Raw genomic sequence first — 41,796 nt, 5'->3', positions numbered from 1 at the left:
GTGGGAGCAGCAGACCCTTGTGGAAGCAGCAGACCCTTGTGGGAGCGGCGCCCCCGCCGCGAAAGGCAGGCAAAGCCTGCCCAAAAAGCCAAAAGCATCGCCCCGAGGGCGGGCCTCCCACAAAAGCCAAAGCAAAAGCCAAAGCCAAAGCAAAAGCCTGCCCCGGCCCCGGTGGTACAACCCAAACCCTCTGATAGCAACCCAAACCCTGTGGAAGCAGCACAACCCATGTGGAAGCAGCAGGCCCTTGTGGGAGTAGCAGACCCTCGTGGGAGCAGCAGACCCTTGTGGAAGCAGCAGACCCTTGTGGGAGCGGCGCCCCCGCCGCGAAAGGCAGGCAAAGCCTGCCCAAAAAGCCAAAAGCATCGCCCCGAGGGCGGGCCTCCCACAAAAGCCAAAGCAAAAGCCAAAGCAAAAGCCAAAGCAAAAGCAAAAGCCTGCCCCGACCCCGGTGGTACAGCCCAAACCCTGTGGCAGAAGCACAACCCTGTGGAAGCAGCACAACCCATGAGGTTGCAGCACAACCCATGTGGAAGCAGCAGGCCCTTGTGGGAGTAGCAGACCCTCGTGGGAGCGGCGCCCCCGCCGCGATGGCAGGCACAGCCTGCCCAAAAAGCCCAAAGCATCGCCCCGGGCGCGGGCCTCCCACAAAAGCAAAGCAAAAGCCCAAGCCTGCCCCGGCCCCGGTGGTACAGCCCAAACCCTGTGATAGCAACCCAAACCCTGTGGAAGCAGCACAACCCATGTGGAAGCAGCAGACCCTTGTGGGAGCGGCGCCCCCGCCGCGAAAGGCAGGCAAAGCCTGCCCAAAAACCCAAAGCATCGCCCCGAGGGGTGGGCCTCCCACACGATGACTAGGTGTCATCCACCAATACGGCTTTTATTTCTGGTAGCCATTCGGATTGGAAGACTGCCAACGCCAGGTATCTTGCATCATGGCGGACAGATCCCGCTCGGCGCGCCAGCCCAGCTCACTGGCTGCCTTGGATGGATCTGCCCAGCATTCGGCGATGTCCCCTGCCCGTCGCGGGAAGATTCTGTAGGGCACAGCGTGACCGCAGGCCTGCTCAAACGCAGCAACTACCTGCAACACGCTATAACCCACGCCTGTACCGAGATTCCAGATGCTGACGCCAGTCCTCTCGGCCAGTGCCTGCAGGGCCTTGAGATGCCCGTCGGCCAGATCAAGCACGTGGATATAGTCACGCACGCCAGTGCCGTCCACGGTCGGATAGTCATCACCGAAAACCGGCAATTGTGCGAGCTTGCCAACTGCAACCTGGCTGATATACGGAACTAGATTGTTCGGGATGCCGTTGGGGTCTTCCCCAATCAGGCCGCTCTCATGTGCGCCGACCGGGTTGAAATAGCGCAGCAGGGCGATACGCCAGCGCGGATCGGATTTCGCCAGATCGGCCAAAACCTCTTCGACCATCAGCTTGGAGCGGCCGTAGGGATTGGTCGGCGCGCCAGTGGGGTATTCCTCGCTGATCGGCATCTGCGACGGCTCACCGTAGACGGTGGCTGATGAACTGAACACCAGACGGAACACCCCGGCCGCTGCCATCGCCTGGCACAGGGTCACGCTGCCGGCGACGTTGTTCTCGTAGTAGGCCAGCGGCTCACGCACGCTCTCCCCTACCGCCTTGAGGCCGGCGAAGTGCAGCACCGCGCTGATTCGCTGGGAAGCAAACAGCTCATCGAGCAGGGCACGGTCACGAATATCGCCCTGAACAAACAGCGGCGCCTTGCCGCAAATCTGCTCGACCCGACGTAGAGATGCCGCCGAGCTGTTGCACAGGTTGTCCAATACCACCACCTCGAAGCCGGCTTCGAGCAGGGCCAAGGTGGTGTGTGAACCGATATAGCCGGCGCCGCCGGTTACTATAATCTTGTCAGTCAAAAGTCAGCATCCATTCAAAAAACCAAAAGCTCGCACCGGGGTCGACGCTCCTACATGTGAACCGCGTTCCTACAGGTAAACCGCGTTCCGATAACCACACCGCGATCCCACATTCAAACAGCGGCGTTACATACACACCGCGATCCCCTGTAGGAGCGTCGCCCCCGGCGCGAAGGGCCGGCAGGCCCGCTCTAAAAATCGAAAACAATCGCCAAGACGAACAGCAACAACAAAAGCCCGCGCCGGGGTCGACGCTCCAACATGCGAACCGCGTTCCTGCAGAAACACCGCATCCCTACAAACACACCCCCGTCACGCCCTGCCGTACACATCCTCGAAACGCACAATATCGTCTTCGCCCAGATACGATCCCGACTGGACCTCGATCAGCTCCAACGGGACTACGCCAGGGTTCTCCAGCGCATGCACCTGACCAACCGGGATATAGGTGGACTGGTTCTCGGTCACCAGATAGGTCTTCTCGCCATTGGTGACCTTCGCGGTACCACTCACCACGATCCAGTGCTCGGCGCGGTGATGGTGCATCTGCACCGACAGCTTGGCGCCAGGTTTGACCGTGATGCGCTTGACCTGATAACGCTGGCCGTTATCGATGGAGTCATACACACCCCAGGGACGGTAAACCTCGCGGTGGTTGATGTGTTCCTGACGACCATCAGCCTTGATGGACTCGACGACCTTCTTCACGTCCTGCACGTGATCCTTGTGTGCAACCAGAATCGCGTCCTTGGTTTCCACTACCACCAGGTCTTCGACGCCCACGGTAGCCACAAAACGGTGCTCGGCATGCACGTAGGTATTGCGCGACGCCTGAGCCAGCACATCGCCTTTGAGCACATTGCCCTCGGCATTCTTGCTGCTTACATCCCACAGCGCCGACCAGGAGCCGATATCGCTCCAACCGGCATTCAGCGGCACCATGGCGGCGTCGCTGGTCTTTTCCATCACCGCATAGTCGATGGAGTCGTCCGGGCAGGCGGCAAAGGCTTCGGCATCCACGCGAGTGAAGTGCATATCCTGCTGTCCACCTGCCAGCGCCTTGCGGCAGGCGGCGAGGATTTCCGGCTGGAAGCGCTCCAGCTCTTCGAGATAACGACTGGCGCGGAACAGGAACATGCCGCTATTCCAGAAGTACTCACCACTGGCCAGGTAATTGCGCGCCGTGGCCAGGTCTGGTTTCTCGACAAAACGGCTGACGGCAAAGCCGCCCTCGCCACAGACACCGCCACGCTCGATATAGCCGTAACCGGTTTCAGGATGGGTCGGCACAATACCGAAGGTCACCAACTTACCGGCCTCGGCGAGCGGCAGCGCAGTCAGAATGCTGGCATGGAAGGCCCCGACATCCTGAATCAGGTGATCGGCCGCCAGCACCAGCAGTAACGCATCACCAGCCTCGGCCACCGCCTGCAGCGCCGCCAGGGCAATGGCCGGCGCGGTGTTACGACCAACCGGCTCCAGCAGGATGTTGGCGCCGTCCATACCCATCTGGCGCAACTGCTCGGCAGCCAGGAAGCGATGCTGCTCATTGCAGATCAGCCGTGGCAAACCAACGTCCAAACCCTGCAGACGCTGGATAGTGGCCTGCAGCATGGACAGCTGATCATCAACCAGCGGCAGAAATTGTTTGGGGTTCAGCTGACGGGACAGCGGCCAAAGACGCGAGCCAGTGCCGCCGGCCATGATTACTGGAAAAAGCATGTCTGGGATTCCCTGAAATATCAGCGCATGGCAGCTAGATAGGCCCGCGAGTTGATGTGTACATCCTGGCTGCTTTGCATGTCAGCCTTGCTCCACCACCGATAGTGATCATGCTGCTCTAGCGGTGGCATCAGTGTGGAGTCGGCGGGTAAGCGCAGGTGATAGCCCAACACCACGTAGTGGGTATCAGGCCCCTGGCCTTCGCCAGCGAAAACACTGTCGTTATAGAAATGCTCGTAGACATCAAGTAAACGTCCCATCGCTCGGGGCAAGGCCAGCCCCAGCTCGCACTCGGTAAGACGCAGAAAGGCTACATCCAGCGTTTCGTTTTTCTGGATACGCCCACCCGGCACGAACCAATAGCCTTGAGCCGGACGATTCAGCCGCTGCCCCAGCAAAATCTCCCCGGCAGCATTCTCCACAACCAAATCAATGGACACCAAGGGAGTCGCTGCAATTACTGAGCGGAAAAGGTCATCACTGAGCCACATAAATCAGACGGCTTCCTCACCAGGTTGCTTGGCCCCGACCAGAGGGCGAAGCGCCGGTGGAAACACTGTCATTAATCTCATCCACGAAACGTGACAGGATGCGATCCTTGTCGAGAAACTCTTCGGCATAGCGCGTTGCAACGTCATTGGGCAAAGGCATTGCCAGTGAGCGCTCAATGCCCGCAATCAAGGCCTCGACAGACTCAGGCTCGACCAGCGTTGCAATACCGGGATATTCCCCACACAGCAGGCCCAGACTGGTATCAGGGTCGGCAGTAATCAGCGCATTCCCGCCAACAGCCAGGATATTGGTCAGTTTGGAAGGCAACACGGCATCCGCAGCGCCACGCTTCTGAATCACCAAGTGACAATCCGCAGAAGCCAAGAGGGCTGGTAGATCTTCATAAGGCTGCAGAGGGGCAAATTGCACATTGCTCAGGCCCTTGCTTGCGACCATTTCCAGCAGCCGCTCTTTACCTGCGCCCTCACCAACGATGAGGAACAACAAGTCGCTGCGCTCACGCAGGCAATCGGCCGCCTCGATCACGGACTCCAGCCCCTGCTTGTCACCAATGTTGCCGGAATAAAGCAGTACACGTTTACCTTCAGGAACGCCAAGCCGGCTCAGCAAAGCCTGCGAGCGCGGCACGTCACGAAAGCGTGCGGTTTCCGACCAGTTCGGAAAGAAGCACAGCTGCTCAGCTGCTACACCTTTTTCCTTGGCCCGCTGCAGCATACCGCTGGAGATCGTCGAGACGCGGTCAAAGGCGCGCAGAATCGTACGCTCAGCCGCGTAAGCCAGACGCTTCAGAACACCACCCCGGGCGAGCCCCAGTCCAAACAGGGCATCCACTTCGTAGTCCTGAATATGCAGCACCGAATGAGCGCCACTGAGTTTGGCCAGCAACAGTGCCTGAGGGCTGCAAAACAGTGTCGGCACCACGAGCATGACCACATCAGGCTTCCATCGCAGTTGCGCCATAAGCGCAAACGCAGAACTCAGCGAGAAGCTGGCAAGGTGGATAATTCGTTTAAGCGCAGACGGCCTGGCAGGAACATAGAGCGGACAGCGCGTAACACTTACACCCTCTTCGACCCGACGGTTATAGCGGTATGAGGAATAGCCATCCTTGACCTTCCAGTCCGGGTAGTAAGGCGGCGCAGTCACAACGCGCACCTCATGCCCCTGAGCCGCAAGCCAGCGCGCCATTTCACCGCTGTACTTTCCGATACCCGTCAGCTCAGGGCTGTAGTTGATTCCATAAAGAAGAATTTTCATAAGAGCCGGCCTTCATGCCTGTCCTTGGTAAAGGTTGCGATACAACCCATCGGGCATTACTGCAGAAGCTGGGCCTGCAGCAATGCCGATTGAGCGATCAGGCGCGGGCCTGTTCAACGTTCTCGACGTACCAGGTGTACGCATCGCGCAGCCCGTCTTCCAGGCCGATGCTGGCCTGCCAGCCGAGGGCCTTGAGGCGCGACACATCCATCAGCTTACGCGGCGTGCCGTCCGGCTTGGTCGCATCGAAGGTCAGCCGGCCGCTGAAGCCGGTGACGCGGGCGATGGTTTCCGCCAGCTCGCGGATGGTGCAGTCCACCCCCGTGCCAACGTTGATATGCGAGAGCATCGGTTGGGTATTGTCGCGGTAGAGGGCGTCGTCCAGCTCCATCACGTGCACGCTGGCGGCGGCCATGTCGTCCACATGGAGGAACTCGCGCATCGGCTGGCCGCTGCCCCAGATCACCACTTCTTCATCGCCGCGCTGCACCGCCTCATGGAAGCGGCGCAGCAGCGCCGGTATCACGTGGCTGTTCTCCGGGTGGTAGTTGTCGTGCGGGCCGTAGAGGTTGGTCGGCATCACGCTGCGGTAGTCGCGACCATGCTGGCGATTGTAGCTCTCGCAGAGCTTGATGCCGGCGATCTTGGCGATGGCATAGGGCTCGTTGGTGGGCTCGAGAATGCCGGTCAACAGCGCCTCTTCCTTCATCGGCTGCTCGGCATGCTTGGGATAGATGCACGAGGAGCCGAGGAACAGCAGCTTCTGCACACCGCTCACGTGGGCGGCGTGCGCGATGTTGGCCTCGATCATCAGGTTCTCGTAGATGAAGTCGGCCGGGTAGGTGTTGTTGGCATGGATGCCGCCCACCTTGGCTGCCGCCAGATACACCTGATCGACCTTGTTGGCTTGGAAGTAACCCTGCACCGCCGCCTGGTCGAGCAGGTTCAGCTCGTCGCGGCCGGCGGTGAGGATGTTGGCGTAGCCCAACGCCTTGAGGCGGCGGACGATGGCCGAGCCGACCATGCCGCGATGGCCGGCGACGAAAACGGTCTGGTTCAGATCGCGTGCCACTCTCAGTTCTCCACCGCTACCGGCACATCATGCCCATGCAACTTCAGCAGCGCATGACGCTGGGCAACCTTGAGGTCTTCGCGAACCATCTCGGCGCACATTTCCTGCACGGTGATTTCCGGCACCCAGCCGAGTTTCTGTTTGGCTTTGCTGGGGTCACCCAGCAGGGTTTCCACTTCGGTCGGGCGGAAGTAGCGTGGGTCGACCCGCACGATCACATCGCCTACATTCAAGGCCGGGGCCTTGTCGCCCTCGATATGCGTCACCACGCCGACTTCATCGACGCCCTGCCCTTCGAACTGCAGGGTGATACCCAGTTCAGCCGCCGACCAGCGGACAAAGTCCCTGACCGAGTACTGCACGCCGGTGGCAATCACGAAGTCATCCGCCTGCTCCTGCTGCAGCATCATCCACTGCATGCGCACGTAGTCCTTGGCATGGCCCCAGTCGCGCAGTGCGTCCAGGTTGCCCATGTACAGGCACTGCTCCAGGCCCTGGGCGATGTTGGCCAGGCCGCGGGTGATCTTGCGGGTCACGAAGGTTTCGCCGCGGCGCGGCGACTCGTGATTGAACAGGATGCCGTTGCAGGCATACATGCCGTAGGCCTCGCGGTAGTTCACGGTGATCCAGTAGGCGTACAGCTTGGCCACCGCATAGGGCGAGCGCGGGTAGAAGGGGGTGGTTTCCTTCTGCGGGATTTCCTGCACCAGGCCGTACAGCTCGGAGGTGGAGGCCTGGTAGAAGCGGGTCTTCTTCTCCAGCCCCAGCAGGCGGATGGCTTCGAGGATGCGCAGGGTGCCCATGGCATCCACGTCGGCTGTGTATTCCGGCGACTCGAAGCTGACCGCCACGTGCGATTGCGCGCCGAGGTTGTACACCTCGTCCGGCTGCACCTGTTGGATGATGCGGGTGAGGTTGGACGAGTCGCTCAGGTCGCCGTAATGCAGGATGAAGTTCTGGTTGTCTACGTGCGGATCCTGGTAGATGTGGTCCACGCGCTGGGTGTTGAAGGAGGAGGCGCGGCGCTTGATGCCGTGCACTTCGTAGCCCTTTTCCAGCAGGAATTCTGCGAGGTAGGAGCCGTCCTGGCCGGTGATGCCGGTGATAAGAGCGCGTTTGGTCATGATACTAACCTGCTAATCAGAAAATTTTGATAATGGTGGGACTGTCATTTTTCTTCAGTCGTGTAGGCTTGCTGTACGAGTTCCTGCAATCATGAAAGATGAAGGTTAAAGTTTCTCCGGCTCAAAGATTCGCGGCTTTATCTTGCGCGCTGGTGAACCGATATAAACAAAGTCTGGTTCTGCATTCGAAAAAAGCGAACTGCGTGCCCCGATCAAAGCGTTGCGGCCTATCGTAATCCCAGGCCCCACAAAAACATCGGTCGCTATCCAAGCGCCTTCTGCCACCACAATTGGTTTGGCATAAATGCGGAAGGTCCTACTGGCTGGGTCATGACTGCCGGTGCAGAGATAAGAGCGCTGCGATACCACAGCATGGGCACCAATGGTGATTTCACCTAGCGTATAAAGATCGACATTATCGCCAATCCAGGCGTGATCAGCGACTGACAGTTTCCACGGATAAGTTACCCGTACCGAGGGGCGAATGATTACCCCCTGCCCTATTTTTGCACCGAATGCCCGCAGCAGAAAACGGCGCCAGCCGTACATAAACTGTGGTGATGTAGCAAACAGGCAGGCTTGCACCAGCCACCATAACTGACACCATGCTGCAGACCGACCACGAAAGTCAGGCGGCAATTTAAAACGATCAAGACACTGTGCCACTGTCGCCTCCCATTTTTTTCAGTAAGTCTTCTAATGCGCCACGGCTGCTACCGCGCAGGTAGTCACTGCCGGTTAGCGCTTGATGGCGGTGCTCCGTGCGGACAGTTTCTGTTTGTAGTTCGGAAATAGCCAACAAGGCTTGCTCCACGAAAAGGGAGTCGTCAGCTACTGCCCAGCCACCACAGCGCGTGACCATTGAAGCGATACAGCCGCGAGCATTGGCGACCGTCGGCACGCCCTGTTCAGCAGCTTCATAAATCACCAGTGGTTCAGCTTCGTTGGCATAACGAGTCGGAAACACCAGTACATCCAGCGACTGGAAGAATTGCTGCTTGCTCTCACCGTATACCGCACCCAGATAGGTAAACGGTTCCAGTCCATTAGACATTGCCACAAGCTCGCTACGAATGGACTCGTCGGCACACGGGCCAGCCACAGTCATTTCGAGTTTAACGCCAGCCTCACGACAGCGGCTAAATAGCGCCAAAACATCGCGAACACCTTTTTCTGACGTAATGTTGCTGATGTAACCAACACGCAGATTGGTGATCGCGTCCGCAGAGTCTGGCCTCGCAGAACCGCCCTCAAAAAATGCGGCATTGGAAAGTACATGCACCTGTGTTGGTGAAATTAGTGCCGGATACCGTGCACAAAGCTGATCACCCATTTCACTGCATAACACTACATGCGTGACTGGCAGCGCACTCAGTAAGGAGCAGAACCGTTTAAACAAAGCGCTGCTGGCTGATACATATGCAAAGCTGTGGTGATGCACCACCACCGGAACCCGCAGCCCGCGAATAGCCAGTGCCAGCACGCAGTCAAGCAAAAGGCCCGCCCCCCCAGAAATCCCGATATAAACAGAGTTCGGGGGCTGCCAGGTACGCAGCAATACTTGTGCAAACACTCGCAGAATCAGCAGTGTTCTCTGCAGCTTCCAGATAGGGCCATCAAACCAGCGCGCATGACGGCTGGGTACAGTATTCAGCACCGTTACCGGTACTCCACAGTTCTCTAGATGCTGCACCATTTTCTGGTTGATTGCCGAAGCGCCATGCACGGGAGGCGGCATCATGAGTAAGGCTAATACATCAGCCTGTAGAGTTTTCATACGCTAGCCACTCGAAATTCTGGGATATCAGTCACGCAAAATTCTCACCATTTTTTCACCCATCGATGGCGAGTTAAGGCGTTCATACTCTGAAAAAGCTGCCGTACTCAGCGCTTGGTATTCTGCTATTGGCAAACCCCAGATTTTCTCCAGTGCCGCCGCAATACCCTCGGCTTTTTGCTCCCGTGAGAAGAGCATGCCATTCACACCATCTTGTACATAAGAAGGCTCCGGCCCCATGTGGGCAGGCATGTCGCTGTGTACCAATGGCGGCAGTCTCAGCGCAAAGTAATGCACTACACTCAGTCCGGCATTGCCCGGATAACAGCCCACTCGGCAGTCGCGACTAATTTCAAGAATCCGGGCGTCGTCATAGACAGCACCATGAAATATCACCCAGACTTGATCGAAGCGGGCACGGTAGTCGGCTTCCAGTTCGCCGCTCCCCACGACATGCAGCACGACTTCCGGATGCCGGATACGCAAGCGGGCTACTGCATCAACCAGATGCTCCAGATTGCATTGTTCACGGAGGCGCCCGACAAAGAGTACTCCTTGCTCTGTACTCGTTTTTTGCATGTTGGCTGCATCAACCGAAAAACGGATAGCGTTATCGGCAACCGCCAATTTTTCAGGAGGGCATCCCGCAGCCAGCATGGTTTGACGGGAAAGCTCCGTGTAGCAGACATAACGATGGGAAAGCCTAGCAGCAGTTCTATACAGCCAGGCAATCAGACCGCCGACATGACGCTTTGAATACAGGCCCTGCCCGTGCGAGAACACCTTTACTCCATTACGGCGTGCCCAGAATAGCAGCCACCAATATGTCAGGTCGCGAACATTGGCACAGGCCAGAACAACTTCCGGCTTATCCTGAATAACTGCTTTGCGAACGCCTTGCTGCCAGAGCAGCCTGCCACCCAGTAGATACAGGTGAGGGCAGCGGACTTGCAAGGTTTTATCATTGCGGACGGTGCTAAACCCGCTCTTGTTTGTCGGCACATCACAGAGAATTGTTAGCTTGGCTACTCCCTCTAATTGGGTCACGAGGTCTTGGCGGTAGCTAGTGAGAATGGGCTGAATATAAAAAACCTTACTCATAAGCGCTTCCCTTTTAGAACAAATCTTGTGAAGGCCCATGACATGCTTATAAATAGCACTACGTTTGCGATTATTCCAATTAATGCGCCACGCATGATAATGATCAATACTGAGAATACTGCCGCACAAAATATCACTCCAGCCCAGTCACCGATAGCTTTTGATTGAAGTGAACTTCTATCAATTTCTCGGAGGCCCCACCCGACAAGAAAGGATATAAACAATATTCCAGGCCAACCAAAGTCAACAAAAATTTCCGCTACCAAAGGGGATGAAATATTTGTGAATTGATACCCATTAAACTCCGCTGCCATTTCGCCGGTTGCAATTGGCTTGCCTGGCCAATAATACCTAGGCACAAATATAAATGCTGCCCCAAGAGACTGCCCCCCCCATGAAATACCGTTTTTTTCAACGTAGGAGATTGTGTTTATGGTTGATTGAAAACCATCAAAATCTCCGCTACTTGAATAATATTCAACGATATCGAAGTTAGACATATATCCATCACCTCGCGTAATGGATGAAAGGGCAGGAAATATCGTGGTTACCCCAAGAAGAAATCCAGAAAACACAGCTATTTTTGTCATTTTTCCGCTTGGCATAAATATGTAAAAAGTTGCTAAAACATAAGAAAAAAATATATACCTTGGCAGCGCTAACGGGTAGTTAATAACAAGAAATAATAGCGCTAGTGCCGCGCACGTAGCCCAGAATATTAATCGCCCATAGAGATTTCTTGCGAGGCAAAAAAAGATAATCAGTGTTAAAAATGAAAGTGATCTAGCAAAGCTTACTACGACGACTGCAATAGAGTCGCCACCAAACCCGTCGAAACTAAAATCCCGCCTAGGGACTATAAATGAATCAATTCCGTAAATTATAATCAGGATCACCTGAAGTATCGCTGAAAACAAAACAAATAAACCGAGCAGACGCTTATTGACACCCCACGCTCTTTTTTGTATTTTATTTTTATTTCGCTTTGGTGCGAGAAAAAAGCCTAGCAAGCTAAAAATTGAAAAAAGAAAAACTGCAAGCGCAGCACTATCTTGCAAGTAGTCACTATACCTCATTGAATAAAAAGGAAATATACCAGCTTTAACATGGAATAATGCGGGCGCCATGAAGAAAACAATCCAGTAAACACAGAATCCGATACCGATGAGTCCGTAGCGAGGCTTGATTATAATCACCACGCTTGCGGCAATAAAGATCAGGAGACTTAATAACAATATGATGAAGGAGGCGTTAGATATCATTTTTTTTTGAGTTTCGACTTGGGGTTGTGGATTAATCCAGGAATTGCAGAATTTGATGGCAACATGACTCGACCTGCTCTCGCCACGACAGAGCTCCCTTTGACTCATTGCAGCCTAGCCACACACTAGCGACAGCCTGTATGGACTGCTCGGCAAAGATCGGCCAACCAGAAACACCCACGGTGGGTTAAATAAATTTACCCTATTTTGCCCTACTCCACAGACTTGTTTGGCTACCATATCCAAGTCGCCAGCTTCGAATTATAAATATCGCCGTTAATAGCTCAATAGTTAGCATTACTAATGAGGCCTCTAGCATTGTATTTTCTCCGTAGAACATCCACCAACCGAGAAAAACAAGGATAGAGATGCACATGTAAACCCATGAAATCTGTGCGTGCCGATTGATAGCGAATAAATAAGTTGCAGGGACATACCACAGAACATTTACCATTGCGTGCAGTGCGAGCAATGATAAAAATTTAGCAGATAGTTTAACTTCTCCGGATGACCAGATCTGCAATAACCAAGGCCCCACAATGGCAACCCCCAGCAGCCCTATGACGGCTAGACCCGCCGCGAGCACGGACCCGCGTAAGATCACTTTGACTGCTTGGGTATCATTCCCCTCACCCAATAGTCGTGACACTTCCGGCCGAATAGCATTACTGAACACCATTCCTACCTGCATGATCAGACGCACCATGGTGCGAGCCATGGTAAAGGCCACCACAGTGGAAGGATTCGTCAGATAGTTCATCATCTGCACCCCGCCCCATATCTGAAAACTGGGCCAGCGCCGGAATGTTGCTCGCCACCACAGGGATGCCAGTTGCTAATGCCTCCAACATAGCCAAACCCTGAGACTCCGCACTAGACGGCATCACATACACATCAGCCTGTGCTAGTCAGCCCCAAGGAGATCAAGTAGGACAGTCTCTGATAAATCCCTCCCTCTTGAGCTCCTTTGAAGTCAAAGGCCATCAGCAAGGAGGCTATAATCAGAATCCAGCGAACCCAATTAGGGAGTGATGGTGGGTTTTGCGAGCGAAATCTCGCCCTAACTTCAGTGATCAAATCATGCCTCTATTAGTCGGAGATAATTTTTCGCCGCTTTATCGATATCGAAATCGGATGTATCACGATAAAAGTAAGCCGGCTCCTTGAAGGAAGAAATAATTTTTTGTTCCCAGACTGATATGTTCTCTCTCGGGATGCACTGCACCCCCCCCATATCTGAAAACTGGGCCAGCGCCGGAATATTGCTCGCCACCACAGGGATGCCAGTTGCTAATGCCTCCAACATAGCCAAACCCTGAGACTCCGCACTAGACGGCATCACATACACATCAGCCTGTGCTAGTAGATCGAAAACATCCGAGCGCGGACCGAGGAACTCTACATGCGATTGTATTCTGAGTTTTTCAATCAGTTTCTGTAACTCAAGGTAATATGCTTGATCTTCAATCAGGCCGGCCAGCCACAATCTAGCTTGTGGCTGCTGCTTGATCACTTTGGCCATGGCCTGAATGCTTATATGCTGCCCCTTGAGGGGTAACACACGCCCCACCTGAAGGACGATTCCTCTTTTCTCCGTTCTCCCGCGCCGGCGGGCTGCGGCTACCTGAGCACCGGTGAAATCAAGACCATTGCGGATCACCCGAACCTGTGCTGGAAAGTCCGCACGGTAGTTAGCTGCACCTTCTTCTGAACAGGCAATTGTGTTTCGACTTAACCTATGGAGTAAATGCTCTGCAAGGTGATGTGGACTATTTTTCGGGTAGTTATCGGTCGCATGCAGTACAGGCACGATGCGGCGCTGAAATAGATCAGCTACACGAGCGTACATGGCTGGAATTACCGAGTGTGCAAATACCACGTCTGGATTGAATTCAATCAATAACTTTCGGATGCGCAAAAGGCGTTGCATGTGCGATGGGGTCTGATGTGGGACCTGAATATTGATGTCTGCACGCTGAAGCCTTTCTATTTGCGGAAGGAAGCTTTCCTCAGATGGATTAATGGCTGAGAAGGCTACATCATGCCCCATCTCTTTATGTGCAATGCACAGGTCGCGAACCAGAATCTCCGCCCCGGAAAATCGGGGGGTCAAAACCAGGTGCATAACTCTCATTTCAGTTGCCTCAGCAGCTTGCTAAAACGTGCTGCAAATAATCCCAGCGCTACACCGGAGCACAACCACCACAATGCTGGAACCCACAGGGTAAGCAGCAGGCAGCCGGCCAGAAGAAGCCACAATGCCCATTGTTCTCGCAGAATCTGCCAGACAGTCTCTACATATAAAAGTGTCCCAGCCAGGATCAATAGCATTGCTACCCAGATAGCTACGCTAGAGGCCAGGGCTACGCCGGTTATGCCCTTTCCCCGTAGCAAGTACAGTAGTGCCAATAGCGCTACCAGTTGTAACAGTGCCGCGCCGGTCACGATCCAGGCTTTTCCTTCGGCTTTTACAAACGGGACCAGTACAGCCGTCAGCAGGCCGCCATACATGCCACCAACCAAAACTCCGAATGCCGGGGCTGCAGCTCGCCAGCTTTCACCCAGCAGTACAACAAATAGTGGCTCTGCCAGTGCGTTCAGTGTCAGCACGGCAGCCATGCCGCCAGCAGCCATTAGTGCGAGCAATGCCAGCGTCAGCTCCACCGCGCGTTGGTGATCGCTACGCATCTGTTGCGAAAGCTTGGGAAACAGATACTGCGAAAGCATAATTCCGATATCCGCCACTCCCAGTTGCGCAAAGCGCTGCGCCATCTGGTAGGTGCCCAATCCGCTTACGCCAATAGTTTTTGCCACCATGAACTTGTCGGTCTGGTTGAGCAGGAAGTTCAGGATGCTGTTCATCCAGATCCATTTTCCAAAGGAAGCAAATTCAGATACTTCACGGGACAATGACGGGCGGGGTGGTGGCGCAAATACTCGGTATGAAGCAAGCCAGCGCATGCCCTCTGCCACCGCCATGGCCACGAACACAGCCAATACACTCTGCGTCAGCCAGGCAACCAGAATGCCCAGCACTGCATCGATCAACACAAAGCTGGCATTGAATAGACCAATGCGGCGCATTTGCATGTCTCGCAGTGCAAGCGTAAGCGACAGGTTCACCGAGCCACGCAGGAGCAGGAGCACGCCGACCAGAGCGAAGATCGGGAAGGCTTCCGGTATGGAAAAGAGCTGTGCCGCAGGCCAGGCTAGGAGCGCCAGGCCAATGCCAAGCAGTACGGCGCGCAGCAGCTGCCAGCCCCAGACAGCGCTGAGCTGTGCCTGCGTCAGTGCTTCACGTCGCTGCACCAGCGCCTGCATCAGCCCCAGCTCGCTGAGTGCTTCTGCCACAGCCATTGCCAGCAGGCCTACGCCGATGAGACCAACGCCCTCAGGACCTAGTACGCGTGCGAGTACCAGAAACTTGAGCGCTACCGCAATTCGACCGGCACCGTGCTGTACAAATACCCAGAACGGGCCGGATGGGGAGAACAGGCGTGAGACAAGAGAGTGCATCGGCATCAGGCGATTGCCTGTATCAGCCGGGCTGCAAAGTCGCGGCCGGGGAGCGGGGTCAGTCCTGGCGCCTGGTTGGCAGTTGCCGGCAAGCTGCGCAGAGCGTTGGCGACGGCTTCCTTGTCTGAAACTCGCACGTGCACACCCAGATCGTTGGTGCGGGTGAACCAGCCAATCAGCCCTTCATCACAACCGATTACTGGGCGCTCGAATGCCAGTGCCTGCCACAACACACCGCTGGAGCCAAGATGACCGCGATATCCGAGCCATACAGCGTCGCAGGCGCAGAACAGCAGGCTTTCCTCTTCCTCGGTGATGAAGCGATCAAGTAGTTTGAGACGGCCTTGCTGAATTGCCTGCTGCCAGGCTTCATCAGCCAGCCAATTGCGTATCTCCGGAGCCTGGCGACCGGCCACGACTACCGTCGGTTGCTGCTCCAGCGGCAGTGAGGCTTGTGCCTCAAGAAGTTCTCTCACACCTTTGCGCCAATCGACAGCTCCGTAGAGCAGTACGACCGGACGCTTGGTGTCCAGCTCCAGAGTGCAGCGGGCCTGTTCGCGCGAAACTGCCGGCACATTGATGTCGGCAGGGTCCTGTAGATAAAGGACGCGGCTGTTGGGCTGACGTGCGGTTACGTATTCGGCGAGGCAGGGGTCAATCACGCACAGCTTGTCAACGGCGTTGGAGTTGGCCAGACGAAAGAACAGCAGTTCCTTGATGCGTGTGAGTAGCCCGGGTTTGTTTTCTGAAAGCCCCATCTCATGGCAGTGAAAGGCCGGGCGCATGGCAATAGCTGACCAAGGACACTTTCCGAATGGCCTGGGATTCATTGCCAAGGCATACAGGCAGATATCGGCAAAGGGCAGCAATACATGGTCGATGCTTGTTTGAGTATTTACTTTCCGGAAAATGGCTTGCAGTTTTTTCCAGTAGTAGGTTTCGCGCTGGATCAATTCGAGCAATCCGCAGCCATTTTTGGCACCGCTGAAGTCGTCGAAATGTATGGTCAGGCGATCAGCATGACGGGCTTGGAGATCCACCAGTGTCGCGTTGTCACGGAAGCCATGATCTGTGGTGATAATTGCCTGCCAACCACTTTCACAGGCTGCCGAGGCAATCCAGTCCAGATAGCGAAAGTGGTGCCCGCTCAATTGAGGCTCAATGATGAGAAGCCGCTTCATATAAGTTCTCGGAGTGCCTCAGTCGTTACCGAATAGGTCACGTGTATAGACCTTGCACACGACATCCTGCAGGCTTTGGGCATGCCGATTAGCGATGATCACATCACTAACTCGCTTGAATTCTTCCACATCGGTAATCACCCGCGAGTTGAAGAAGCTCTCGGCTTTCAGCGCCGGCTCATACACCACCACCTCAATACCCTTGGCCTTGATCCGCTTCATCACACCCTGAATGGCCGAGGCGCGGAAGTTATCGGAGCCGGATTTCATCACTAGCCGATAAATCCCCACCACCTTGGGATTACGCTTGAGAATGGACTCGGCAATAAAGTCCTTACGGGTGGTATTGGCATCAACAATTGCGCGAATCAGAGTACTGGGCACATCCGCATAGTTGGCCAGCAGTTGCTTGGTGTCTTTTGGCAGACAGTAACCGCCATAACCGAAACTCGGGTTGTTGTAGTGACTGCCGATACGCGGGTCGAGGCCTACGCCCTCGATAATTTGCCGGGTATCCAGGCCATGGGTTTCGGCGTAGGTATCCAGTTCGTTGAAATACGCTACGCGCATGGCCAGGTAGGTGTTGGCAAACAACTTGATGGCTTCTGCCTCGGTGCTGTCGGTAAACAGGGTCGGGATATCCTGCTTGATCGCACCTTGGCGCAGCAGCCCGGCAAATACCTCGGCCCGCTCGGAGCGCTCCCCGACAATAATGCGCGAAGGGTGCAGGTTGTCGTACAGCGCCTTGCCTTCGCGCAGGAACTCCGGCGAGAAGATGATGTTGTCGGTGCCGTACTTCGCTCGCACGCTCTGGGTATAACCCACCGGCACCGTGGACTTGATCACCATCAGCGCCTTGGGATTTACCTGCAGTACCTCTTCAATCACCGCCTCGACGCTGCGGGTGTTGAAGTAGTTGGTTTGCGGGTCGTAGTCGGTCGGGGTGGCGATGACGATGATTTCGCCATGGGCATAGGCCTCGCGCTTGTCGAGGGTGGCCCAGAGGTCGAGGCGTTTCTCGGCCAGGTAGTGCTCGATTTCGGCGTCTTCGATCGGCGACTTGCGCTGGTTGATCAGCTCGATCTTGGCCTGGACGATATCCAGGGCGATGACCTTGTTGTGTTGTGCCAGCAACACAGCGTTGGAGAGGCCTACATAGCCTGTGCCGACAATGGTGATGTTCATGTCGTGTCCCTTTGAATCCTGTGATAACAGCGTGTGCCCGTCGTCAGTTCGCGCAGTGTTTGTATGGGCGTTAGCCTGCAAGCCGGTAGCACCTGGTCGCTACGTGGCTGAAGACGCTCTCATCGATCAAGCAATGACTCTCTGTTTTTGGTGGCTGCATTTAGAAGCTTCGCCCCCGGGCGGGGCTCCTACAGGTACAGCGTTGTATTTAGCCCACGCCAACCACCGTTGGCGGGCTAAAGCCCACCTTAGGAAACTCTGAAATCGTCGTCATTCCCGCGCAGGTGGAACAGCAGCTTTATCGCTGAACAGCGCTTGCGCTGGCCCGAAGGGGAATAATCCAGAACCTGCGCAGCACCTGGGCTCCCGCCTTCGCGGGAGTGACGATAAATGGACTTTTTCAGAACTTCCCTAATAGCTACTCGTGAAGACGCTCCCATCGATCAAGCAATGACTCTCTGTTTTGGGCTGCATTTAGAAGCTTCGCCCCGGGGGGCTCCTACAGGTATCCACTAAGCGATGGGCCCCACAGGCTTCGCGGCTAAAGCCGCTCCTACAAGGACTGGGTTCGCCAGGGATACCTGTGCGGGCCTATACCCCCCTGTAGCCCGGAGGCAATCCAGGTATGCGATGTATGACGGGTAATCCTTCCCGGACTGCATCCGGGCTACAGCACATTCGGGCATGGCTGGGCCTTCGCCAAGCAGCCCGGAGCCAGCCTCGATTCGCGGCCAAGCCCGCTCCTACAAGAGATGGAGGCGCCTGCGATACCAGCGTCGGCCTAGCCATCCGCATTGTCAGTACCCGGCGGCGAACTGGCGTCTTGGCTTTCTATTACAACGTAGCCCCCCGTCCTGGGGGCGCCTTTGAACTCAACCAACCGCTGCTCACGCAGAGTTTTAAGCCAGCGCTCGACCGTTCTGAGTGGTGTGCCCATGGCTTCGCTTATGGCTTTCGCACTCAAACCGGGGTTGTTTTCAATGAAGACAAGCAGTTCCTTTACACCGCCACTTACACCGCCACTTACACCGCCACTTACACCGCCACCTGCCTCACCTTGCCCGGAAACCTGCTGCACATGCTCCTCAGGAAACCGGAACGTCACCCATAGACCGCCTGGTTCAAGCTGCCACTGCGGCATCGGGTAGTTGTCCTGCCTGCAGGCTTCGATGATGCGCTCGATACCACGCCCCCAGGACTCGATCAGGCCGGCCCGAAAAAACGCATTGGCAATGTCCGGGTTGAACGGGCATGAGGCATGTTTGGCCATGAGCTTGTCCAGCGTCCAGTCAGCCGGTAGTTGGCCGGGGTTCCAGATCATCAGTCTGTCGGGGTAAACGCTGATCTGTATCGCAACTGCACGGGCATAGTCCTTGTGTACCACGGCATTCAGGATGGCTTCGCGCAGGGCTGCCATGGGCAAGGGATAGCGCTCTCTGCGATACAGGCCGTCGTAGCTGATCATGGCTTTCAGATACTTGAGCTTGAGTGCCTCGATGGCCGTTTCCACCTGGGTGAATAGGTTGCCGGTGATTTCGTCCTGATGGCGCAGGTCGGCATCGCTTGTGCCAAAAGCGCCTATCTTGATCTGTGCGGCGGTGATGAACCGCTCGGGATCGGGATGGAACAGCAAGGCCGCCGCACGCTTCAAACTGTTGCCTTGTGTGAGCCGCAAACGCTCCAATAACAGCTCTGTGCTGTCCTGCAGGATCGCTTCGGGTAGGCGCTGGCTATTGATGGCCTGTTGGCGAAACCGTTTCAGGGTGTTGTGATCCAGCTCGGCAGGGTTGAGCCCTGGCAGTGGCACTGCATCCCAATGCAGCCCTTGCTTGTTGAGCAGGAAGCGATCAAGCGCCGCGCCTTTGAGTTCCTGCTTGGTGCTGCCGCTGCGGTAGTGATATTCGCCTTTGTAGCTGACCGGATAAGGGTAGGCAGGCACCTGGATATGCAGGGTTTCCAGGGAGCCGTGCGGCACCAGGTTGACATCGACCACTATTCCCAAGACGTCGCGCACTTTATTGGGGATGTCTTCCAGCAGTTTTGCCGCGTGCTCTATGCCAACGGCATGGCCATGGTCATCGTAACCCACCATCAGTACACCGCCTTCGGCATTGGCGAAGGCGCTGATCCATTTCAGCAGGTCGTCTTTCCAGTGGCGTTTGAATTCGGTGTGCTGGGATTCTTGCATGGCTCTACTCTTGGGCCTCAACCGCCCAGGTGCCGCGTGTGTCGATGACCCGGGTGTTAGCGGTGATCCACCAGCAGTATCAGGATGGTGGCGGACCTCGAAAGCTTCGCGAGCAGAGCTCGCTCCTACAAGGGCCGGGGTCGCCTAGGATGTCACTGCGAGCCTAGCGATCCGCATTGCCTATCTCCACCTGCCGGTGCTTGCTTGCATAACGCACCCGCAGGGCCTTGGCCAGTTCGCGCTTGGCATTCGCCTCGCCATGCACCAGGCGGATCTCGCTCGGCCAGTGGCGCATGCGGGTAACGAAGTTGACCAGGCCCTGCTGGTCGGCGTGGGCGGAGTAGCCGCCGAGGGTGTGGATGCCGGCGCGGATGTCGAAGCGTTCGCCGTCCAGGTCGACATAGCCGCCCTTGGGGCCGAACTGCTGGATGGCCTGGCCCGGCGTGCCCTTGGCTTGGTAGCCGACGAACAGCACGTTATGGCGTTTGTCGCCGAGCATGGCCTTGAGGTAGTTGACGATGCGGCCACCGCTGCACATGCCGCTGGCGGCGATGACGATGGCCGGGCGGGCGGTCTGGGTCAGGTGTTGGAGCACTTTCTGGTGGTCGGCGTGGCTGTCTACGGTGATCAGGTTGGCGAACCCGAGTGGGTTGCGACCACGCTTGAGGCGTTGCCGGGCTTCGGCATCCCAGTAGTCTTGCAGGGCCTGGTAGGTCTGGGTGAAGCGGCTTGCCAGTGGGGAGTCGAGGATCACCGGCAGGCTGGGCCATTGCTGGCAGTCGCTGCAGTCGCCATCGGTGTGGCTGCTGGCGCCGGCGCGGTGGATGATGTCTTCGAGTTCGTAGAGCAGTTCCTGGGTGCGGCCGATGCTGAAGGCGGGTATGAGTACCGTGCCTTTGTCGCGCAGTGCCTGTTCGACCAGGGCTTGCAGGCGTTGGCGGCGGTTGCTGCGGTTGTCATGCAGGCGGTCGCCGTAGGTGCTTTCCAGTACCAGGATGTCGGCAGCGTAGGGCGGTTTGGGCGCGGCGAGCAGGGGCGCGTAGGGGGCGCCGAGGTCGCCTGAGAACACCACGCGCTTTTTTGTGCCGCTTTGTGGGTAGCTGAGTTCGCACTCTATATAGGCCGAGCCGAGGATGTGCCCGGCGCGTTGCAGGCGGATTTTGGCGTTGAGCTGCGGGGTATCCACCAGGGTCAGCCAGGTTTTGTAGGGCAGGGCGCGGGTGCGTTGTCGGATCAGGTTGAGGTAGCTCTGCAGCTGTTTGTCGTTGTTGCCGAAGCTCAGGCGGAAGGCGTCTTCCAGTACCAGCGGCAGCAGCCTGGCGGAGGGCTCGCTGCACAGGATGGGGCCTTTGTAGCCGGCGGCGAGGAGGTGCGGCAGGCGGCCTATGTGGTCGATGTGTACGTGGCTGAGGATCAGCGCCTTGAGCGTGCGGATGTCGAAGGTGATGTCCGGCACGGCGCTGCTGCTGCCATCGGCTGAAGTTTCGGCACCCTGGAACAGGCCGCAGTCAACCAGCAGGCTGTGCTGGTCGTCCATGTGCAGCTGGTGGCAGGAGCCGGTAACGCCGCTGCCGGCGCCGTGGTGTTGTATGCGGGGGTAGCTGTGCATCGGGTTTTCCCTAACCTGATTGCGGAATTTCGCTGATCGTGTGGCTAACACACGCTACCGCCCCAGGATTTGTCGTCAATTTCCTGAGAACGTGAGCCACTTCAGATTTTGCAGGCGCTTACTTTAGTGGCTGAGGCGGAATTTTGGAACTGCATTTGGGCGGATTATCGCCTGCCGCAGGCTCTACCTCAGGGCTGGGCAGGCTTTTGTTTTTGCTTGTGTGGGAGGCCCGCCCTCGGGGCGAGCTGGCGATGACCGATGCTGCTATGCGGCTGGTGGGCGGCGAGCTAGTACTCGCACAGTCACAGAGGCGCGGGAAGTGAACAGGCCGTGTGGCACGGTTTAGGCACAGAATCGGCACAGCCCGAAAACCAACCTCAAAAGGGCCGTTTGGGCAGTACTCATTGCCTGTTGCGAACGTCGACAGAATTAGCTTCGGCGCTAGGATTGGTTGGTGCGGAGTGAAGAATCGGGCCTCTGTAAAAAAAGCCCAATAAATCAAATAGATATGGCGCACCAGGCGGGATTCGAACCCACGACCCCCGCCTTCGGAGGGCGGTACTCTATCCAGCTGAGCTACTGGTGCGTTGCGGGGCGCAATCATACGCATCTCGGCGGTTAGCGTCCATTCTGCATAGGCGTGCATTATTCAGAACGGACTTTACACTTTTGGGCCGTCTGAACCTTAGTTTCAGAAGTTTTTGCCATTATTTTATGGATTTTGCTTGGTCGCCTATTGCCCTTTACCCCTGCCGATCCTAGGATTCGTTTGAGATTTCAAACGGCGTGTTCGGTCATTCTGAACCCTCGCACGTTCAACGGCTCTGAATCCAATACCAGGCCCCGCACGGCTCATGTTCAGCCTGCGGGTTCTGTCCGTGACTCCAATGACTTACGCCGACGCCCGGGTGTCGGAACTGAAGGAGACTGCCATGCAACTGAAAGACCCCCAGCTGCTGCGCCAACAGGCTTATATCGATGGCCAGTGGCTGGACGCCGACAGCGGTCAGACCATTGCCGTGAACAACCCGGCCACTGGCGAGATCATCGGCCATGTTCCGAAGATGGGCCGTGCGGAAACTCGCCGCGCCGTCGAAGCCGCCGAGAAGGCGCTGCCGGCCTGGCGTGCGCTGACTGCCAAGGAGCGTGCGAACAAGCTGCGTCGCTGGTTCGAGCTGCTGATGGAAAACCAGGACGACCTCGGTCGCCTGATGACCCTGGAGCAGGGCAAGCCGCTGGCCGAGGCCAAGGGCGAGATCGCTTACGCCGCTTCCTTTATCGAGTGGTTCGCCGAGGAAGCCAAGCGCGTCTACGGTGATGTGATCCCTGGCCACCAGCCGGACAAGCGCCTGATCGTGATCAAGCAGCCGATTGGTGTGACTGCCGCCATCACGCCGTGGAACTTCCCCGCCGCGATGATCACCCGCAAGGCCGGCCCGGCCCTGGCCGCTGGTTGCACCATGGTCATCAAGCCGGCTTCGCAAACCCCATTCTCCGCCCTGGCCCTGGTCGAGCTGGCCGAGCGTGCCGGCATCCCGAAAGGTGTGCTGAGCGTGGTCACCGGCAGCGCCGGCGAAGTGGGTGGCGAGCTGACCAGCAACCCCATCGTGCGCAAGCTGTCCTTCACTGGCTCGACCGAAATCGGTCGCCAACTGATGGCCGAGTGCGCGCAGGACATCAAGAAGGTGTCGCTGGAGCTGGGCGGCAACGCGCCGTTCATCGTCTTCGATGACGCCGACCTGGACGCTGCCGTCGAAGGCGCGCTGATCTCCAAGTACCGTAACAACGGCCAGACCTGCGTCTGCGCCAACCGCATCTATGTGCAGGACGCCGTCTACGACGCCTTCGCCGAGAAACTGATCGCCGCTGTGGGCAAACTGAAGATCGGTAACGGTCTGGAAGACGGCACCACAACCGGCCCGCTGATCGACAGCAAGGCCGTGGCCAAGGTGCAGGAGCACATCGCCGACGCGGTGAACAAGGGCGCCAGGCTGGCGCTGGGCGGCAAGCCGCATGCCCTCGGTGGCACCTTCTTCGAACCGACCATCCTGGTGGACGTGCCGAAAACCGCTGCCGTGGCCAAGGAAGAAACCTTCGGCCCGCTGGCGCCGCTGTTCCGCTTCAAGGACGAGGCCGAGGTGATCGCCATGGCCAACGATACCGAGTTCGGTCTGGCTTCCTACTTCTATGCCCGCGACCTGGGTCGCGTGTTCCGCGTGGCCGAAGCGCTGGAGTACGGCATGGTGGGTATCAATACCGGCCTGATCTCCAACGAAGTCGCGCCGTTCGGCGGCGTGAAGGCGTCCGGCCTGGGCCGTGAAGGCTCCAAGTACGGGATCGAGGACTACCTCGAGATCAAGTACATGTGCCTCGGTGGAATCTGATTCGGAAATCCGCTGATTTCCAAGACGGGGCAAGGTGCGAAAGAGCGTGCGGCGCCCCGGTTGTAAGCCGTAACCCTATTGAGTCCCTCGCGGGCTCGGTTCAGTCGATCATCGCATGCTGAGCCGACCTCCCGCCGGGGATGACCATGAGGACACCATGAGCAAGACCAACGAATCCCTGCTGCAACGCCGTGCCGCCGCTGTTCCGCGCGGCGTCGGCCAGATCCACCCGATCGTCGCCGAGCGCGCCGAGAACGCCACTGTGTGGGACGTCGAAGGCCGCGAGTACATCGACTTCGCCGGCGGTATCGCCGTCCTGAACACCGGCCACCTGCATCCGAAGGTGATCGCCGCTGTTCAGGAGCAACTGACCAAGCTGACCCACACCTGCTTCCAGGTGCTGGCCTACGAGCCCTACATCGAGCTTTGTGAGGAGATCGCCAAGCGCGTACCGGGTGACTTCGCCAAGAAGACCCTGCTGGTCACCTCCGGCTCCGAAGCGGTCGAGAACGCGGTGAAGATCGCCCGTGCCGCCACCGGCCGTGCTGGCGTGATCGCCTTCACCGGCGCCTACCACGGCCGCACCATGATGACCCTGTCGCTGACCGGCAAGGTCGTACCGTACTCCGCTGGCATGGGCCTGATGCCCGCTGGCGTGTACCGCGCCCAGGCGCCATGCCCGCTGCACGGTGTGAGCGAGGACGAGTCCATCGCCAGCATCGAGCGCGTGTTCAAGAACGACGCACAGCCGCAGGACATCGCCGCGATCATCATCGAGCCGGTGCAGGGCGAGGGCGGTTTCTACGTCAACTCCCCGGCCTTCATGCAGCGCCTGCGTGCCCTGTGCGACCAGCACGGCATTCTCCTGATTGCTGACGAAGTGCAGACCGGCGCGGGCCGTACTGGCACCTTCTTCGCCACCGAACAACTGGGCGTGGTGCCCGATCTGACCACCTTCGCCAAGTCCGTTGGCGGCGGCTTCCCGATCTCCGGCGTGTGCGGCAAGGCCGAGATCATGGACAAGATCGCTCCCGGTGGTCTGGGCGGCACCTACGCCGGCAGCCCGATCGCCTGCGCCGCGGCCCTGGCCGTACTCAAGGTGTTCGACGAAGAGAACCTGCTGGCGCGCTCTAACGCCGTCGGCGAGAAGCTCAAAGCCGGCCTGAACAAGATCGCCGAGAAGCACAAGGTGATTGGCGACGTGCGCGGCCTGGGTTCTATGGTCGCCATCGAGCTGTTCGAAGGCGGCGACCACAGCAAGCCGGCTGCCGAGCTGGTCGGCAAGATCGTCGCCAAGGCGCGCGAGAAGGGCCTGATCCTGCTGTCGTGCGGCACCTACTACAACGTCATCCGTTTCCTGATGCCTGTCACCATCCCTGACGCGCAACTGGAAAAAGGCATCGCCATCGTTGCCGAGTGCTTCGACGAGCTGGCCTGAGTCGTTCCTGCTGTACCTGCGCCCGTGGCTCACCAGGCCGGGCGCACCTGAGACCCGCCGCGTGCGGGTCTTTTTTTGCCTGCCGGCTGGGGTAGGGCGGGTGAAACCCGCCAGTTCCTTCAAGGCGGGTTGCACCCGCCCTACACGACGCGCGCTCCACTGCCGCTGGGCATGGGGCGCGCAGAAAAAGGCCCGCGCAAGGCGGGCCAAAGGGTGACAAGCAACAGGAGTTCGGGAACCTACTTGGGCTCGAAGATCACATACACCTTGCGGCAGGCTTCGAGCACTTCCCAGGTGCCGGAAAAGCCAGCAGGAATCACGAAACGGTCGCCGGCGCGTACGGTCTTGGCGTTGCCATCAGCATCACGCAGCACAGACACGCCCTGAAGAATCTCGCAGTATTCGTGCTCGGTGTAGTGCACCGTCCATTGACCCACGGCGCCTTCCCAGATGCCACTGCTGAACTGTCCGCAGGGGCTGCTGTAGTGGTTGCGCACGCTTTGCTCGGGGTCGCCCTTGAGCACTTTTTCCGGCGCTGGGCGATAGTGTTCGGCGGCCGTGCCAGCCTGGGCGAAGTCGACGATCTGTTCGATGTTCATCTGGCTGTTCCATGGTTTCGGTGGCGGCAACCGCGCGACCAGCAGGGCCTTCGCGGGAAAGTCGTGGCAGCAGTCTATGTTTAAAAAAACGCACATGACAAGGGCTTTTGCCGGTCCGTGTCAAAAATATTGAAAAGCCACAGCCCCCTGGTTTAGTGTGTCAGCCAGGATCTGGCCAGCGATCTGGCCTTGCAGAATTATTGACAGTGCGCGCCCTCGCAGGCGCCGCTTCCACCCATTGAGAGGATGCCGGAATGACTAGCCTGACTCGTGCCGACTGGGAACAGCGTGCCAAGACCCTGAGCATCGAAACCCGCGCCTTCGTGCACGGTGAGTATCGCGCAGCCGAGTCTGGCGCTACCTTCGAATGCATCAGCCCGGTCGACGGCCGCCTGCTCGGCCTGGTGGCCAGCTGTGACCAGGCCGACGCCGAAGTGGCGGTCAAGGATGCCCGCGCTACGTTTGAATCCGGTGTGTGGTCGCGTCTGGCCCCGGCCAAGCGCAAGAAGGTGATGATCCGTTTCGCCGAGCTGATCGAAGAGCATGGCCAGGAGCTGGCCCTGCTGGAAACCCTCGACATGGGCAAGCCGATCAGCGACTCGCTGAGCATCGACGTCGGCAGCGCCGCCAACGCCATCCGCTGGAGCGGCGAGGCCATCGACAAGGTCTATGACGAGGTCGCTGCCACGCCTCACGACCAGCTCGGCCTGGTCACCCGCGAGCCGGTGGGTGTGGTCGCCGCCATCGTACCGTGGAACTTTCCGCTGCTGATGTCCTGCTGGAAGCTCGGTCCGGCGTTGGCCACCGGTAACTCGATTATCCTCAAGCCCTCCGAGAAGTCGCCGCTGACCGGCATCCGCATCGCCCAGCTGGCCATCGAGGCCGGCATCCCGGCTGGCGTGTTCAACGTGCTGCCAGGCTTCGGCCACACCGTTGGCAAGGCCCTTGCTCTGCACATGGATGTCGACACCCTGGTGTTCACCGGCTCGACCAAGATCGCCAAGCAACTGATGATCTATGCCGGCGAGTCGAACATGAAGCGCGTCTGGCTGGAAGCAGGCGGCAAGAGCCCGAACATCGTCTTCGCTGACGCGCCGGACCTGCAGGCCGCTGCCGAAGCGGCTGCCAGCGCCATTGCCTTCAACCAGGGCGAGGTCTGCACCGCCGGTTCGCGCCTGCTGGTGGAGAACTCGATCAAGGACAAGTTCGTGCCCATGGTGGTCGAGGCGATCAAGGCCTGGAAACCGGGCAACCCGCTGGACCCGGCAACCAATGTCGGTGCGCTGGTCGACACCACCCAGATGAACCAGGTGCTGAACTACATCCAGGCCGGCCATGACGACGGCGCCAAGCTGGTGGCCGGCGGCAAGCGGGTGATGGAGGAAACCGGCGGCACCTATGTCGAGCCGACCATCTTCGATGGGGTGAACAACGCCATGCGCATCGCCAAGGAAGAGATCTTCGGCCCGGTGCTGTCGGTGATCGGTTTCGATGACGAGGCCGATGCCGTGGCCATCGCCAACGACACCATCTATGGCCTGGCGGCAGGTATCTGGACCAGCAACCTGTCCCGCGCCCATCGCGTTGGCCGCGCCGTGCGTGCCGGCAGCGTGTGGATCAACCAGTACGATGGCGGTGACATGACCGCGCCGTTCGGTGGTTTCAAGCAGTCCGGCAACGGTCGCGACAAGTCGCTGCATGCCTTCGACAAGTACACCGAGATCAAGGCCACCTGGATCAAGCTGTAGCGGTACCGGGACGATCTCCTGGTCGTCGGCCAGGTAATCGGCTCCCCTCTCCCATTTATGGGAGAGGGGCTGGGGGAGAGGGCCGAGAACGCAGCGAAACTGCCGGCTATCTCGCTCCCGAAACCTACGGCCGGGTTCCCGAGGAGCCCGGCCGTTGTCTTTGCAGTGGCTCGTCTGCCAAGGAATTCACCAATGCGTTGGGGCACCTACTTCGCCGTCTGCTCGGCGGTCATCAGCATCGGGTTGGCGCTGGGCGTGACCATGCCGCTGGTGTCGTTGCGCCTGGAAAGCTGGGGCTATGATTCTTTTGCCATTGGTGTGATGGCGGCCACTCCTGCGGTTGGTGTGTTGCTCGGAGCTTCGCTGGCCGGGCGCCTGGCGGCACGTTTCGGCACCACCGTGCTGATGCAGTTGTGTCTGTTGCTCGGTGCGCTGTCGGTGGCTGGCCTGGCGCTGGTGCAGAATTATGCGGTCTGGGTGGGGCTGCGGCTGTTCCTCGGCGTGGCGCTGACCGTGGTGTTCGTGCTCGGTGAAAGCTGGATTAACCAGCTCGCCGTGGAAAAGTGGCGCGGCCGTCTGGTGGCGTTGTACGGCACGGGTTATGCCCTCAGTCAGCTCAGCGGGCCGTTGCTGCTGACAGCGCTCGGCACGGCGACTGACCGGGGTTTCTGGACGGGCGTGTGTCTGCTGATCGGCGGTTCGCTGATTCTGCTCGGGCGCACCGGTGCACCCCAGGTGGATGCGCATAGCGCTTCTGGGCGCGGGCTATTGGTGTTCTGCCGCAAGTTGCCGGCGATTGCCTGGGCGGTAATGCTGTTCGCCGCCTTCGAGGCGATGATGCTGACCCTGCTGCCGATCTACAGCCTGCGCCAGGGCTTCACCCAGGAGGTGGCGCTGGTCATGGTCAGCGTGGTGGTGATCGGCGATGCCGCGCTGCAACTGCCCATCGGCTGGCTGGCCGACCGCATGTCGCGGCAGACCTTGTTCCGCTGTTGTGGCGTGGTGTTGCTGCTGTCCAGCCTGGCGATACCGTTGCTCCTGCACACGCCGCTGATCTGGCCGGTGTTCGTTGCCTTCGGTGCCAGCGCCGGTGGTCTGTTCACCCTGTCGCTGATCATGATCGGCGAGCGTTACCGCGATGATGAACTGGTGCGTGCCAACGCCCACGTCGCTCAGCTGTGGGGCCTGGGTTGCCTGGTCGGGCCGCTGGCCACGGGCGCCGTCAGCCAGTGGCTGAGCGGCCATGCGTTGCCGCTGATGATGGCTACCGGTGCCCTGGTATTCATCATCCTGGCCAGTCAGCGCGGCGCCTTCAGCGAGATGCAGGCGGTGGGCGCGGCACGCTCCTGATGCCGCTGACCAGCTAGCAGGCTGTTGAAAAACTATCTGCGTTGCCACTGCTGCGTTAAAAACAGGCTCGTGCGCGAGTCCGATCAAAATGCTCATTTACAGCTCGTAAACTCCGCTTTTTCGCCTATTTTTGCCTTGCATTGGCTGCCTCGCCTACGTTTTTCAACGGCCTGCTAGAGCACTTCCTTCAGCCGGTGCCAGAGCATGCCCAGTGCCAGCAGCGGTGAGCGCAGGTGCTTGCCGCCGGGGAAGGTCATGTGCGGCACCTTGTCGAACAGATCGAAGCCATGGCTTGCCTGACCGGCGATGGCCTCGCCGAGCAGTTTGCCAGCCAGGTGCGTGGCGTTGACGCCGTGGCCGGCGTAGGCCTGGGCGTGGAACACGTTGGGCTGATCCTTGAGTCGGCCGATCTGCGGCAGGCGGTTGGCGCCGATGCCGATCATCCCGCCCCATTGATAGTCGATGCGCACATTGGCCAGTTGCGGGAATACCTTGAGCATCTTCGGCTTCATGTAGCCAGCGATATCGGCCGGGTCACGCCCGGAATAGTGGCAGGCACCACCGAACAGCAGGCGGCGGTCGGCGGAGAGTCGGTAATAGTCGACTGTCACGCGCTGGTCGCACAGCGCCATATTCTGTGGAATCAGTTGCCTCGCCTGCTCTTCGGAGAGTTGTTCGGTGGCGATGATATAGCTGCCGGCCGGTAGCACCTTGCCGCTCAGGGTCGGATTGAGGCCGTTGATGTAGGCATTGCAGGCCAGCACCAGGTACTTGGCGCGCACTTGGCCCTGGGCGGTGTGCACGCGCACCTCGTTGCCGTAGTCGATGCGTGTCACCGGTGAGTCTTCGAACAGCTGCACGCCGAGCGATTGGGCGGCAGCGGCTTCGCCGAGCGCCAGGTTGAGCGGGTGCAGGTGGCCCGAGCCCATGTCGATCATGGCACCGTGATAGTTGTCGGAGCCGACCACTTCGTGGATGCGCTCCTTCGGCACCATGCGCAGTTCGTGACGATAGCCGAGGCTTTCCAGCTCTGCCTTGTCGGCGGCGAAGTCGTCCATATGCGCCGGTTTGTTGGCCAGGTCGCAGTAGCCCCAGGTCAGGTCGCAATCGATCTGAAACTGCGCAACGCGATCACGCACGATCTCCACCGCCTCCAGGCCCATCAGCTTGAACTGGCGCACGCCATCCTGGCCGACCACCGATTCGAACTGTTCGACATCATGGCCGACGCCACGAATCAGCTGCCCGCCGTTGCGCCCGCTGGCGCCCCAGCCGATCTTGCGCGCCTCCAGCAGCGCCACCGACAGGCCTTTCTGGGCCAGCTCGATGGCGGTGTTGAGGCCGCTGAAACCGCCACCGACGATGCACACGTCCACCTGCAGCTCACCGCCCAGGGGCGGGTAGGCCTGCTGGCGATTGACGCTGGCGGCGTAATAGGAAGCGGCATGCTGCGGGCTGTGGACGGGCTGGTGAACGCGGGCGTTCATGTGCGAAATCCTGATTGTGTTGTGTGGAAAATTCAACGCAGCATAAGCGCGTGATCCGTCCGGCGCCAAGAGGCCTGCGGAAAAAACACGCGGGACAGCAGAACGACGTCGTGCGCTACGTTCGGGGATCGGCGTGTAGCTAATCCGTCCCTCTGCGGGCAGGCATCAGCATGGCACGGTAAACTGTCGCCTTCGTTGCCAGGCGCCCGCGTATGAGCTGCACAGACCGCAAGATCGATCACCTGCGCCGGCAGATCCCGCGCTTCGACTGCATACCCGGCTGCCATGACTGCTGTGGGCCGGTGACCGCCTCATCCGAAGAGCTGGCGCGCCTGCCGGTGAAGAACGATGCCGAACATGACGCGGCGCTGGCCGAGTACAACTGCGTACACCTGGGACCGAACGGTTGCGAGGTGTATGACCAGCGCCCGCTGATCTGTCGCCTGTTCGGCACCACACCACGTCTGCCTTGCCCGCATGGGCGTGGGCCGGAACTGCCGATCGAGCCGGCGGTGGAGCGCCAGGTGCACCGTCTGATCGCCACCACTCGCCAGCGACTCGTTTAGGCTGATGGCTCCCACGCTCTGCGTGGTAGACCCCTGCAGTGGCGCTCCGCGCCACGACTTGCCGCGTGCAGCAGGCTGACGCAGAACGTCCGGGGCTGCATGCCCACACAGAGCGTGGGAACGATCGACCATTGTGTAGGAGCGAGCTCTGCTCGCGAAGCTTTTGCTGGTCTGGTTCGCGAGCAGAGCTCGCTCCTACAGATTCACTCCGGCACCGGCAGCGCCAGGCTCTCCTTCACCTCCTCCATGACGATGTAGCTCTTCGATTCGCGCACGTGCGGCAGCTTGAGCAGGATGTCACCGAGCAGCTTGCGGTAGCTGGCCATCTCGTTGATGCGCGCCTTCACCAGGTAATCGAAGTCGCCGGACACCAGGTGGCATTCCAGCACATGCGGCAGCTTGAGTACGGCGCGGCGAAACTCCTCGAAGGTGTCGCCGGATTTGTAGTCCAGGCTGATCTCGACGAACACCAGCAGGTTGGCCTTGAGGTGCTGCGGATTGAGGCGGGCGTGGTAGCCCATGATGATGCCTTCGCGCTCCAGACGGCGTACGCGCTCAGTGCAGGGCGTGGTCGACAGGCCCACGCGCTCGCCCAGTTCGGTGAAGCTGATGCGCCCGTCCTCCTGCAGGATACGGAGGATGTTGCGGTCGATCTTGTCCAGTTCACGACGGCTTTGATGCTGGGTTCTCATGGGGAATCCGCCTCTGTAAAATGGCTTTTTGCCAAGAATTCTCGCCAAATATAGCTGTGTATATGGTGAAAAGCACTGCGCGGCTCTTCCTATACTGCGCCCATCGACAACAATGGCCTGTAACGCACGCGCCCTGGGCGCGGCGGGGAGAAAAACATGCGTGTTCTGGTTCTCGGCAGCGGTGTGATTGGTACCGCCAGTGCTTACTACCTCGCCCGTCAGGGCTTCGAGGTGGTGGTGGTCGACCGTCAGAACGGCCCGGCGCTGGAAACCAGCTTCGCCAACGCTGGCCAGGTCTCGCCGGGCTACGCTTCGCCCTGGGCCGCCCCGGGCGTGCCGCTGAAGGCCATCAAGTGGCTGCTGCAGAAACACGCGCCGCTGGCGATCAAGGTCACTGGTGACGTCGACCAGTACCTGTGGATGGCGCAGATGCTGCGCAACTGCACTGCCAGCCGCTATGCGATCAACAAGGAGCGCATGGTGCGCCTGTCCGAGTACAGCCGTGACTGCCTCGACGAGCTGCGCGCCGAGACCGGCATCGCCTATGAAGGCCGCCAGCTCGGTACCACCCAGCTGTTCCGCACCCAGGCCCAGGTCGATGCCGCTGCCAAGGACATCGCCGTGCTGGAAGCCTCCGGCGTACCCTTCGAGCTGCTCGACCGCGATGGCATCGCTCGCGTCGAGCCGGCCCTGGCTGGCGTCAAACACAAGCTGGCCGGTGCTCTGCGCCTGCCCAACGACCAGACCGGCGACTGCCAGATGTTCACCACCAAGCTGGCGGACATGGCCAAGGCGCTCGGCGTCGAGTTCCGTTTCGGCCAGATCATCCAGCGCCTGGACGCCGTGGGCGACCGTATCAACGGCGTGTGGATCGACGGCAAGCTGGAAACCGCCGACCGCTACGTGCTTGCCCTCGGCAGCTACAGCCCGCAACTGCTCAAGCCGCTGGGCATCCGTGCGCCGGTGTATCCGCTCAAGGGCTACTCGTTGACCGTGCCGATCACCAACCCGGACATGGCACCTACCTCGACCATTCTCGATGAGACCTACAAGGTCGCCATCACCCGCTTCGACAGTCGCATCCGCGTTGGTGGCATGGCCGAGATCGCCGGTTTCGACCTGTCGCTCAACCCGCGTCGTCGCGAAACACTGGAGATGATCACCGCCGATCTTTATCCCGAGGGCGGCGATCTGCAGCGCGCCGACTTCTGGACCGGTCTGCGCCCGGCCACGCCCGACGGCACCCCGATCGTCGGCGCCACCGCCTACCGCAATCTGTTCCTCAACACCGGCCACGGTACCCTGGGCTGGACCATGGCCTGCGGCTCCGGTCGCCTGCTCGCCGATCTGATGGCCAACAAGCGTCCGCAGATCAGCGCCGACGGCCTGAATATCTCGCGTTACTCGCGCAAGGCGCGTGAAGTGCAAGCAGCACCGCAGCCGCTGCGCACCTGATAGCCTTCGCGCTTTCGCAATCCAAGGAGCTTTAGCTTTATGTCGATTCAGCGCCTGCATGTGGCCAAACGCTACAGCGAAGTGGTGATCCACAACGGCACGATTTACCTCGCCGGCCAGTTGGCCGATGAGTTCGATGGTGATATCCACGAGCAGACCCGGCAGACCCTGGCCAACATCGACAAGATGCTGGCCGAGGGAGGCAGCGACAAGAGCAAGATCCTCTCGCTGACCATCTTCCTCAAGGACATGGCCGACTACGATGGCCTCAACGCCGAGTACGACGCCTGGGTCGCCGATGGCCATGCGCCGGCCCGTGCCTGCGTCGAGGCGAAGATGTACAAGCCCGAGGTGCTGGTGGAAATGTGCGTGGTAGCGGCCGTCTGACGCGACTACAGCTTTTTGTTGCCTGCCATCCATGGCGGCAACCCTCCGGGCCGTCGCAAGCGACGTCAAAAAATTCTCCCGGATTTTTTTTGTGTTGGCTTTTCGCCCGGCTCCCTGCCGGGTTTTTTTTGAACAGTGCCGCTAGCGGCCACCGTGTGACTGATTACAACCGAGGGAACACCTTGCCATGCGTCCTGCTCGTGCCCTGATCGATCTGCAAGCGCTTCGTCACAACTACCAACTGGCCCGCGAACTGAGCGGCGCCCGCGCCCTGGCCGTGGTCAAGGCCGATGCTTACGGACATGGCGCTGTGCGCTGTGCGCAGGCACTCGAAGCCGAGGCCGATGGTTTTGCCGTGGCCTGCATCGAAGAAGCGCTGGCGTTACGCGAGGCCGGCATCAGGGCGCCGATCCTGCTGCTCGAAGGCTTCTTCGAGGCCGACGAACTGGCGCTGATCGACCAGCATGACCTGTGGTGTGTCGCCCATGCGCAGTGGCAGATCGAGGCTATCGAGCAGGCCCAACTGAGCAAGCCGCTGACCGTCTGGCTCAAGCTGGACAGCGGCATGCGTCGCGTCGGCCTGCATCCGGCCGAGTACCAGGCCGCCTATCGGCGCCTGCTGGCCAGCGGCAAGGTTGGCAAGATCGTGCTGATGAGCCACTTCGCTCGCGCCGATGAGCCCGAGTGCGAGCGCACGAGTGAGCAACTGGCGGTGTTCCAGCAGGCGCGCGAAGGCCTCAGCGCCGAGGTCAGCTTGCGCAATTCGCCGGCCGTGCTTGGCTGGCCGCAGGTGCCGAGCGACTGGGTGCGCCCCGGCATCATGCTGTACGGCGCCACGCCGTTCGAGCAGGCTCAGGAGCAGGCCGCTCGCCTGCAGCCGGTGATGACGCTCGAATCGAAGGTGATCAGCGTGCGTGAACTGCCGGCCGGCGAGCCGGTGGGTTATGGCGCGCGCTTCGTCGCCGAAAGGCCGACCCGCGTCGGTGTGGTCGCCATGGGCTATGCCGACGGCTATCCGCGCCATGCGCCGAGCGGCACGCCAGTGGTGGTGGACGGTCAGCTGACCCGGCTGATCGGTCGGGTGTCGATGGACATGCTCACTGTCGACCTGACCGATTTGCCACAGGTCGGCCTTGGCAGCCATGTCGAACTATGGGGCAAACAGGTGCTGGCCAGTGACGTGGCCATGGCGGCAGGTAGCATTCCCTATCAGATTTTTTGCAACCTGCGGCGGGTACCGCTGCTCTATCTCGGGGGCTGAAACCCGTTAAAAGACGGCTGCGCGTCGGCCATGCTGCGTTAAAAACAGGCTGGTTCGCCAGCCCGGTCGTATTGCTCATGTACAGCTCGTACACTCTGCATCCTCCCCTATTTTTGCGTTGCATGGCTCTGGCTCGCGGCCTTTTAACGGGTTTCCTGGGAGGTGTGTAGGCGAAGGGTGAACGCAAGTGTTGTAAATTCCGAACGCTATGCCATGATACGGACACTTTTTCGTCTCTTATCCCAAGGGGGATTCCAGCATTGGACGTCGGCGTTCGACTGCAATCGATTCGTAAGCTCAAAGGCCTATCCCAGCGTGAACTCGCCAAGCGGGCGGGCGTCACCAACAGCACCATTTCCATGATCGAGAAGAACAGCGTCAGCCCCTCGATCAGTTCGCTGAAAAAGGTGCTCGGCGGCATTCCCATGTCGCTGGTGGAATTCTTCTCGCTCGACATGGAGCAGGAGAACCAGACCCAGGTGGTCTATCGTGCCGCCGAACTGACCGATATCTGCAGTGGCGCCATCACCATGAAGCTGATTGGCAAGGCCCACCCGAGTCGCGCCATTTCCTTTCTCGACGAGACCTATCCGGCCGGCACCGATACGGGTGACGAAATGTACGCCCACGAAGGCGAAGAGGCTGGCATGCTGGTCGAGGGCAAGCTGGAGCTGACCGTTGGCAACGAGGTGTTCATCCTCGAGCCAGGCGACAGCTATTATTTCGAAAGCAGCAAGCCGCATCGCTTCCGCAATCCGTTCGATGTACCGGCGCGTTTGATCAGTGCCACGACGCCAGCGAACTTCTGATCAATAACCCTGCGACAATATGGGTTGTTTCGGCCTGGCCTGCTTGCCGTTATACTGTCGCCCGCTCGCGAAACCGTGGCCGCGGGCGTGACTAGCCACGAAGAGGGTGTACCGTGAATCTGATGAAGAAAATGCTGGCAGTACCGGCTGCCGTATTGGCCCTGTGGGCAGTGACTGCTCAGGCCACGACCGATGAAGCTATCGCCGAGCGCCTCAAGCCTGTAGGCGAGGTGTGCATCATGGGCGAAGAGTGCAAGGGCGTCGAAACCGTCGCTGCATCCGCCGGGGGGGGGGCACGCACCACTGACGACATCATCGCCAAGTATTGCAGTGCCTGCCACGCCACCGGTGTGCTGGACGCGCCGAAGATCGGTGACACCGCTGCCTGGAAAGAGCGTGCCGACCACCAGGGCGGTCTAGACGGCATCCTCGCTGCTGCCATCTCCGGTATCAACGCCATGCCGCCGAAAGGCACCTGTGCTGACTGCACGGATGACGAACTGCGCGAAGCGATTCAGAAGATGTCTGGCCTGTAAGGCATATCGCTTTCATGAAGAAACCGCCCTCTGGGCGGTTTCTTCGTTTTGGCTGCCCGCCTGCCTGAAGGGCTGTTCGGGCGTCCAGTGTCAGTCGAGGAAGCGTACCTGGCCATTCTCCAGTGCTGCGACGCGAGCCAGCGATTCGACGCGGTAGCCTTCGCTTTCCAGCAACTTGCGGCCGTCCTGGAAAGACTTCTCGATGACGATGCCGATGCCGGCAATCTGGGCACCGGCCTGCTGGATCAGGTCGATCAGCGCTTTGGCAGCATGGCCGTTGGCAAGGAAGTCGTCGATCACCAGTACGCGGTCCGCGGCGGTCAGGTGACGGGCGGAAATGGCAATGGTGCTTTCGGTCTGCTTGGTGAAGGAGAACACCTTGGAGATCAGCAGGTCGTCCTTGAGCGTCAGCGACTGAAACTTGCGCGCGAAGATCACCGGAATGCCCAGCTCGAGGCCGGCCATCACCGCCGGAGCGATGCCCGAGGCCTCGATGGTGACGATCTTGCTGATGCCCTGGCCGGCGAAACGCTGGGCGAACTCGTGGCCGATCTCCTGCATCAGGCGCGGATCGATCTGGTGGTTGAGAAAGGCGTCCACCTTGAGTACGTGCTCGGACAGCACGATGCCTTCGCTGCGAATCTTCTGTTTCAACGACTCCACGGTCGATCCTCTGGTTGAGCAGAAAAGCTGCGGATTTTCGCTCAAAATGCCCCGGATTGTGTAGTGAAACCGCAGCCTGCCCGACAGTCGTGACCCATTGACCGCCTGGACAGGTTGGTAGCCCGGATGCAATCCGGGGGCGCACTGCGCTCAGGCGCTCTTACTCAGCCGCCGCAGAATGTCCCTGGGAATGCCGCGCGTATCCAGCGGCAGCTTGTCCGGCGCGGGCTCGATGCCCAGTTCGTAGAGCCAGTTGAGGGCGTACTCGCGCAGTTGCTTGATCTCGTAGGACTGCCACTGTTCGCAAATCGCTGGAAAGGCCTCGATCTCGTAGTCGAACGCGCGCAGGGGCCTGCGGCCGGTCAGCGCGGCGCTGAGCAGCGGGTGGGCATGCACATCGTCAAGGGTGAACAGGAAGGATTCACGCATGGCCACGCGCTGGGGGACGTCGAGGTTGGGCACCTGGCTGTAGCGCTCGGGATCGAGCTCGATCTGCTGGCGCTCGTCGCTGTAGTGATCTCCCGCAGGCAGGGTCAGAACGCTGCCACTTTCCAGATCCAGCCAGTTCTCCTGCTGCTCACGGCCGTTGATCAGCTGACTCAGGGCATCGAGGTCGAGCGTGAATGTGCGCATGGTTCCAGCTCCCTGTGTCTGAACGGTATCTTCTTTCTGACTGGCAAATATGGCGAGGGTGCCTGTGGCATTTGAAGTGGTGGGCTGAAGCCCACCCTACTCCGCTCAGGCGTAGGGTGGGCCGGGCGGCGATCCAGCGCGGTAGGGTGGGCTTCAGCCCACCAGGCAGCAAGGTCCGGTTTTCAGCGCGGTAGGGTGGGCTTCGGCCCATCAGGCAGCAAGGTCCGGTTTTCAGCGCTTGAGCATCGCCCGCATATTGGCCAGGGCGTCGTTGCCGCGTGCGGCCTTGACCTCCACCGGCGCCTCTTCCAGACCTTCCCACACCAGGTCTTCCGGCGGCAGTTCGTCGAGGAAGCGGCTCGGCGAGCAGTCGATCACCTCGCCGTATTGCTTGCGCTTGGCGGCGAAGGTCAGCGCCAGGTTGCGCTTGGCGCGGGTGATGCCGACGTAGGCCAGGCGCCGCTCCTCCTCGATGGTGTCGGCTTCGATGCTGGAGCGGTGGGGGAGGATCTCTTCCTCGAAACCGATGATGTACACCGACGGAAACTCCAGACCCTTGGAGGCGTGCATGGTCATCATCTGCACGCCTTCGGCGCCTTCTTCCTCTTCCTGCTGGCGCTCGAGCATGTCGCGCAGCACCAGCTTGCCGATGGCGTCTTCGATGGTCATGTCGCCGTCTTCGTCGCGCTCCAGGGTGCTCTTCAGCGCGTCGACGAGGAACCAGACGTTACCCATGCGCGCGTCGGCCACCTTGTCGCTGGAGGCGTTCTGCCGTAGCCAGTTCTCGTAGTCGATGTCCATGACCATGCTGCGAATCGCAGTGATAGGATCGTTCTGCGCGCACTCCTGGCGCACCCGATCCATCCAGCGGGTGAAGCGCTGCAGGCGCTCGGTGAAGCGCGCATCGAGATGCTCGCCGAGGCCCATCTCGCCAGCGGCGGCGTACATGCTGATCTTGCGTTCGCTGGCGTAGTTGCCGAGTTTTTCCAGAGTGGCGGAGCCGATCTCCCGACGTGGCACGTTGATCACGCGCAGGAAGGCGTTGTCGTCGTCCGGGTTGACCAGCAGGCGGAAGTAACTCATCAGGTCCTTCACCTCCTGGCGGGCGAAGAAACTGGTGCCGCCTGAGAGGCGATAGGGAATCTGGTGGTGCTGCAGTTTCAGCTCCATCAGCTTGGCCTGGTAGTTGCCGCGATAGAGGATGGCGAATTCGCTGTAGGGACGCTGGGTACGCAGATGCTCGGTGAGAATTTCCAGGGCCACCCGCTCGCACTCGGCGTCTTCGTTACGGGTGCGGATCACGCGAATCTCGTCGCCCATGCCCATCTCGCTCCACAACTGCTTCTCGAACACGTGCGGGTTGTTGGCGATCAGCACGTTGGCGCATTTGAGGATACGGCTGGTGGAGCGGTAGTTCTGCTCCAGCATCACCACTTTCAGCGACGGATAATCCTCTTTCAGCAGCATCAGGTTTTCCGGGCGCGCGCCACGCCAGGCGTAGATCGACTGGTCATCGTCGCCGACCACGGTGAACTGGTTGCGCATGCCTACCAGTAGCTTCACCAGCAGGTACTGGCTGGCGTTGGTGTCCTGGTATTCGTCCACCAGCAGGTAACGGATGCGGTTCTGCCATTTCTCCAGGATGTCGGCGTGCTCCTGAAAAAGCTTCACCGGCAGTAGGATCAGGTCGTTGAAGTCCACCGCGTTGTAGGCTTTGAGCGTGCGCTGGTAGTGCAGGTAGACGATGGCGGCAGTCTGTTCCTTGGGATTGCGCGCCTTGGCCAGGGCTTCGTCGGGCAGGATCAGGTCGTTCTTCCAGCTGTCGATGAGGTTCTTCACCTCATCGGCGCCGTCGTCGCCGGAATACTCCTTCTGCATGATGTCGCTGAGCAGCGCCTTGATGTCGCCGTCGTCGAAGATCGAGAAGCCGGGTTTGTAGCCCAGGCGCGCGTATTCCTTGCGGATGATGTTCATGCCCAGGTTGTGGAAGGTGGACACGGTCAGGCCGCGCGCCTCGCTGCCCTTGAGCAGGGTGCCGACGCGCTCCTTCATCTCGCGCGCGGCCTTGTTGGTGAAGGTCATGGCGACGATGTGCTGGGCGCGAATGCCGCAGTTCTGTACCAGGTGGGCGATCTTGCGTGTGATCACGCTGGTCTTGCCGGAACCGGCACCGGCGAGCACCAGAAGCGGGCCGCCGACGTAGTTCACGGCCTCTTGTTGCCGGGGGTTCAGTCGGGACATGGGATCGTTCACAGAAAAAGGGCCGGGCATTTTAACAGGCCCGAAGGCTTCTGCCGCGACCGTCCGGAACTGTGGCCTAGCGCACGAAATTGCATCGCCATGCACTTGGTTAATCACTTTATTCCAGTACTCTGGTGCCACTTGTCGCTTTACTGGTTATATCTCAGGATCTGCACTACCTTTCGCACGTATGTGATTGATTAGACGCCGATTACGGCGCGTTCAGGCGACGCGATTCGCCATCATTCTTGTGGTCATTGGGGGAGGTTGCTTGTCCACGCTCGTCGAACCCTTGCGGTTGGTCCTGTTGGCGGAAACGCCGGACTGGGCCGAATTGTTGCGCGAGCAGTTGAGCGCCCTGGGCAGCCCATCCCCGCTTATTACCGCGCCGTCATGGGAAGCGGCCAGCAATCTGTTCGATGATCACGCCAGCGGTCTGCTGCTGAGTACCCCGGACCGTCTTCCCGATCCCCATCAGTGCCCCCTGCCCATCGTCCTGCTGCTCGACGAGGAGCCAGTCGAAGAACCTGTCGGTGTCAGCGATTGGTTGGTGCGCGGCAGCCTCAACCTCGACGTGCTGCGCCGTTGCCTGCGCTACGCGCGTGAACAGGGCAATCTCAAGCACACCCTGCAGCGCCTGGCCGAACAGGATCCCCTGACCGGCATCGCCAATCGCCAGGGTTTCCAGACTCTGCTCGCCGCGCGCCTGGCCGAGTGTGGTGGCCGCGGCCTGGTACTCGGTCATCTCGATCTGGATAACTTCCGCCACGCCAACGATGCCCTCGGCTACCAGGCTGGGGATCGCCTGATCCTGCAGGTGGTGGCGCGGCTCAAGAGCCTGCTGCAGCCCTGCGATCAGATTGCGCGTCTGGGTAGCGACGAATTCGCGCTGTTGCTCGATGCACGCCGCGATCCGCAGCGCGTGGAGCGCCTGGCCGAGCGCGTCACCGAAGTATTGGGTGAGCCTTACTGGCTGGACGGCGAGAGTCTGCTGATCGGTTGCAGCCTTGGCCTGGCCCATGCCCGCGCTGGCGAGGGCGCCGATCCGCTGCTGTGGCACGCGCATATCGCCATGCAACAGGCCAAGAATCAGCAAGGCTGCGTGTTTCATGTCTATGACGAACGCCTGAACCGCAGCGCACGCAGCCAGGCCGATCTGGAAGGCGAGCTGCGCCGTGCGTTACGCCGCGACGAACTGGAGCTGCATTATCAGCCCCGCCTGTGCCTGAAGAGCGGGCGCATCGTCGGCCTGGAGGCGCTGGTGCGCTGGCAGCACAGCGAGCGTGGGCTGCTCTCGCCCAATGAGTTCGTACCGCTGGCCGAAGAAACCGGGCTGATCGTACCGCTCGGTTACTGGGTCATCTCCCGTGCCCTGCGCGATATGCAGTGGCTGCGTGGGCGCGGCCTGCCGGCACTGCATATGGCGGTCAACCTGTCGTTTCGCCAGTTTCAGGACAGCCAGTTGCTGCCGACCCTCAGCCGTTTGATCGAAGAACGTGGGGTCGATGCGCAGTGGCTGGAGTTCGAGCTGACCGAAACCGCAGTGATGCGCCGCAGCGACCAGGTGCAGCAGACCATGCTGGCGCTGGGACGGCTCGGCGTGCGTTTTTCGCTGGACGACTTCGGCACCGGCTTCTCGTCTTTCGTTCATCTCAACAACCTGCCGATCACCCTGCTGAAGATCGACAAGAGCTTTGTCGGCGGCATGGGCGAGCGTGCCGAGAATCGCCAATTGGTGCGGGCGATGATCAATCTGGCGCATAACCTCAATCTCGAAGTGGTGGCCGAAGGGGTGGAGAACATCGAGCAGCTCGACATGCTGCGTCAGTTCGGCTGCGATCAGGTGCAGGGCTACCTGATCAGCAAGGCGATACCTCTGGCGGAGCTGGCACGCTTTCTGGTGTTCGGCCTGCGCCAGCCGCTACTCGCCGGATCGTAACCCGTAGCCCAATGAGATGGACTCCTCCCTCCTACGGCGTCATTGCGCCAGACTGAAGGTTACGAAACAAACAATCCCGGAGGGGGAGCCCGCATGAAACTTAAACGCATAGGCGTGGATTTGGCAAAGCAGGTTTTTCAAGTTCATGGTGTCGACAGCCATGAGCAGGTCAAATGCCGCAAGCAACTCAAACGGCAT

Annotated in this window: 34 protein-coding genes, 1 tRNA gene and 2 pseudogenes; 12 read left to right on the top strand and 25 right to left on the bottom strand. The window is 59.5% G+C overall.

The genetic code is table 11. From position 1 onward, the window contains the following. Window positions 1-880: 880 nt before the first annotated feature. From galE to PSOLE_RS18860, 19 genes and pseudogenes are all read right to left on the bottom strand, one after another. Complete coding sequence (galE, locus tag PSOLE_RS18940) at window positions 881-1,903, bottom strand: UDP-glucose 4-epimerase GalE (RefSeq protein ID WP_244597237.1); 1,023 nt, start codon at window positions 1,901-1,903, stop codon at window positions 881-883. Window positions 1,904-2,215: 312 nt separating this feature from the next. Beyond that, window positions 2,216-3,625 (bottom strand): mannose-1-phosphate guanylyltransferase/mannose-6-phosphate isomerase, encoded by a 1,410-nt coding sequence (locus tag PSOLE_RS18935; RefSeq protein WP_074857045.1) that lies wholly within the window; start codon window positions 3,623-3,625, stop codon window positions 2,216-2,218. A gap of 20 nt (window positions 3,626-3,645) precedes the next feature. Next, on the bottom strand, window positions 3,646-4,116 hold the full coding sequence (locus PSOLE_RS18930; RefSeq protein WP_074857043.1) for a GDP-mannose mannosyl hydrolase: 471 nt from the start codon (window positions 4,114-4,116) through the stop codon (window positions 3,646-3,648). Between the two features lie 16 nt (window positions 4,117-4,132). After that, complete coding sequence (locus PSOLE_RS18925; RefSeq protein ID WP_074857041.1) at window positions 4,133-5,395, bottom strand: glycosyltransferase WbuB; 1,263 nt, start codon at window positions 5,393-5,395, stop codon at window positions 4,133-4,135. Between the two features lie 97 nt (window positions 5,396-5,492). Next, window positions 5,493-6,467, bottom strand: coding sequence for a GDP-L-fucose synthase (fcl, locus tag PSOLE_RS18920; protein WP_074857038.1), 975 nt, complete (start codon window positions 6,465-6,467; stop codon window positions 5,493-5,495). A 2-nt stretch (window positions 6,468-6,469) separates the two neighbouring features. Then, window positions 6,470-7,591: a GDP-mannose 4,6-dehydratase gene (gene gmd, locus PSOLE_RS18915; RefSeq protein WP_074857034.1), complete on the bottom strand. Its 1,122-nt coding sequence runs from the start codon at window positions 7,589-7,591 to the stop codon at window positions 6,470-6,472. 105 nt (window positions 7,592-7,696) lie between these two features. Next, window positions 7,697-8,257: a putative colanic acid biosynthesis acetyltransferase gene (locus PSOLE_RS18910; protein WP_074857031.1), complete on the bottom strand. Its 561-nt coding sequence runs from the start codon at window positions 8,255-8,257 to the stop codon at window positions 7,697-7,699. Beyond that, window positions 8,241-9,368, bottom strand: coding sequence for a glycosyltransferase family 4 protein (locus PSOLE_RS18905; protein ID WP_083393722.1), 1,128 nt, complete (start codon window positions 9,366-9,368; stop codon window positions 8,241-8,243). The genes PSOLE_RS18910 and PSOLE_RS18905 overlap by 17 nt, the downstream gene beginning before the upstream one ends. A gap of 27 nt (window positions 9,369-9,395) precedes the next feature. Next, window positions 9,396-10,469 (bottom strand): glycosyltransferase family 4 protein, encoded by a 1,074-nt coding sequence (locus tag PSOLE_RS18900; protein WP_074857027.1) that lies wholly within the window; start codon window positions 10,467-10,469, stop codon window positions 9,396-9,398. Further along, a complete protein-coding gene (locus tag PSOLE_RS23915; RefSeq protein ID WP_139204925.1) occupies window positions 10,466-11,731 on the bottom strand; it encodes an O-antigen polymerase in 1,266 nt (421 codons plus the stop codon). Before PSOLE_RS23915 ends, PSOLE_RS18900 begins: the two co-directional genes overlap by 4 nt. Window positions 11,732-11,933: 202 nt before the next feature. Next, window positions 11,934-12,494 carry a lipopolysaccharide biosynthesis protein gene (locus PSOLE_RS23910; RefSeq protein ID WP_169713331.1) on the bottom strand — a complete coding sequence of 187 codons (561 nt, stop codon included), beginning with the start codon at window positions 12,492-12,494 and terminating at the stop codon, window positions 11,934-11,936. After that, window positions 12,397-12,627 (bottom strand): annotated as a pseudogene (locus PSOLE_RS25225) (glycosyltransferase); the annotation flags it as partial. The pseudogene PSOLE_RS25225 and the gene PSOLE_RS23910, both read right to left, overlap by 98 nt. A gap of 182 nt (window positions 12,628-12,809) precedes the next feature. Then, the gene (locus PSOLE_RS18890; protein WP_158212586.1) at window positions 12,810-13,856 is read right to left on the bottom strand and encodes a glycosyltransferase family 4 protein; all 1,047 of its coding nucleotides are present in this window, start codon (window positions 13,854-13,856) and stop codon (window positions 12,810-12,812) included. A 5-nt stretch (window positions 13,857-13,861) separates the two neighbouring features. Continuing rightward, complete coding sequence (locus PSOLE_RS18885) at window positions 13,862-15,253, bottom strand: oligosaccharide flippase family protein (RefSeq protein WP_074860328.1); 1,392 nt, start codon at window positions 15,251-15,253, stop codon at window positions 13,862-13,864. Further along, window positions 15,253-16,428 (bottom strand): glycosyltransferase, encoded by a 1,176-nt coding sequence (locus PSOLE_RS18880; RefSeq protein WP_139205001.1) that lies wholly within the window; start codon window positions 16,426-16,428, stop codon window positions 15,253-15,255. The genes PSOLE_RS18885 and PSOLE_RS18880 overlap by 1 nt, the downstream gene beginning before the upstream one ends. Window positions 16,429-16,446: 18 nt before the next feature. Beyond that, window positions 16,447-17,613, bottom strand: a complete 1,167-nt coding sequence (locus PSOLE_RS18875; protein WP_074860331.1) for a nucleotide sugar dehydrogenase — start codon at window positions 17,611-17,613, stop codon at window positions 16,447-16,449. A 781-nt stretch (window positions 17,614-18,394) separates the two neighbouring features. Continuing rightward, on the bottom strand, window positions 18,395-19,801 hold the full coding sequence (locus PSOLE_RS18870; protein ID WP_074860334.1) for an ATP-binding protein: 1,407 nt from the start codon (window positions 19,799-19,801) through the stop codon (window positions 18,395-18,397). A 163-nt stretch (window positions 19,802-19,964) separates the two neighbouring features. Continuing rightward, window positions 19,965-21,410 carry an MBL fold metallo-hydrolase RNA specificity domain-containing protein gene (locus PSOLE_RS18865; RefSeq protein ID WP_074860336.1) on the bottom strand — a complete coding sequence of 482 codons (1,446 nt, stop codon included), beginning with the start codon at window positions 21,408-21,410 and terminating at the stop codon, window positions 19,965-19,967. Window positions 21,411-21,919: 509 nt separating this feature from the next. After that, a tRNA-Arg gene (locus PSOLE_RS18860) sits at window positions 21,920-21,996 on the bottom strand. A gap of 346 nt (window positions 21,997-22,342) precedes the next feature. On the opposite strand from PSOLE_RS18860, the gene gabD reads away from it, so the two are divergent. Together gabD and gabT are read left to right on the top strand one after the other, a co-directional pair. Further along, window positions 22,343-23,794: an NADP-dependent succinate-semialdehyde dehydrogenase gene (gene gabD / locus PSOLE_RS18855; protein WP_074860338.1), complete on the top strand. Its 1,452-nt coding sequence runs from the start codon at window positions 22,343-22,345 to the stop codon at window positions 23,792-23,794. Between the two features lie 157 nt (window positions 23,795-23,951). Beyond that, window positions 23,952-25,232, top strand: coding sequence for a 4-aminobutyrate--2-oxoglutarate transaminase (gene gabT / locus PSOLE_RS18850; protein WP_074860340.1), 1,281 nt, complete (start codon window positions 23,952-23,954; stop codon window positions 25,230-25,232). 239 nt (window positions 25,233-25,471) lie between these two features. Here gabT and PSOLE_RS18845 read toward each other — a convergent pair whose 3' ends face one another. Further along, the gene (locus PSOLE_RS18845) at window positions 25,472-25,831 is read right to left on the bottom strand and encodes a cupin domain-containing protein (protein ID WP_074860342.1); all 360 of its coding nucleotides are present in this window, start codon (window positions 25,829-25,831) and stop codon (window positions 25,472-25,474) included. A 254-nt stretch (window positions 25,832-26,085) separates the two neighbouring features. Here PSOLE_RS18845 and PSOLE_RS18840 point away from each other — a divergent pair, with 254 nt between their 5' ends. Next, window positions 26,086-27,579: an aldehyde dehydrogenase gene (locus PSOLE_RS18840; protein ID WP_074860345.1), complete on the top strand. Its 1,494-nt coding sequence runs from the start codon at window positions 26,086-26,088 to the stop codon at window positions 27,577-27,579. Window positions 27,580-27,771: 192 nt separating this feature from the next. After that, a complete protein-coding gene (locus tag PSOLE_RS18835; RefSeq protein WP_074860347.1) occupies window positions 27,772-28,929 on the top strand; it encodes an MFS transporter in 1,158 nt (385 codons plus the stop codon). Window positions 28,930-29,102: 173 nt separating this feature from the next. On the opposite strand, the gene PSOLE_RS18830 is transcribed toward PSOLE_RS18835, so the two are convergent. Continuing rightward, window positions 29,103-30,416: an NAD(P)/FAD-dependent oxidoreductase gene (locus PSOLE_RS18830; protein WP_074860348.1), complete on the bottom strand. Its 1,314-nt coding sequence runs from the start codon at window positions 30,414-30,416 to the stop codon at window positions 29,103-29,105. 212 nt (window positions 30,417-30,628) lie between these two features. Between PSOLE_RS18830 and PSOLE_RS18825 the strand changes: the two genes are divergently transcribed. Beyond that, the gene (locus PSOLE_RS18825; protein WP_074860350.1) at window positions 30,629-30,982 is read left to right on the top strand and encodes a YkgJ family cysteine cluster protein; all 354 of its coding nucleotides are present in this window, start codon (window positions 30,629-30,631) and stop codon (window positions 30,980-30,982) included. 203 nt (window positions 30,983-31,185) lie between these two features. Here the strand turns inward: PSOLE_RS18825 and dadR are convergent, their stop codons facing one another. Further along, window positions 31,186-31,674, bottom strand: coding sequence for a transcriptional regulator DadR (gene dadR / locus PSOLE_RS18820; protein WP_013713454.1), 489 nt, complete (start codon window positions 31,672-31,674; stop codon window positions 31,186-31,188). Window positions 31,675-31,830: 156 nt separating this feature from the next. Between dadR and dadA the strand changes: the two genes are divergently transcribed. From dadA to PSOLE_RS18795, 5 genes are all read left to right on the top strand, one after another. Then, on the top strand, window positions 31,831-33,129 hold the full coding sequence (dadA, locus tag PSOLE_RS18815) for a D-amino acid dehydrogenase (RefSeq protein WP_074860352.1): 1,299 nt from the start codon (window positions 31,831-31,833) through the stop codon (window positions 33,127-33,129). 39 nt (window positions 33,130-33,168) lie between these two features. Then, the gene (locus tag PSOLE_RS18810) at window positions 33,169-33,516 is read left to right on the top strand and encodes a RidA family protein (RefSeq protein ID WP_004423160.1); all 348 of its coding nucleotides are present in this window, start codon (window positions 33,169-33,171) and stop codon (window positions 33,514-33,516) included. A 187-nt stretch (window positions 33,517-33,703) separates the two neighbouring features. Further along, window positions 33,704-34,777, top strand: coding sequence for an alanine racemase (gene alr / locus PSOLE_RS18805; RefSeq protein WP_004423162.1), 1,074 nt, complete (start codon window positions 33,704-33,706; stop codon window positions 34,775-34,777). 260 nt (window positions 34,778-35,037) lie between these two features. Further along, window positions 35,038-35,586 (top strand): cupin domain-containing protein, encoded by a 549-nt coding sequence (locus tag PSOLE_RS18800; protein WP_004423167.1) that lies wholly within the window; start codon window positions 35,038-35,040, stop codon window positions 35,584-35,586. Window positions 35,587-35,699: 113 nt separating this feature from the next. Continuing rightward, window positions 35,700-36,122 carry a c-type cytochrome gene (locus tag PSOLE_RS18795; protein ID WP_074860354.1) on the top strand — a complete coding sequence of 141 codons (423 nt, stop codon included), beginning with the start codon at window positions 35,700-35,702 and terminating at the stop codon, window positions 36,120-36,122. A 90-nt stretch (window positions 36,123-36,212) separates the two neighbouring features. Here the strand turns inward: PSOLE_RS18795 and PSOLE_RS18790 are convergent, their stop codons facing one another. The 3 genes from PSOLE_RS18790 to rep form a co-directional block, all read right to left on the bottom strand. Continuing rightward, a complete protein-coding gene (locus PSOLE_RS18790; RefSeq protein WP_074860357.1) occupies window positions 36,213-36,785 on the bottom strand; it encodes a xanthine phosphoribosyltransferase in 573 nt (190 codons plus the stop codon). Window positions 36,786-36,935: 150 nt separating this feature from the next. Then, window positions 36,936-37,418: a UPF0158 family protein gene (locus PSOLE_RS18785; RefSeq protein ID WP_004423177.1), complete on the bottom strand. Its 483-nt coding sequence runs from the start codon at window positions 37,416-37,418 to the stop codon at window positions 36,936-36,938. 231 nt (window positions 37,419-37,649) lie between these two features. Further along, window positions 37,650-39,659, bottom strand: coding sequence for a DNA helicase Rep (gene rep / locus PSOLE_RS18780; protein WP_074860358.1), 2,010 nt, complete (start codon window positions 39,657-39,659; stop codon window positions 37,650-37,652). Window positions 39,660-39,930: 271 nt separating this feature from the next. Between rep and PSOLE_RS18775 the strand changes: the two genes are divergently transcribed. Next, window positions 39,931-41,598, top strand: coding sequence for a putative bifunctional diguanylate cyclase/phosphodiesterase (locus PSOLE_RS18775; RefSeq protein WP_074860360.1), 1,668 nt, complete (start codon window positions 39,931-39,933; stop codon window positions 41,596-41,598). A 93-nt stretch (window positions 41,599-41,691) separates the two neighbouring features. Beyond that, window positions 41,692-41,796: pseudogene (locus tag PSOLE_RS23905) on the top strand (IS110 family transposase); the annotation flags it as partial.

This window comes from Pseudomonas oleovorans subsp. oleovorans (genome assembly GCF_002197815.1).
Lineage (GTDB): Bacteria > Pseudomonadota > Gammaproteobacteria > Pseudomonadales > Pseudomonadaceae > Aquipseudomonas > Aquipseudomonas oleovorans.
Note: the sequence above shows the minus strand (reverse complement) of the source record. Positions and strands in the feature narration are given on the sequence as shown.

Bases quoted from the DNA above. Each gene is read 5' to 3' on its own strand.
- PSOLE_RS18930 (WP_074857043.1), bottom strand. From the start codon at position 4,116: ATGTGGCTCAGTGATGACCTTTTCCGCTCAGTAATTGCAGCGACTCCC.
- dadR (WP_013713454.1), bottom strand. From the start codon at position 31,674: ATGAGAACCCAGCATCAAAGCCGTCGTGAACTGGACAAGATCGACCGC.
- PSOLE_RS18830 (WP_074860348.1), bottom strand. From the start codon at position 30,416: ATGAACGCCCGCGTTCACCAGCCCGTCCACAGCCCGCAGCATGCCGCT.
- PSOLE_RS18870 (WP_074860334.1), bottom strand. From the start codon at position 19,801: ATGCAAGAATCCCAGCACACCGAATTCAAACGCCACTGGAAAGACGAC.
- alr (WP_004423162.1), top strand. From the start codon at position 33,704: ATGCGTCCTGCTCGTGCCCTGATCGATCTGCAAGCGCTTCGTCACAAC.
- PSOLE_RS18885 (WP_074860328.1), bottom strand. From the start codon at position 15,253: ATGCCGATGCACTCTCTTGTCTCACGCCTGTTCTCCCCATCCGGCCCG.
- gabD (WP_074860338.1), top strand. From the start codon at position 22,343: ATGCAACTGAAAGACCCCCAGCTGCTGCGCCAACAGGCTTATATCGAT.
- gabT (WP_074860340.1), top strand. From the start codon at position 23,952: ATGAGCAAGACCAACGAATCCCTGCTGCAACGCCGTGCCGCCGCTGTT.
- PSOLE_RS18825 (WP_074860350.1), top strand. From the start codon at position 30,629: ATGAGCTGCACAGACCGCAAGATCGATCACCTGCGCCGGCAGATCCCG.
- dadA (WP_074860352.1), top strand. From the start codon at position 31,831: ATGCGTGTTCTGGTTCTCGGCAGCGGTGTGATTGGTACCGCCAGTGCT.
- PSOLE_RS18935 (WP_074857045.1), bottom strand. From the start codon at position 3,625: ATGCTTTTTCCAGTAATCATGGCCGGCGGCACTGGCTCGCGTCTTTGG.
- PSOLE_RS18925 (WP_074857041.1), bottom strand. From the start codon at position 5,395: ATGAAAATTCTTCTTTATGGAATCAACTACAGCCCTGAGCTGACGGGT.
- PSOLE_RS18785 (WP_004423177.1), bottom strand. From the start codon at position 37,418: ATGCGCACATTCACGCTCGACCTCGATGCCCTGAGTCAGCTGATCAAC.
- PSOLE_RS18905 (WP_083393722.1), bottom strand. From the start codon at position 9,368: ATGAAAACTCTACAGGCTGATGTATTAGCCTTACTCATGATGCCGCCT.
- rep (WP_074860358.1), bottom strand. From the start codon at position 39,659: ATGTCCCGACTGAACCCCCGGCAACAAGAGGCCGTGAACTACGTCGGC.
- PSOLE_RS18840 (WP_074860345.1), top strand. From the start codon at position 26,086: ATGACTAGCCTGACTCGTGCCGACTGGGAACAGCGTGCCAAGACCCTG.
- PSOLE_RS18810 (WP_004423160.1), top strand. From the start codon at position 33,169: ATGTCGATTCAGCGCCTGCATGTGGCCAAACGCTACAGCGAAGTGGTG.
- PSOLE_RS23910 (WP_169713331.1), bottom strand. From the start codon at position 12,494: ATGATGAACTATCTGACGAATCCTTCCACTGTGGTGGCCTTTACCATG.
- PSOLE_RS18845 (WP_074860342.1), bottom strand. From the start codon at position 25,831: ATGAACATCGAACAGATCGTCGACTTCGCCCAGGCTGGCACGGCCGCC.
- PSOLE_RS18890 (WP_158212586.1), bottom strand. From the start codon at position 13,856: ATGCACCTGGTTTTGACCCCCCGATTTTCCGGGGCGGAGATTCTGGTT.
- PSOLE_RS18875 (WP_074860331.1), bottom strand. From the start codon at position 17,613: ATGAACATCACCATTGTCGGCACAGGCTATGTAGGCCTCTCCAACGCT.
- PSOLE_RS18900 (WP_074857027.1), bottom strand. From the start codon at position 10,469: ATGAGTAAGGTTTTTTATATTCAGCCCATTCTCACTAGCTACCGCCAA.
- PSOLE_RS18865 (WP_074860336.1), bottom strand. From the start codon at position 21,410: ATGCACAGCTACCCCCGCATACAACACCACGGCGCCGGCAGCGGCGTT.
- PSOLE_RS23915 (WP_139204925.1), bottom strand. From the start codon at position 11,731: ATGATATCTAACGCCTCCTTCATCATATTGTTATTAAGTCTCCTGATC.
- PSOLE_RS18880 (WP_139205001.1), bottom strand. From the start codon at position 16,428: ATGAAGCGGCTTCTCATCATTGAGCCTCAATTGAGCGGGCACCACTTT.
- PSOLE_RS18835 (WP_074860347.1), top strand. From the start codon at position 27,772: ATGCGTTGGGGCACCTACTTCGCCGTCTGCTCGGCGGTCATCAGCATC.
- gmd (WP_074857034.1), bottom strand. From the start codon at position 7,591: ATGACCAAACGCGCTCTTATCACCGGCATCACCGGCCAGGACGGCTCC.